51 protein-coding genes (1 of these 51 only partly in view) are annotated in these 57,026 nt (G+C 62.0%); 22 read left to right on the forward strand and 29 right to left on the reverse strand.

The window, feature by feature from the left end; all coding sequences use genetic code 11:
• The first annotated feature begins 93 nt into the window (after positions 1-93).
• The 3 genes from queD to B597_RS36430 all read left to right on the forward strand — a co-directional run bounded on the left by queD (position 94) and on the right by B597_RS36430 (position 3,069).
• Positions 94-450, forward strand: a complete 357-nt coding sequence (gene queD, locus B597_RS0223395; RefSeq protein WP_003295168.1) for a 6-carboxytetrahydropterin synthase QueD — start codon at positions 94-96, stop codon at positions 448-450.
• A gap of 119 nt (positions 451-569) precedes the next feature.
• Positions 570-1,886, forward strand: coding sequence for a Na+/H+ antiporter family protein (locus tag B597_RS36425; protein WP_024162108.1), 1,317 nt, complete (start codon positions 570-572; stop codon positions 1,884-1,886).
• Between the two features lie 121 nt (positions 1,887-2,007).
• Positions 2,008-3,069 (forward strand): AI-2E family transporter, encoded by a 1,062-nt coding sequence (locus B597_RS36430; RefSeq protein WP_003295166.1) that lies wholly within the window; start codon positions 2,008-2,010, stop codon positions 3,067-3,069.
• A 38-nt stretch (positions 3,070-3,107) separates the two neighbouring features.
• Here B597_RS36430 and B597_RS36435 read toward each other — a convergent pair whose 3' ends face one another.
• From B597_RS36435 to B597_RS36485, 11 genes are all read right to left on the reverse strand, one after another.
• The gene (locus B597_RS36435) at positions 3,108-5,099 is read right to left on the reverse strand and encodes a PhoX family protein (RefSeq protein ID WP_003295165.1); all 1,992 of its coding nucleotides are present in this window, start codon (positions 5,097-5,099) and stop codon (positions 3,108-3,110) included.
• 185 nt (positions 5,100-5,284) lie between these two features.
• On the reverse strand, positions 5,285-6,880 hold the full coding sequence (locus B597_RS36440; protein ID WP_003295164.1) for an isocitrate lyase: 1,596 nt from the start codon (positions 6,878-6,880) through the stop codon (positions 5,285-5,287).
• Between the two features lie 483 nt (positions 6,881-7,363).
• The gene (locus B597_RS36445; protein ID WP_003295163.1) at positions 7,364-8,173 is read right to left on the reverse strand and encodes a secretin N-terminal domain-containing protein; all 810 of its coding nucleotides are present in this window, start codon (positions 8,171-8,173) and stop codon (positions 7,364-7,366) included.
• On the reverse strand, positions 8,170-8,778 hold the full coding sequence (locus B597_RS36450; RefSeq protein ID WP_003295162.1) for a DUF7931 domain-containing protein: 609 nt from the start codon (positions 8,776-8,778) through the stop codon (positions 8,170-8,172). Before B597_RS36450 ends, B597_RS36445 begins: the two co-directional genes overlap by 4 nt.
• Before the next feature lie 6 nt (positions 8,779-8,784).
• Entirely contained in the window at positions 8,785-9,210 is a 426-nt protein-coding gene (locus tag B597_RS36455; protein ID WP_003295161.1) for a GNAT family N-acetyltransferase, read from the reverse strand.
• On the reverse strand, positions 9,203-10,369 hold the full coding sequence (locus tag B597_RS36460; protein WP_003295159.1) for a ribosomal protein uL16 3-hydroxylase: 1,167 nt from the start codon (positions 10,367-10,369) through the stop codon (positions 9,203-9,205). The genes B597_RS36455 and B597_RS36460 overlap by 8 nt, the downstream gene beginning before the upstream one ends.
• Positions 10,370-10,445: 76 nt before the next feature.
• A complete protein-coding gene (gene purB / locus B597_RS36465; protein ID WP_024162110.1) occupies positions 10,446-11,816 on the reverse strand; it encodes an adenylosuccinate lyase in 1,371 nt (456 codons plus the stop codon).
• 86 nt (positions 11,817-11,902) lie between these two features.
• Positions 11,903-12,541 carry a high frequency lysogenization protein HflD gene (gene hflD / locus B597_RS36470; RefSeq protein WP_003295156.1) on the reverse strand — a complete coding sequence of 213 codons (639 nt, stop codon included), beginning with the start codon at positions 12,539-12,541 and terminating at the stop codon, positions 11,903-11,905.
• The gene (mnmA, locus tag B597_RS36475; protein WP_152028168.1) at positions 12,538-13,665 is read right to left on the reverse strand and encodes a tRNA 2-thiouridine(34) synthase MnmA; all 1,128 of its coding nucleotides are present in this window, start codon (positions 13,663-13,665) and stop codon (positions 12,538-12,540) included. The genes hflD and mnmA overlap by 4 nt, the downstream gene beginning before the upstream one ends.
• Positions 13,666-13,733: 68 nt before the next feature.
• Positions 13,734-14,174 (reverse strand): NUDIX hydrolase, encoded by a 441-nt coding sequence (locus tag B597_RS36480; protein ID WP_003295154.1) that lies wholly within the window; start codon positions 14,172-14,174, stop codon positions 13,734-13,736.
• Positions 14,175-14,276: 102 nt separating this feature from the next.
• A complete protein-coding gene (locus tag B597_RS36485; RefSeq protein ID WP_003295152.1) occupies positions 14,277-16,505 on the reverse strand; it encodes an NADP-dependent isocitrate dehydrogenase in 2,229 nt (742 codons plus the stop codon).
• A 357-nt stretch (positions 16,506-16,862) separates the two neighbouring features.
• Here B597_RS36485 and icd point away from each other — a divergent pair, with 357 nt between their 5' ends.
• Positions 16,863-18,119 (forward strand): NADP-dependent isocitrate dehydrogenase, encoded by a 1,257-nt coding sequence (gene icd, locus B597_RS36490; RefSeq protein ID WP_003295150.1) that lies wholly within the window; start codon positions 16,863-16,865, stop codon positions 18,117-18,119.
• Positions 18,120-18,164: 45 nt separating this feature from the next.
• Here icd and cspD read toward each other — a convergent pair whose 3' ends face one another.
• Complete coding sequence (gene cspD, locus B597_RS36495) at positions 18,165-18,425, reverse strand: cold shock domain-containing protein CspD (RefSeq protein ID WP_003295148.1); 261 nt, start codon at positions 18,423-18,425, stop codon at positions 18,165-18,167.
• A gap of 218 nt (positions 18,426-18,643) precedes the next feature.
• On the opposite strand from cspD, the gene clpS reads away from it, so the two are divergent.
• Together clpS and clpA are read left to right on the forward strand one after the other, a co-directional pair.
• Positions 18,644-19,006, forward strand: a complete 363-nt coding sequence (gene clpS / locus B597_RS36500) for an ATP-dependent Clp protease adapter ClpS (protein WP_031323478.1) — start codon at positions 18,644-18,646, stop codon at positions 19,004-19,006.
• A gap of 29 nt (positions 19,007-19,035) precedes the next feature.
• Entirely contained in the window at positions 19,036-21,306 is a 2,271-nt protein-coding gene (clpA, locus tag B597_RS36505; RefSeq protein ID WP_003295144.1) for an ATP-dependent Clp protease ATP-binding subunit ClpA, read from the forward strand.
• Between the two features lie 131 nt (positions 21,307-21,437).
• Here clpA and infA read toward each other — a convergent pair whose 3' ends face one another.
• From infA to trxB, 4 genes are all read right to left on the reverse strand, one after another.
• The gene (gene infA / locus B597_RS36510; RefSeq protein ID WP_002553999.1) at positions 21,438-21,656 is read right to left on the reverse strand and encodes a translation initiation factor IF-1; all 219 of its coding nucleotides are present in this window, start codon (positions 21,654-21,656) and stop codon (positions 21,438-21,440) included.
• Positions 21,657-21,756: 100 nt separating this feature from the next.
• A complete protein-coding gene (locus B597_RS36515; protein WP_024162112.1) occupies positions 21,757-22,464 on the reverse strand; it encodes an arginyltransferase in 708 nt (235 codons plus the stop codon).
• A 52-nt stretch (positions 22,465-22,516) separates the two neighbouring features.
• Positions 22,517-23,197 (reverse strand): leucyl/phenylalanyl-tRNA--protein transferase, encoded by a 681-nt coding sequence (gene aat, locus B597_RS36520; RefSeq protein ID WP_003295138.1) that lies wholly within the window; start codon positions 23,195-23,197, stop codon positions 22,517-22,519.
• A 45-nt stretch (positions 23,198-23,242) separates the two neighbouring features.
• Entirely contained in the window at positions 23,243-24,190 is a 948-nt protein-coding gene (gene trxB / locus B597_RS36525) for a thioredoxin-disulfide reductase (RefSeq protein WP_003295136.1), read from the reverse strand.
• A gap of 161 nt (positions 24,191-24,351) precedes the next feature.
• On the opposite strand from trxB, the gene ftsK reads away from it, so the two are divergent.
• The 6 genes from ftsK (at position 24,352) to cysG (ending at position 32,088) form a co-directional block, all read left to right on the forward strand.
• The gene (ftsK, locus tag B597_RS36530) at positions 24,352-26,805 is read left to right on the forward strand and encodes a DNA translocase FtsK (RefSeq protein WP_192939423.1); all 2,454 of its coding nucleotides are present in this window, start codon (positions 24,352-24,354) and stop codon (positions 26,803-26,805) included.
• A gap of 17 nt (positions 26,806-26,822) precedes the next feature.
• A complete protein-coding gene (gene lolA, locus B597_RS36535) occupies positions 26,823-27,449 on the forward strand; it encodes an outer membrane lipoprotein periplasmic chaperone LolA (RefSeq protein WP_024162114.1) in 627 nt (208 codons plus the stop codon).
• Between the two features lie 71 nt (positions 27,450-27,520).
• Positions 27,521-28,846, forward strand: coding sequence for a replication-associated recombination protein A (locus B597_RS36540; protein WP_003295132.1), 1,326 nt, complete (start codon positions 27,521-27,523; stop codon positions 28,844-28,846).
• On the forward strand, positions 28,843-29,217 hold the full coding sequence (gene crcB, locus B597_RS36545) for a fluoride efflux transporter CrcB (RefSeq protein WP_003295131.1): 375 nt from the start codon (positions 28,843-28,845) through the stop codon (positions 29,215-29,217). Before B597_RS36540 ends, crcB begins: the two co-directional genes overlap by 4 nt.
• Positions 29,218-29,289: 72 nt before the next feature.
• On the forward strand, positions 29,290-30,570 hold the full coding sequence (gene serS, locus B597_RS36550; RefSeq protein WP_003295129.1) for a serine--tRNA ligase: 1,281 nt from the start codon (positions 29,290-29,292) through the stop codon (positions 30,568-30,570).
• A 123-nt stretch (positions 30,571-30,693) separates the two neighbouring features.
• A complete protein-coding gene (gene cysG / locus B597_RS36555) occupies positions 30,694-32,088 on the forward strand; it encodes a siroheme synthase CysG (protein WP_003295128.1) in 1,395 nt (464 codons plus the stop codon).
• Positions 32,089-32,121: 33 nt separating this feature from the next.
• Here cysG and B597_RS36560 read toward each other — a convergent pair whose 3' ends face one another.
• The 7 genes from B597_RS36560 to B597_RS36590 all read right to left on the reverse strand — a co-directional run bounded on the left by B597_RS36560 (position 32,122) and on the right by B597_RS36590 (position 37,987).
• Complete coding sequence (locus B597_RS36560) at positions 32,122-32,787, reverse strand: response regulator transcription factor (protein WP_003295127.1); 666 nt, start codon at positions 32,785-32,787, stop codon at positions 32,122-32,124.
• Positions 32,788-32,837: 50 nt separating this feature from the next.
• On the reverse strand, positions 32,838-33,401 hold the full coding sequence (locus tag B597_RS36565; RefSeq protein ID WP_003295126.1) for a PQQ-dependent catabolism-associated CXXCW motif protein: 564 nt from the start codon (positions 33,399-33,401) through the stop codon (positions 32,838-32,840).
• Between the two features lie 276 nt (positions 33,402-33,677).
• Positions 33,678-34,469, reverse strand: coding sequence for an ABC transporter permease (locus B597_RS36570; RefSeq protein ID WP_003295125.1), 792 nt, complete (start codon positions 34,467-34,469; stop codon positions 33,678-33,680).
• Positions 34,470-34,591: 122 nt separating this feature from the next.
• Positions 34,592-35,323 carry an ABC transporter ATP-binding protein gene (locus B597_RS36575; protein WP_031323482.1) on the reverse strand — a complete coding sequence of 244 codons (732 nt, stop codon included), beginning with the start codon at positions 35,321-35,323 and terminating at the stop codon, positions 34,592-34,594.
• Positions 35,320-36,291, reverse strand: coding sequence for a YVTN family beta-propeller repeat protein (locus B597_RS36580; protein WP_031323483.1), 972 nt, complete (start codon positions 36,289-36,291; stop codon positions 35,320-35,322). Before B597_RS36580 ends, B597_RS36575 begins: the two co-directional genes overlap by 4 nt.
• A 20-nt stretch (positions 36,292-36,311) precedes the next feature.
• Entirely contained in the window at positions 36,312-36,800 is a 489-nt protein-coding gene (locus B597_RS36585; protein WP_003295120.1) for a tetratricopeptide repeat protein, read from the reverse strand.
• Positions 36,797-37,987, reverse strand: a complete 1,191-nt coding sequence (locus tag B597_RS36590) for an ABC transporter substrate-binding protein (protein ID WP_003295118.1) — start codon at positions 37,985-37,987, stop codon at positions 36,797-36,799. Before B597_RS36590 ends, B597_RS36585 begins: the two co-directional genes overlap by 4 nt.
• 155 nt (positions 37,988-38,142) lie before the next feature.
• Between B597_RS36590 and B597_RS36595 the strand changes: the two genes are divergently transcribed.
• The 5 genes from B597_RS36595 (at position 38,143) to B597_RS36615 (ending at position 44,662) form a co-directional block, all read left to right on the forward strand.
• Entirely contained in the window at positions 38,143-38,580 is a 438-nt protein-coding gene (locus B597_RS36595; protein WP_003295117.1) for a cupredoxin domain-containing protein, read from the forward strand.
• A gap of 53 nt (positions 38,581-38,633) precedes the next feature.
• A complete protein-coding gene (locus B597_RS36600; protein ID WP_003295115.1) occupies positions 38,634-39,896 on the forward strand; it encodes a HAMP domain-containing sensor histidine kinase in 1,263 nt (420 codons plus the stop codon).
• Positions 39,893-40,552 (forward strand): response regulator transcription factor, encoded by a 660-nt coding sequence (locus tag B597_RS36605; protein WP_003295114.1) that lies wholly within the window; start codon positions 39,893-39,895, stop codon positions 40,550-40,552. Before B597_RS36600 ends, B597_RS36605 begins: the two co-directional genes overlap by 4 nt.
• 394 nt (positions 40,553-40,946) lie before the next feature.
• Positions 40,947-43,247, forward strand: a complete 2,301-nt coding sequence (locus B597_RS36610; protein WP_024162115.1) for a TonB-dependent receptor — start codon at positions 40,947-40,949, stop codon at positions 43,245-43,247.
• A gap of 251 nt (positions 43,248-43,498) precedes the next feature.
• The gene (locus B597_RS36615) at positions 43,499-44,662 is read left to right on the forward strand and encodes an MFS transporter (RefSeq protein ID WP_003295112.1); all 1,164 of its coding nucleotides are present in this window, start codon (positions 43,499-43,501) and stop codon (positions 44,660-44,662) included.
• A 9-nt stretch (positions 44,663-44,671) separates the two neighbouring features.
• Here B597_RS36615 and B597_RS36620 read toward each other — a convergent pair whose 3' ends face one another.
• The 4 genes from B597_RS36620 to exaA form a co-directional block, all read right to left on the reverse strand.
• Positions 44,672-45,310 carry a 3'-5' exonuclease gene (locus B597_RS36620; RefSeq protein ID WP_003295111.1) on the reverse strand — a complete coding sequence of 213 codons (639 nt, stop codon included), beginning with the start codon at positions 45,308-45,310 and terminating at the stop codon, positions 44,672-44,674.
• Between the two features lie 118 nt (positions 45,311-45,428).
• Entirely contained in the window at positions 45,429-46,745 is a 1,317-nt protein-coding gene (locus B597_RS36625) for a methyl-accepting chemotaxis protein (RefSeq protein WP_003295110.1), read from the reverse strand.
• 149 nt (positions 46,746-46,894) lie between these two features.
• The gene (locus B597_RS36630; RefSeq protein ID WP_031323484.1) at positions 46,895-47,545 is read right to left on the reverse strand and encodes a pentapeptide repeat-containing protein; all 651 of its coding nucleotides are present in this window, start codon (positions 47,543-47,545) and stop codon (positions 46,895-46,897) included.
• Between the two features lie 162 nt (positions 47,546-47,707).
• Positions 47,708-49,579, reverse strand: a complete 1,872-nt coding sequence (gene exaA, locus B597_RS36635; protein ID WP_031323485.1) for a quinoprotein ethanol dehydrogenase — start codon at positions 49,577-49,579, stop codon at positions 47,708-47,710.
• Between the two features lie 309 nt (positions 49,580-49,888).
• Between exaA and pedF the strand changes: the two genes are divergently transcribed.
• From pedF to B597_RS36655, 4 genes are read left to right on the forward strand one after another with little or no spacing between them, the layout of a single operon-like run.
• Positions 49,889-50,326: a cytochrome c-550 PedF gene (gene pedF, locus B597_RS36640; protein ID WP_003295105.1), complete on the forward strand. Its 438-nt coding sequence runs from the start codon at positions 49,889-49,891 to the stop codon at positions 50,324-50,326.
• Positions 50,326-51,240 (forward strand): substrate-binding periplasmic protein, encoded by a 915-nt coding sequence (locus B597_RS36645; RefSeq protein WP_003295104.1) that lies wholly within the window; start codon positions 50,326-50,328, stop codon positions 51,238-51,240. The genes pedF and B597_RS36645 overlap by 1 nt, the downstream gene beginning before the upstream one ends.
• A 50-nt stretch (positions 51,241-51,290) precedes the next feature.
• The gene (locus B597_RS36650; protein WP_003295102.1) at positions 51,291-52,037 is read left to right on the forward strand and encodes a quinoprotein dehydrogenase-associated SoxYZ-like carrier; all 747 of its coding nucleotides are present in this window, start codon (positions 51,291-51,293) and stop codon (positions 52,035-52,037) included.
• A 55-nt stretch (positions 52,038-52,092) separates the two neighbouring features.
• Entirely contained in the window at positions 52,093-53,022 is a 930-nt protein-coding gene (locus tag B597_RS36655; protein WP_003295101.1) for a quinoprotein relay system zinc metallohydrolase 1, read from the forward strand.
• Between the two features lie 41 nt (positions 53,023-53,063).
• Here the strand turns inward: B597_RS36655 and B597_RS36660 are convergent, their stop codons facing one another.
• The gene (locus B597_RS36660) at positions 53,064-54,302 is read right to left on the reverse strand and encodes an ABC transporter substrate-binding protein (protein ID WP_003295099.1); all 1,239 of its coding nucleotides are present in this window, start codon (positions 54,300-54,302) and stop codon (positions 53,064-53,066) included.
• Positions 54,303-54,581: 279 nt separating this feature from the next.
• Here B597_RS36660 and B597_RS36665 point away from each other — a divergent pair, with 279 nt between their 5' ends.
• Complete coding sequence (locus tag B597_RS36665) at positions 54,582-56,357, forward strand: PQQ-dependent methanol/ethanol family dehydrogenase (RefSeq protein ID WP_003295098.1); 1,776 nt, start codon at positions 54,582-54,584, stop codon at positions 56,355-56,357.
• A gap of 244 nt (positions 56,358-56,601) precedes the next feature.
• Here the strand turns inward: B597_RS36665 and fabI are convergent, their stop codons facing one another.
• Positions 56,602-57,026, reverse strand: the 3' portion of a protein-coding gene (fabI, locus tag B597_RS36670; protein WP_024162118.1) for an enoyl-ACP reductase FabI. The gene runs 370 nt beyond the window's last position; 425 of the gene's 795 nt are visible here — the last part of the coding sequence; its start codon lies beyond the right edge, outside the window; its stop codon occupies positions 56,602-56,604.

Consider the following 57,026-nt stretch of genomic DNA (forward strand, 5'->3'; position numbering starts at 1 on the left):
GGGCTACCGCGATGCGCCACTGCACGATGTATCTGGCTGAGAATGTGCGTAAAATTCTTGAAGTTTTTCGGTCTTATTACGAGCGCATACACAGTGGAAATTTTCAAAGAGTTTACTTTCGAGTCGGCACATCGGCTACCCAATGTCCCCCAAGGGCACAAGTGCGGGCGTCTACATGGACATTCCTTTCGTGTCGCCTTATATATCAGTGGTCCAGTCGATCCTCATACTGGATGGATTCGTGATTTTGGCGAGCTCAAGGCCATATTCAGGCCATTGTACGAGCGGCTCGACCATAACTACTTGAACGACATTCCAGGACTGGAGAACCCGACCAGCGAGAATCTCGCTAAGTGGATCTGGGATGAGCTGAAGCCCCTGCTTCCTGAACTCTCTCGCATTCGGATCCACGAAACCTGCACAAGTGGCTGCGAGTATGCAGGCGACTGATTGATCCGCTAATTAGCTGTGGTGCTGACGGCGCCTCTCGGCTTTGACAGCTGCAGTTTCATGCTGCAGAGTACCGCGCTTTTTAAATGCGACTTCGGTCGGTTATATGGAGAGTACGAATGAACGCAGTGGTTGCGGCTGTCGGCATTATGCTGATCTTGAGTCTTTGCCGCGTGCATGTGGTGGTGGCGTTGATTACTGGTGCCATGGCTGGAGGGTTGATAGGTGGTTTGGGTGTCGAGGGTAGTCTGGCTGCTTTCAACAAGGGGTTGGGGGGCGGCGCAACGGTCGCCTTGTCGTACGCATTACTAGGCGCTTTTGCCGTTGCCATAGCCAAGAGTGGTTTGGCTCATGCGCTTGCTGACAAAGCACTGACACTGGTTGGTCGGCAAGGGACTCAGGGGGCCGGAGCCGTCAAGTGGATGATGATCGCTTTGCTGCTAGCGGTAGCCGTTTCATCACAGAACATTTTGCCGATTCATATTGCTTTTATTCCCTTGTTGGTCCCTCCGCTGCTCTATGTACTATCGAGACTGAAAATTGATAGACGCTTGATTGCGTGCGTTCTAGCGTTCGGACTTATCACTCCCTACATGTTCTTGCCGGTTGGATTCGGCAATATTTTCTTGAATGAAATTTTGCTGGCGAACGTGGCCAAGAGTGGAGTCGACGTCACCGGCGTCAAGGTCACTCATGCTATGTTCATTCCTGCAATGGGTATGCTCGCAGGACTGTTGATTGCCCTGTATAGCTACCGCAAGCCGCGAGAATATGATCTTGGGCGTATCGAGCAGGTTGAAAAGACCAGCGTTAAGTGCAGCCCGATCACCGTAATGGTGGCTGCGATCGCTGTTGCCGCCGCCTTTGTGATCCAGCTTTGGCTGGATTCGATGATCCTGGGAGCGCTTGCCGGGTTCGTCATTTTTTCCGTTTCCGGCGTGGTCCGCTGGCGTGAGGCTGATGATCTCTTCACCGAAGGGATGAAGATGATGGCCATGATCGGCTTCATCATGATCGCTGCCGCGGGATTTGCCGAGGTAATGCGTGAGACGGGCGAGGTGAAGCAGCTCGTTGACGCGTCTGCTCAGTGGATTGGTAATAGTAAGGCCGTAGGTGCCTTGCTGATGCTGTTGGTCGGCTTGCTGGTCACCATCGGCATTGGCTCCTCTTTTTCTACGGTTCCGATTATTGCGGCGATTTTCGTCCCGCTTGGTTTGGAGCTGGGTTTCAGTCCATTGGCAATCGTGAGTCTGGTCGGCACTGCGGGTGCTCTGGGGGATGGAGGGTCGCCCGCTTCGGATTCTACGCTGGGTCCAACGGCAGGCCTGAACGCCGATGGGCAGCATAATCATATCTGGGACACTGTCGTGCCCACCTTTTTGCATTACAACCTGCCGCTTTTGGCATTCGGCTGGCTGGCTGCAATGACTTTGTAGCCCCTCGATCGGTATGTCGGGCGCTCGCTTTAAGCCAGACACATTTGCCGATTTCTCTACGTACCGCACTCGCTCTGCCGCTCGTTGACTAATAAAGGAATACGCAGCGGCAGAGTCGGTCATGGTCAATTCAAGACTTGAGCAAAAGGTCTTTCTTTCGCTCTTGGTGGTGGTGTCTTTCGCCTTTGGTTGGATACTGCTGCCATTCTACGGAGCGGTCTTCTGGGCGGTGATACTTGCCATCATTTTTGCGCCGCTGCAGCGATACCTGTACCGGCGTTTCAGCCAGCGCCGTAACCTGACTGCGCTACTCACCTTGCTGGTTTGCCTGCTCGTCGCCGTGTTGCCGGTGATCCTGATTACGGGGATGCTGGTGCAGGAGGTTGCAACCCTTTACAAGCGAATAGAGAGTGGCGAGCTCGATGTGGGCCGCTGGGTAGCTGGTCTGCGTGAGCTGCTCCCTCAGTCTGTTCAATTGCAGTTGCAACGCTTCGGATTTGGCGACCTTGACGACATGCGTGATCGTCTGGCCTCAGGCGCCTTGGAGGGAAGCCAGTTTCTGGCGACCCAGGCGTTCAGCTTTGGCCAAGGGACGTTTCAGTTTCTGGTCAGCTTCTTCGTGATGCTTTATCTATTGTTCTTCCTCATCCGAGATGGGCGCGACCTGGTTGCGAAAATTCGGAAAGCCATCCCGCTCAGCGACACTCAGAAACGACGCCTTTTCAACAAGTTCACTCGAGTGGTTCGTGCGACGGTGAAGGGCAATATCGTCGTTGCCGTGACGCAAGGTGTGTTGGGCGGAATCATATTCGCCGTACTGGGGATCTCAGGTGCGTTGTTGTGGGGAGTATTGATGGCCTTTTTGTCCTTGTTGCCAGCGGTAGGGGCGGGACTGATCTGGACGCCTGTGGCCATCTACTTCCTGATGACCGGCGCTATCTGGCAGGGCGTGATACTTACGCTTTACGGCGTGCTGGTGATTGGCCTGGTGGACAATATTCTCAGGCCGATTCTAGTGGGCAAGGATACGAAAATGCCGGATTACGTCGTGCTGATTTCGACCTTGGGTGGGTTGGCATTGTTCGGCCTGAATGGGTTCGTTATCGGGCCCCTGGTTGCCGCACTTTTCATTTCAACCTGGGGGCTTTTTACTACGCCGGACGAGCCCTTCGCAGACCAGTGAATACGATGAAGGGGCCTGGCTCACCAGGCCCCGAATGACTACATCAGCCGTTTTCCATCGTCGCGGGTGATGATGACCGTGGCGGACCTGGGCCTGCGCCCGGCACCATCCGGCCAGCTGCTGGTATAGCTTGTCGACGTCGAGCCTTCACCGGGATGCTGGATGTTCACGAACAGTGTTCTGAAGTCTGGTGTTGCCGTTATCCCGGTCACTTCCGCTCCCAACGGGCCGACGAGGAATCGCTTGGTCTCGCCAGTGGCGGGATCGGACACCAGCATCTGGTTGTTTCCAAATGGCCCGGTTTGCAGTTGACTGCCACTCATATCCGTCTGAATCCACAGGCGGCCTTCATCATCGAACCAAAGCCCATCCGGACTGGCCATGATGTTGCTGTTATCCAGCGCGCGTCCTGTCGGGGAGCGGCTGTCGCTTTCGGGACCTGCTAGGAGGTAAATGTCCCAGTTGAATCGGGTGCCCGCGAAATCACGGCTGGCTTCGTGCCAGCGGATGATATGGCCAAACGTGTTGGGTGTTCTTGGATTGGAAGGGGTTGCCTCCTGTCGGCTGCTGTTGTTGGTAAGCGTGAAGTAGACTTCGCCGGTATCCGGGTGGACGGCGCCCCATTCCGGGCGATCCATCTTGGTGGCGCCGACGATATCGGCAGCCAGTCGGGTGTTTACGAGCACCTCCCCCTGATCAGCGAACTGCACACCGGCAGCCTGGCAGGCTCGCTGAAACTCCGGGCTGGCATGATCCAGTGCAAGCCAGTCACCGCTACCGTCGGGATTGAAGCGTGCGACATAGAGCGTGCCATCATCCAGCAGACGACCATCGCTGTGCTGTGGCCGGTATCGATCCCTGCTGGCGTACTTGTAGATGTATTCATTCTGCGAGTCGTCGCCGGAATAGCAGACAATGGGGCGTCCTGGCTTTACTGGCGCGAACACCAGGCCTTCATGGGCGAAACGGCCTAGGGCGGTATGCTTGATCGGGGTAGAGGTGGGGTCGAAGGGGTCTATTTCGACTATCCAGCCGAACGTGTTCGGCTCGTTCCGGTAATCGGCTTGTGCGTCTGTCGCGCTACGCGTTGCGTTGAAACGCTCGAACTCGTCGCCCGCCACGGTTTCCCAGCCGTAGCGACTGCTGTCGCGTACTCCGTAGCGATCGAGTTCACGCGGCAGCTCGGCATCAGCGCTGGCGAAGTATCCGGCCCAGTTCTCTTCGCAGGTGAGGTAGGTGCCCCAGGGCGTATGTCCGTTGGCGCAGTTGTTGAGGGTACCCCGGGTAGAGGTACCGCTCGGGCTGTAGCGGGTGCGCATCAACGCATGGCCGCGTGCGGGACCTTCGATTCGCATCGGCGTCGCGCCTGTGATGCGGCGATTCCGCGCTGTTGGCAACACGGACCATTCGCCACGAGGGCCTCGCCTTATTTCCACGACCGAGACGCCATGAGCATTGATCTCCTTGCGAACCTCGTCGACATCTACACGCTTGCTATCCAACACGGTCGGGCCGTTGCGGTGAAGCAGAGGTGCATCGATGTACTCGTGATTGAGTACCAGCAGGCCGTGATCGCTCTGCCGTCCGCCGTGCTTTGCATTCATCGGAAAGAAATGCATTCCGTCGTGATGCATGCCTACCTGCTGGGCCTGGTCTTCTGCGCTGTTGCTGGCATCTTCCAGCCAGGCTGGGTAGCTCCCGGTGATGGGGGTACCCCACGGTATGAAGGCTGTCGCGGAGTATTGAGCGGGCACGGTGATGATATCGGCACGGGTTACGGCAACCGGAGCGAAGGGCAGGCGGCGGCGCCTGAAGGGCATTTCCTTGAGGCCGCGGGACGCTGGCTCAGCTGCCTGGGCAAGACCTGGGAAGGACGCGCCGAGAAAGGCCAAGGCGCTTATGGTTGCGCTCCCAGCCAGCACTTTTCGGCGGCCGACGGATATCACGTCCTGAATATGTGGATTCGTGGAATGGTTGCTGGGTAACTCGTCCCCGTTACCGAACAGAATGTCGTTGTTGTCAGTAATCACGGCGCAGCTCCATACGATTGTTGTCGGAGTCATGACGCTAGATTCCCTATGCGACAACAGAATGACACTTTTCCGTTGCCCGACGAAGTGTCAATGCAGTGGCTTTGTACCCACAAAAAAGAAGGCCTCGGCATATGCCGAGGCCTTCTCAAACACCGCAGCCAGGGAAGACTGCGAACCGGCTCTTAGTGGAACTGGTTCATGGTGTTGTCTTTACCGCTTGCCTTCAGGGCAGCTTCGCCAGCGAAGTATTCCTTGTGGTTGTCACCGATGTCGGAGCCAGCCATGTTCTGGTGCTTGACGCAGGCGATACCCTGACGCAGTTCCTGACGCTGGACGCCCTTGACGTAGGCCAGCATGCCCTGGTCGGCGAAGTACCCCTTGGCCAGATTGTCGGTGGACAGTGCGGCAGTGTGGTAGGTCGGCAGGGTGATCAGGTGGTGGAAGATGCCGGCGTGAGCGGAACCATCGCGCTGGAAGGTACGGATCTTCTCGTCTGCAACCTGAGCCAGTTCGGTTTCGTCATACTCGACGCTCATCAGCTTGGCACGGTCGTAGGCGGAGACGTCCTTGCCTTCGGCAACGAACGCGTCGAACACCTGCTGACGGAAGTTCAGGGTCCAGTTGAACGACGGGCTGTTGTTGTAGACCAGCTTGGCATTCGGGATGACTTCGCGGATGCGATCGACCATGGCCTTGATCTGGCCAACGTGCGGCTTCTCGGTCTCGATCCACAGCAGGTCGGCGCCGTTCTGCAGGCTGGTGATGCAGTCCAGTACGCAGCGGTCTTCACCAGTGCCCTTGCGGAACTGGAACAGGTTGGACGGCAGACGCTTCGGACGCAGCAGCTTGCCTTCACGCTTGATGACGACGTCGCCATTGCCCAACTCGGCTTCGGAGATTTCTTCGCAGTCGAGGAACGAGTTGTACAGGTCGCCCAGGTCGCCCGGCTCTTTGGTCACGGCGATCTGCTTGGTCAGGCCGGCGCCCAGGGAGTCGGTACGCGCAACAATGACGCCGTTGTCGATGCCCAGCTCAAGGAAGGCGTAACGAACGGCTGCGATCTTGGCGAGGAAGTCGGCGTGCGGAACGGTCACTTTGCCGTCCTGATGGCCGCACTGCTTCTCGTCGGAAACCTGGTTCTCGATCTGGATGCAGCAAGCGCCTGCTTCAATCATGCGCTTGGCCAGCAGGTAGGTGGCTTCCGGGTTACCGAAGCCGGCATCGATGTCGGCGATGATCGGTACGATGTGGGTTTCGTAGTTGTCGATCTGGTTCTGGATCTCGGCAGCCTTGGCGTTGTCGCCTGCTTCACGAGCCGCGTCCAGTGCGGTGAACAGCAGGTCCAGCTCGCGGCTATCGGCCTGGCGCAGGAAGGTGTAGAGCTCTTCGATCAGATCGGAAACGGCTGTCTTCTCGTGCATGGACTGGTCCGGCAGCGGGCCGAACTCGGAACGCAGAGCAGCGACCATCCAGCCGGACAGGTAGAGGTAGCGCTTGTTGGTGGTCTTCAGGTGCTTCTTGATGGAGATCAGCTTCTGCTGACCGATGAAGCCGTGCCAGCAGCCGAGGGACTGCGTGTAGACGGACGAGTCGGCGTCGTACTCGGCCATGTCCTTGCGCATGATGTCGGCGGTGTACTGAGCGATTTCCAGACCGGTCTTGAAGCGGTTCTGGGCGCGCATGCGAGCGACGGACTCAGGGTTGATGGCGGCCCAGCTGCTGCCGTATTGCTCTTTCAGGGCGGCAACTGCCTTGATGTCGTCTTGATATGCGGACATGTTCAATCCTTCAAAAATGAGTGTGGTTGAGCACCGACTTTTTCCCACCGAAACCTACGTGCTATCGCTGATCAGTGCGGGCAACACGCGGCAGAGCGTCGAAATATCGACCGGGACGAGGATGAACCGAGAGAAGGGGGGATACGATCGCCGGGCTGGTTCCGGTTGCTGCGCCCACAGCCGGCGTGGCTGCCGTGTGCGCTACAACAACGAGAAGCTGTCAGTCTGGCCGATACGTCAATCGCTACCCCGTCCCTCAGGACGACTCGTTCCAGTCGCAACCTCGTCAGTCCGCCTTGTGGGCAGTACAGTCACGGAGCGGCTCGGCTGGTTGGCTGGAGCACGCCCCGGAGACCCTTGCCAGGGCCCCTGGTTAGCGGGAGCGGGGCAATAATGCGCCGCTGGAAAAGCGTCGTCAATTGCTTTGTAGTGTTTTTTTTAAGTCACTACATTTTTCGATTGAGGCGTCGGGGTGGCTGGTATTCAGTCCAGAACATCCACCTTCAGGCGCATGGACAGGTTCTGGCTGCCCTGTGTCGAGTAGCGCTGCAGAGTCCCGTCCTGCTCGGAGCTGGCGCTTTCATCGATACCGCCAACGGTGATCCATTCGCCGACGCGGCCGCTGACGCGAGTATCGGCGTTCTGCACCTCGACAACGCCGCTATTACCCTGCGAGAGCCGGTCACGTGTGCTGCTGATGGTGATCTGCACGCGGTCACCCTGCAGCGTGGCGGTGGCATAGAAACCCCGGAGAACGTCGCGATATTGCGTCTCTTGGTAGACCTGGCCGTAGCTGTCTGCGCTTCGGGACGTCAGCGGCACGCTCTGGCCGACCTGAATTAGCGCGGGATAACCCTCGCTGGCCTGGATCTGCTGAATACCTCCGTCGCGGCTGTTGGTACTGCGGCGAATGATGCGAAGCTGGTCCCGTCCGGCGACTTCGCCTCTACCGGTCTCCAGTTCCACGTTGCCGGAGCGCACCGAACCATCTATTCGATAACCCTGGGCGGCGCTGCTAGCCGAGTCCTGGGTTTCGACACTGATCAGCAGCCGTTTTGGCTCGACATCCAGTTGATCGATGACCTGGCGCAGCTCGCTGATCAGCGAATCCGGTGCGTTGATGATCAGCTGGCTGCCATAGGCCGTGACTCTGCCCTGGTCGCCAAGCACGGATTCGGCCACGACGAGCACGTCTTCGGCCATGCGATTGTTGAGCTGGATGACCTCAGTCGCCGCCTGCAACGGAAGGCAGGTGCTGAGCGCAAGGGCCGCCAGCAGGATACGAGGGCTCATAGCAGGAAACTCCGCAGGTTGGCATCCGATAGTCCATGCGCCCACGCCTTGTCGAACTCGGCCTGGCGTCCGCGCACCCGTGCGAGGTCTCGATACCAGGCATGGCCGTCGTATTGCTCGGCGCTGGGGCGCTCCAGCAGAGCGCAGTCGTCAGCGATGAGATAGGTATCGCTCTGTCCGGGGAAGTCTGGGTTCAGCTTACGGATATGTACACTGCTGGTCAGGCGGCGGGCAAGCTGCAAAAGGTAATGGCCTTCCTTGACTGCGCGCGTGGGGTCGCCGACGAGGATGCGCAGTTGATTGCGAGGATGAGCCAGTAGAAGGCGAGTGCAGGCCTGCTGGACGCTGCTGTGGTGATAGAGCCAGGGTTCCAGGTCCGGGCTGTAGATGCACAGCGTTCGTGTGGCCTGCTGCAGCATGGCCAACGCGTGCCGGCGAACCTCGCTCGGTTCGCTGAAGCGTTGCATCGTGGTGTCTTGCCCGAGCTGGAAGGGCGCTGCCTCCCATGCCTGGGGGTTGTGGACAGCAAAACGCCCCGGGGAGTGAAAGTCGATAGCCGGCAATTCGGTCTGATCAATTCTTTCGTCCGGGGCGTTATCGCTCATATGGATTCAATGGCTCCGACGTAACATGTCCACATGCGGAATGCCGGCTTCGAGAAATTCGTCGCTGACGACTTCAAAGCCAAGGCGTTCGTAGAAGGCCGTGGCGTGAACCTGGGCAGTCAACGTCTGTTCGCTCAGGCCGCGGCGTTCGGCTTCGGTAATGGCTGCACGCATCAGCGCATCACCGACGTTCATGCCGCGCCAGTCGCGCAGTACGGCTACCCGTCCGATCTGTCCGTCGGCGAGCAGCCGCGCGGTGCCGATCGGGTAGTCGCCTTCCAGCGCGAGAAAGTGAATGGCGTCGGCGTCATCGGCATCCCATTCCTGCTCTGGCGGCACCGCTTGCTCGGCGATGAACACCGCTTCGCGGATGCGCCGCAGTTCGGTGTTGTCCTGCTGCCAGTCGGCGATCCGTACCTGAATGCTATTCATCAGCAAACTCCAGACTTCCTTGTTTGACCAGTTCGTACAAGAGGCCGCGGCTATCGTCGTCGCTCAGCCATTGGCCGACATTTTCGATGTGCAGCGCATCGGCCGAGCAAATCAGCTTCAGCAGGTCGCGCAGCTTAGAGGGAAGCAGGCGGCTCTGGCCACTGGCGAACAGAAGCAGGCCGATGTCCACCTCGCTCCAGGCCAGGCGTGCCGCGGGGTTACGGACCAGTACGGCACCATCCTCCAGCGCCGAAAGCAGGTCGTCCTCACTCAGTTCGGGGCCTTCGACCCGCTCCGGGTAGCGCGGTTCGGTCATGAATTGGCCGAACCATGTGAGCAGCAGGCGCTCGTCGTTCATGTGTTCGGCAAGCAGGGCCTTGAGCCGGTCCAGCGCGTCGCTCTGAATCTGGTAGGGGTCGTCGGTTGGCTGCAGGTCGGCGTCACTGTAACGATCCTCGTCGGGCAGGAACTGTGCGAGGAAGTCGGTGAAGTGGGTCAGGACCTCGGCCGCGCTCGGTGCGCGGAATCCAATCGAATAGGTCATGCATGCATCTTCAGCGGTGCCGAAGTGGGCAAGGCGAGGGGGCAGGTAAAGCATGTCACCTGGCTCCAGTACCCACTCATCGGTGCCCTGGAAATCGGCAAGAATCCGGAGGTCGCCATGGGCGAGCAGCGGGCTCTCGCTGTCGCACATCTGGCCAATGCGCCAGCGGCGTTGGCCGTGGGCCTGCAACAGGAACACGTCGTAGTTATCGAAATGCGGGCCGACACCGCCGCCGGGTGCGGCATAGCTGATCATCACGTCGTCGATGCGCCAGTTGGGCAGGAAGCGGAAATGCTCGATCAACTCGGCTACATCCGGAACCAGCTGATCCACCGCCTGGACCAGCAAGGTCCAGTCACGCTCCGGGAGTTTCTGGTAGGTATCTTCGGCAAAGGGACCGCGGCGCAGTTCCCAGGGGCTTTGGCCGTGCTCGATGACGAGGCGGGACTCGACGTCTTCCTCCAAGGAGAGGCCGGCAAGTTCGTCCGGCGAAACCGGGCTTTGGAAATCCGCAATGGCCTGGCGGATGAGCAACGGTTTCTTTTGCCAGTAGTCGCGCAGAAATTCTCGCGCGCTGATACCGCCCAGAATTTGAAGTGGAATATCAGAAGTCATGCGTAACACCTTGCTCTATAAGGCAGAGCTGAAATAAAAACGCCCGGCACAGCCGGGCGTGCGTACATTGGGTCGCTCAGATGCGCTTGGCCTGGGTGGCTGCGTTGCCGATATAGCTGGCCGGGGTCAGCTTGCGCAGCTCCGCCTTGGCCTCGGCCGGAATGTCGAGCGCATCGATAAATGCCTGCAAGGCATCAGGTGTAATGCCTTTGCCGCGGGTCAGGTCCTTGAGCTTTTCGTAAGCGTTTTCCACGGCATAGCGGCGCATCACGGTCTGCACCGGCTCGGCCAGCACTTCCCAGCAGGCATCGAGATCTTCTGCGATGCGAGCGGCGTTGAGCTCCAGCTTGCCGATACCCTTCAGGCTCGCCTCGTAGGCGATGACGCTATGGGCGAAGCCGACGCCGAGGTTGCGGAGTACGGTGGAGTCGGTCAGGTCGCGCTGCCAGCGGGAAATCGGCAGCTTGCTCGCCAGGTGCTGGAACAATGCATTGGCGATGCCGAGGTTGCCTTCGGAGTTCTCGAAGTCGATCGGGTTGACCTTGTGCGGCATGGTCGAGGAGCCGATCTCGCCGGCCACGGTCTTCTGCTTGAAGTAGCCGAGGGAGATGTAGCCCCAGACGTCGCGGTCGAAGTCGATGAGGATGGTGTTGAAGCGGGCGATGGCGTCGAACAGCTCGGCGATATAGTCGTGCGGCTCGATCTGCGTGGTGTAGGGGTTCCAGGACAGGCCAAGCTCGCCTTCGATGAATTCGCGGGCATTGGCTTCCCAATCGATCTCCGGATAGGCGGACAGGTGGGCGTTGTAGTTGCCCACCGCGCCGTTGATCTTGCCCAGCAGAGGTACTGCTGCGACCTGGGCGATCTGGCGCTCCAGTCGATAGACGACGTTGGCCAGTTCCTTGCCGAGAGTAGTCGGCGAAGCAGGCTGGCCGTGGGTACGCGAAAGCATCGGCACGTCGGCAAACTGTACGGCCAGGCTGCGGATCGCTTCGGCGAGCTGACGCATCAGCGGCAGCAGCACCGCGTCACGTCCTTCGCGCAGCATCAGCGCGTGCGACAGGTTGTTGATGTCTTCGCTGGTGCAGGCGAAGTGGATGAATTCGTTGACCTTGGCCAGTTCCGGAAGCTGCTTGGCCTGTTCTTTGAGCAGGTACTCAACCGCTTTGACGTCATGGTTGGTAGTGCGCTCGAATTCCTTGACGCGCTCAGCGTGCTCCAGCTGGAAGTTTTCGGCCAACTGATTCAGCACGGCGTTGGCTTCCTCGGAGAAGGGAGGGACTTCCGGGATGCCTGGGTGAGCTGCGAGGCGCTGAAGCCAGCGGACTTCGACCTGAACACGGCAACGAATCAGACCGAATTCGCTGAAGATCGGGCGCAGGGCGCTGGTTTTTCCGGCGTAGCGGCCGTCGACGGGGGAAACCGCCGTGAGCGAGGAAAGCTGCATAGGGGGCATTCTCGGACAGTCAGGCAACGAAAAGAGGGCGCAGATTATACACGAATGTACCGGGCGGGCCCGGTACATTCGCCAGGTTAGAGATCGTCGACCTGCGAGGAGCGCAGCTTGGGATAGAGCACGTCGAGCAGCTTGCGGCGGCTGAAGATCAGCTGCCAGCGATGACCGCCGAGCTGGCGCCACAGGCGCGCCGAGCGGATACCAGACAGCAGCAGGGCGCGGATCTTGGAGGCGTTGTCCGTCTGTTGCAGGTGGCGCATATCGCCTTGAACCTGAATGCGCTGGCGGAAAGTGCTCAGCGTATCCTGATAGAGCGCGCCAAACGAGGCGACGACATTTTCGTGAGTGATGCCAAAGTGCTCGACCTGTTGCTGGATCTGGTCCAGCCGGCTGCCGATGACCTGAAGCATGTCGTCACGCTTGTCCAGCTGCCGCTCCAGACCAATCATGGCAAGTGCATAGCGCAGCGGCTCGCGCTGCAGAGCGCTGCTGTCGCGCTCCAGCGCGCCGACCAATGCGCGGTAGCCGTCGCGCAGGTTGAGGTCGTCGCCGCCGTAGATTTCCTGTGTGGTCCCTGGATTGCGCGCCAGCAGGCTGCCAAGCATGCAGCCGAGCGATGCGCTCGGGACCTGGCCGGTGCGTGCGATGCGATCCACCAGCGTCGCGGCTTCGAATACTGCGCCGAGCGCGATCAGCTGTTCATCGAGTTTGCTCATGACCGTCCCTCGAACCAGGGCTCGGCTCGTTCGATCACACCGCCGCCCAGGCAGACTTCCCCGTCATAGAAAACGACCGACTGGCCGGGCGTCACCGCTCGCTGCGGAGCCTCGAATATGGCGCGATAACCATCTGGCGTCTGCTCCAGCGTACAGGCCTGGTCGCTCTGGCGGTAACGAACCTTGGCGGTCAGCTTGAGCGGGACGCTGCTGTCGATCGGGTTTACCCAGTAGATTTCCGAGGCCAGCAGGGCGCGGGAGAACAGCCAGGGATGGTCGTTGCCCTGGCCGACCACCAGCACGTTGCGCTGCAGGTCCTTGCTCAGGACGTACCAGGGTTCATCCGAGGCATCCTTGAGGCCACCGATGCCCAGACCCTGACGCTGTCCGATTGTGTGATACATCAGGCCGTGGTGGCGGCCGATCACTTCGCCGTCGACGGTTTCGATATCCCCTGGCTGGGCTGGCAGGTACTGCTTGAGGAAGTCACTGAAGCGTCGCTCGCCGATGAAACAGATACCGGTGGAGTCCTTCTTCTTCGCCGTGGCGAGGCCATATTTTTCGGCAATCGCACGCACCTCGGGCTTTTCCAGTTCGCCGACGGGGAAAAGCGTCCTGCTCAGCTGCTCGCCGCCGACAGCGTGCAGGAAGTAACTCTGATCCTTGTTCGGGTCCAGGCCCTTTAGCAGTTCGCTGTGGCCATTTCTGTCAAGGCGACGGACATAATGGCCGGTGGCAATGAGGTCTGCTCCGAGCATCAGGGCATAATCAAGGAACGCCTTGAACTTGATTTCGCGGTTGCAGAGGATGTCGGGATTGGGGGTGCGTCCGGCCTTGTACTCGGCAAGGAAGTGCTCGAACACGTTGTCCCAGTATTCGGCAGCGAAATTGGCAGTGTGCAGTTTGATGCCAATCCGGTCGCAGACGGCCTGGGCATCGGCCAGATCTTCCTTGGCTGTGCAGTATTCCGTGCCGTCGTCTTCCTCCCAGTTCTTCATGAACAGGCCTTCGACCTGATAACCCTGCTCAAGAAGCAGGAGAGCGGAAACGGAAGAGTCCACTCCGCCGGACATGCCGACGATGACACGTGTTTTTTCCGGTGCGGTGAGGGTCGTTACAGACATAGGGACACGCTGAGGCTATGCAAAGGGGCGGATTCTAACAGGCTGCAGTCGGCATGACGAAGCCGTGATCAATTGCGGATCACGTCCAGTGAATACAGTGGCCCGGCCAGGTAATCATCGATGCAGCGGGGCACCAGTTCGCTGCGCCAGCGATCAGGTTGCTCCTCCAGTTCTTCGCGGGTCAGCCATCGGGCGGCGACGATGCCCTCGTCGAGCGGGCGCCCTGGATCATGCTGCAGGGCTCTCGCAGCGAAGCATACGCGCTGGTAGGTCACGCCGTTGCTAGGGGCGGTGTACAGATAAATGCCGACGACACCAACAAGCTCGACGTCCCAGCCGGTCTCTTCGAGCGTTTCCCGTACAGCAGCCTGGCGCAGATTCTCATTGGCCTCCAAATGCCCGGCAGGCTGATTGAGCACGAGGCGGCCTGCCTTGAGCTCTTCTACCAATAAAAAACGTCCCTGGTCTTCGATAACGGTCGCGACGGTGATATGCGGTTGCCAGTCCATAACAGCTGCCTCGTGTAAATGACGGGATGATAGCAGCCACCTTTGCCCCAGAAAGCACGAACCCCGGCGCGGGGCCGGGGTTCGTGGTGACGCTCAGGTGACTCAGGCGTTCAGCGCGGCCAGGGCTGCGTTGAAGGTGGCGCTGGGGCGCATTACCTTGCTGGTCAGCTCCGGGTTGGAGCGATAGTAGCCACCGATATCGACTGGCTTGCCCTGTACGGCGGCGAGCTCGGCGACGATGGCTGCTTCCTGTTCGGTCAGCGTCCTGGCCAGCGGAGTGAAGTGAGCCTTCAGTTCGGCGTCTTCGTCCTGCGCGGCCAGAGCTTGTGCCCAGTACAGCGCGAGATAGAAGTGGCTGCCGCGGTTGTCTATCTGGCCAACCTTGCGTGCCGGGGACTTGTTGTTGTCCAGCAGCTGGCCTGTGGCCTGGTCGAGCGTCTTGCCGAGAATCTTGGCCTTGGCATTACCGGTCTTGATGCCGGTCTCTTCCAGAGACACCGCCAGGGCGAGGAACTCGCCGAGCGAATCCCAGCGCAGGTAGTTTTCTTCGACCAGTTGCTGGACATGCTTTGGCGCGGAACCGCCGGCACCGGTTTCATACATGCCGCCGCCAGCCATCAGTGGAACGATGGACAGCATCTTGGCCGAGGTGCCCAGCTCCATGATCGGGAACAGGTCGGTCAGGTAGTCGCGCAGCACGTTGCCGGTCACGGAGATGGTGTCCATGCCACGAATCATGCGCTCCATGCTAACGCGGATGGCCTCGTTATAACCCATGATGCGGATGTCCAGGCCGCTCAGGTCGTGCTCCGGCAGATAGGCCTCGACCTTCTTCTGCAACTGCCGGTCATGGGCGCGCTCGGGGTCCAGCCAGAAAATTGCCGGCGTGTTGGACTGGCGGGCCCGGGTGACGGCCAGCTTGACCCAGTCGCGGATCGGCGCGTCCTTGGTCTGGCAGGCGCGCCAGATGTCGCCTTTCTCGACTGCGTGCTGCATCAGCACGGTGCCGTCCGTCAGTACGACGCGCATGATGCCGTCAGCCTGCATTTCAAAGGTCTTGTCGTGCGAGCCGTATTCCTCGGCCTTCTGCGCCATCAGGCCGACGTTCGGTACGCTGCCCATGGTGACCGGGTCGAAGGCGCCATTGGTCTTGCAGAAGTTGATCATCTCCTGGTAGATGCGGGCATAGGTGCTTTCCGGCATCACTGCCTTGGTGTCTTTCTGCTTGCCGTCCTTGCCCCACATCTGACCAGAGTTGCGGATCATGGCCGGCATGGAGGCGTCGACGATTACGTCGCTCGGGATGTGCAGGTTGGTGATGCCTTTGACCGAGTCGACCATCGCCATTTCCGGGCGATGACTGTAGACCTCGTGGATGTCGTGCAGGATCTCTTCCTGCTGCGAGGCGGGCAGGACCTTGATCTTGTCATAGACACTGCTGATGCCGTTGTTCGGGTTGACCCCCAGTTCCTTGAACAGCTCGCCGTATTTGTCGAAGACGTCCTTGTAGTAGACGCTGACGGCATGCCCGAAAACAATCGGGTGCGAGATCTTCATCATGGTGGCCTTGACGTGCAGGGACCACATCACGCCGGTTTCCTTGCAGTCCTGCAGCGTTTCCTCGAAGAAGGCGCGCAGTTTGTTGCAGCTCATGAACATGCCGTCGAGCACTTCGCCTTCTTGCAGGGCGAGTTGCTTCTTGACTTCCACCTTGCCGTCCTTGTCAACGAACTCGATGCGCACCTCACCAGCCTTGTCCATGGTGACGGACTGCTCGCTGGAGAAGAAATCGCCGCCGCGCATGTAGTCGGCGTGAGACTGCGATGCTTTGCTCCACTTGCCCATCGAGTGCGGGTGTTTGCGGGCATAGGCCTTTACCGCTGCCGGAGCCCGGCGGTCGGAGTTGCCTTCGCGCAGGACCGGATTCACCGCGCTACCAAGGACCTTGCTGTAGCGTGCACGCGCATCCTTCTCGGCGTCGGTTTGCGCATCTTCCGGGAAATTCGGAATGTTGTAGCCCTGCGCCTGCAGTTCGGCGATGGCGGCCTTGAGTTGGGGTACGGAAGCGCTGATGTTCGGGAGCTTGACGATGTTGGCGTCAGGCTGGTTGGTTAGCTCGGCGAGCTTGGCCAGATCGTCTTCGACTTTCCTGTCTGCGTCCAGTTGGTCGGCAAAGCTCGCAAGGATGCGCCCTGCAAGAGAGATATCGCGCGTTTCGACGGCTATGTCAGCGGAGGCCGCAAAGGCTTCTACAATGGGAAGAAGCGAATAGGTAGCCAGGGCTGGAGCTTCGTCGGTGAAGGTATAGATGATCTTCGAAGGGGTGGACATTTAGCGTTAACTCTCTTCTTGCTGGGCGTGCACAGAATCCCTGATGCGCCGGGTAGGCGCCCTGGCTCTCCGTCTAGATGAACCAGAATTGGGACTCGCCGCGGTGATGATGGATGCACCAAATAGAGTGTCGAGCATTTGAACCGGTGAGCCGCGGTAGCAGCTCGGGGTTTCAAGAGACGGGTCTGATACAGGCCCGTCCCTTATGACTTGTGAGTCATCGGGGCAGTATACCATCGAGCCCGTCTCTGGCAGAACGGCATTGCGCATACGACGAACGAACATGTAGTTTCAGGCAAATCGAGTGGGTTACCCTCAAACGACGAACGATGTCTAACCACGAAGACGGAGTCCAGCATGGGATACCAAAAGATCCAGGTGCCAGCCAGCGGTGACAAAATCACCGTCAACGCCGATAACACCCTGAACGTTCCCGACAACCCGATCATTCCTTATATCGAAGGCGACGGCATCGGCGTCGACATCAGTCCGGTGATGATCAAGGTTGTGGACGCGGCTGTGCAGAAGGCCTACGGCGGTAAGCGCAAGATCGCCTGGATGGAAATCTATGCCGGGGAGAAGGCTACGCAGGTCTACGATCAGGACACCTGGCTACCCAAGGAAACCCTGGAAGTCGTCCGTGATTATGTCGTTTCCATCAAGGGGCCGCTGACTACGCCCGTAGGTGGCGGAATTCGCTCGTTGAATGTCGCTCTGCGCCAGGAGCTGGACCTCTATGTCTGTCAGCGCCCTGTGCGTTGGTTCACCGGCGTGCCTAGCCCGGTCAAGAAGCCGGCCGATGTGGACATGGTGATTTTTCGCGAGAACTCCGAAGACATTTATGCCGGCGTCGAGTGGAAGGCGGGGTCTCCGGAAGCGGAGAAGGTCATCAAGTTCCTCACCGAGGAAATGGGTGTCAAGAAGATCCGCTTCACCGAGAATTGCGGCATCGGCATCAAGCCCGTCTCGCTGGAAGGTACCAAGCGCCTCGTCCGTAAGGCCCTGCAGTACGCCGTCGACAATGACCGCAGCTCGGTCACCCTGGTGCACAAGGGCAATATCATGAAGTTCACCGAGGGTGCCTTCAAGGAGTGGGGCTACGAAGTGGCGCGCGATGAGTTCGGTGCCGAGCTTCTGGATGGCGGCCCGTGGATGCAGTTCAAGAACCCGGATACTGGCAAGAATATCGTCGTCAAGGACGCCATTGCCGATGCCATGCTGCAGCAGATTCTGCTGCGTCCGGCAGAGTACGATGTGATCGCCACGCTCAACCTGAATGGTGACTACCTGTCCGACGCCCTGGCTGCCGAGGTGGGTGGCATAGGTATCGCCCCGGGAGCCAACCTGTCCGATACGGTGGCCATGTTCGAGGCGACTCATGGGACGGCGCCAAAGTATGCCGGTCAGGACAAGGTCAATCCCGGCTCTCTGATTCTTTCGGCTGAGATGATGCTGCGTCACATGGGCTGGGTGGAGGCGGCCGACCTGATCATCAAGTCGACTGAAAGCGCCATCGCCGCGAAGACGGTCACTTATGACTTCGAGCGCCTGATGGACGGTGCGAAACTGATGTCCTGCTCACAGTTTGGCGATGCGATGATCAGCCATATGTAGCGGATCATGAGGGGCCGATCACTCGATCGGCCCCTCTGATGGGGTTCAGGCATCTACCACTGACGCGTCCTGAAATGCAGCCGGAGTGGTCGCCTCGGGCATGACCTGCGGCTTGATATCGGTTGCGTGAAGGCCTTTGGGGCCCTGCAGGATGTTGAACATGACCGCTTGCCCAGCCTTGAGAGTACGGTAGCCTTCCATCTGGATGGCCGAGTAATGGGCGAACAGGTCCTCATCGCCGCCGTCTGCTACGATGAAGCCGTAACCCTTGGCGTTGTTGAACCACTTGACCTTTCCACTTAGCATGCTGTTATCCCTCTGCAAAGGAGTCCATTACTGGAGTAACATCCATTTCATTCCGCGCTTATGTAGCCCGAGGCCTCATGTTGCGCAACCCATTTGCCCTTGTAGGCACATACTGTTTGTATCACCGTTTTGCCGATAGTCAAGGCGACTCGTCGGGCGGCTGCGAACCTGCCCATATTTATCTGGCCCCGGCGCCACGACCTAGAACCGTTATGCGTATGCATGCTCTTGCTCAGATTCGACTAATATTCAATCAGGATCGGCCTTTGGGGGATGAAGACGATTCCTCTGGCCTGGCGATACAGGAGGCCAAGCCGGAGCTGAAGGCACCACCGATGTATAAAGTTGTCATGTTCAATGACGACTACACGCCGATGGATTTCGTTGTGGAGGTGCTGGAAGGCATTTTCAATCACGGCAGGGAGCAGGCCACCAAGATCATGCTGGCCGTCCATACCGAGGGGCGGGCCGTCTGCGGGATTTACACGCGCGATGTTGCCGAAACCAAAGCGACACAAGTGAATCAATATGCAAGGGAATGCCAGCACCCGTTGCTTTGTGAGATCGAGAAGGACGGTTAACTCCGACTGCTGGGGAAGAGGTGAAAGCTATGTTGAACCGTGAGCTCGAAGTCACACTGAATCTGGCTTTCAAAGAGGCACGTACCAAGCGCCATGAATTCATGACGGTTGAACACCTCCTGTTGGCCCTACTGGACAATGAAGCGGCTGCGACCGTATTGCGAGCCTGTGGCGCGAGCCTGGACAAGCTGCGCCACGATCTGCAGGAGTTCATTGATTCCACCACTCCACTCATTCCACAGCACGATGAGGAGCGCGAGACACAGCCCACGCTGGGTTTTCAGCGCGTCCTGCAGCGCGCTGTCTTCCATGTGCAGAGCTCGGGCAAGCGTGAAGTAACCGGCGCCAATGTCTTGGTGGCTATTTTCAGCGAGCAAGAGAGTCAGGCGGTGTTTCTGCTCAAGCAGCAGAACGTGGCACGTATCGATGTCGTCAACTACATCGCCCACGGTATTTCCAAGGTGCCCGGCAATTCTGGCAATCCGGATAGCGACGCGGAGATGCAGGACGAGGACGGCAGTGAGCCTGGAGCGTCAGGCAATCCGTTGGATGCCTATGCGAGCAATCTCAATGAACTGGCGCGCCAGGGGCGCATCGATCCCTTGGTGGGGCGTGAACATGAGGTCGAGCGTGTGGCGCAGATTCTGGCGCGTCGGCGTAAGAACAATCCGCTTCTTGTAGGTGAGGCGGGTGTCGGCAAGACTGCGATCGCCGAGGGGCTGGCTAAGCGCATCGTCGACAATCAGGTGCCGGACCTGCTCGCTGACAGCGTCGTCTATTCGCTGGATCTCGGTGCGCTATTGGCGGGCACGAAGTACCGCGGTGATTTCGAAAAAAGGTTCAAGGCCTTGCTGGGGGAGCTGCGCAAACGGCCCCATGCCATTCTGTTCATTGATGAAATTCATACGATCATTGGTGCCGGCGCGGCGTCCGGTGGCGTGATGGACGCCTCCAACCTGCTCAAGCCGCTGCTTTCTTCGGGCGAGATTCGTTGCATCGGCTCCACCACCTTCCAGGAGTTTCGTGGGATTTTCGAGAAGGATCGCGCGCTGGCGCGGCGCTTCCAGAAGGTCGACGTTAGCGAGCCCTCGGTCGAGGACACTATCGGCATCCTGCGCGGCCTGAAGGGGCGGTTCGAACAGCATCACCATATCGAGTACAGCGACGAGGCGCTCCGTGCAGCGGCAGAGCTTGCTTCGCGCTACATCAACGATCGTCATATGCCTGACAAGGCCATTGATGTGATTGACGAGGCGGGTGCCTACCAGCGTCTGCAGCCCGAGGATCGGCGGGTCAAGTGCATTGATGTCGAGCAGGTCGAGGACATCGTGGCGAAGATCGCGCGGATTCCTCCAAAGCACGTCAGCAGCTCGGACAAAGAGTTGCTGCGCAATCTCGAGCGTGACTTGAAGCTCACGGTGTTTGGGCAGGACGATGCAATCGATTCGCTGGCTACGGCCATCAAGCTTTCGCGCGCAGGGCTCAAGGCGCCAGACAAGCCGGTGGGTTCGTTCCTGTTCGCCGGGCCGACCGGTGTCGGCAAGACCGAGGCTGCGCGACAGCTGGCCAGGGCCTTGGGCGTCGAACTGATTCGCTTCGACATGTCCGAGTACATGGAGCGGCATACCGTGTCCCGCTTGATCGGCGCGCCCCCTGGGTACGTCGGTTTCGACCAGGGCGGCTTGCTGACCGAGGCGATCACCAAGCAGCCTCATTGCGTGCTGCTGCTCGATGAGATCGAGAAGGCGCATCCCGAGGTATTCAACTTGCTGCTGCAGGTGATGGACCACGGCACGCTAACCGACAATAACGGGCGCAAGGCCGACTTCCGCAACGTGATCATCATCATGACCACGAATGCGGGTGCGGAAACTGCGGCGAGGGCCTCGATTGGCTTTACCTTGCAGGATCATGCATCGGATGCGATGGAGGTCATCAAGAAGAGCTTCACTCCAGAGTTTCGCAATCGTCTGGATACCATCATTCAATTTGGCCGCTTGAGCCATGAAGTCATCAAGAGCATCGTCGACAAGTTCCTGATCGAACTGCAGGCGCAACTCGAGGACAAGCACGTGACGCTGGAGGTATCCGATGCCGCGCGGGGGTGGCTTGCCGAGCATGGCTATGATGCCCAGATGGGAGCGCGACCGATGGCGAGGCTGATTCAGGACAAGATCAAGCGGCCATTGGCCGAAGAGATCCTGTTCGGCGAATTGGCGGAGCATGGCGGGGTGGTGCATATCGATGTTCGCGGCGACGAGCCGTTCTTCGAATTCGAAACCGCTGCCGAGCTGGCCTGATATTCGCCCTGTCGAGCGCCCGGCTTTTGCCGGGCGTTTTCGTTTCGGCAGTAGCCAGGCTTCGATGCCCTGGGCGTTGTTGCTGCAACAAAAAAGCCCGGTAAAGACCGGGCATTTTTCTCGCGGCTCGTTTAGCGAGCGCGGTAGGTGATGCGACCCTTGCTCAGATCGTAGGGAGTCAGCTCCACGCGAACCTTGTCACCGGTAAGAATCCGGATGTAGTTCTTGCGCATCTTTCCGGAGATGTGCGCAGTAACGACGTGCCCGTTTTCCAACTCCACGCGAAACATGGTGTTAGGCAGGGTGTCGACGACAGTACCTTCCATTTCGAAGCTGTCTTCTTTCGACATTCAGTAAAGTCCTCGGTGTCCAAATGATTGACCCGGCGCATGCGTGCGCGGGCAAAAGCGGCAAGCATTGTGCCCGAAATGGCTCGACGAGCCAAGGACTTCAGCTGAGTGAAACCCAGCGCTGGTTAACCAATAGCTCGATGGGGCGATATTCGGTCTTGTAATTCATCTTTCGGCAATTTTTGATCCAGTAGCCGAGGTAGACGGCCTTCAGCCCGAGGCGGGCCGCTTCGCCGATTTGCCAGAGAATCGCATAGCGCCCCAGGCTGCGGCGTTGCTCCTCGGGGTCGTAGAAGGTGTAGACGGCGGAAAGTCCATTGGGCAGCACGTCAGTGACAGCAACCGCGAGCAGTCGCCCGCCCAGGCGGAACTCGTAGAATCTGGAGAAGGGTAGGTCGCGCACCAGGAAGGTGTTGAACTGCTCGCGGCTGGGGGGGTACATGTCGCCGTCCGTGTGCCGTTTCTCGATGTAGGTGGCGTAGAGAGCGTACAGCTCTTCGCTAAAAGCCGGGCGAATGGCGCGGACCTGCAGGTCGGCATTGCGCTTGAGAATCCGCTTCTGCTGGCGGCTGAGCTCGGGTGCGCTTACGGGAATTCGCGCCGGGATGCACGCCGAACAGCGCTGGCAATGGGGGCGGTAGAGATGATCGCCGCTGCGCCGGAAGCCCATTTCCGATAGTTCCGCATATACCTGGACATCCATTGGCTGGCTGGGGTCGAGGAACAGCGTGGTCGCCTGTTCATCGGGCAGGTAGCTGCACGCATGCGGCTGGGTGGCGTAGAACTTGAGGCGAGCCAGTGAGGTCATGGTCAACTCTCAGAAATCTTGGGCTCAGTGTAGGACAGCATGGGTTGGCAGACTAGCCGCGCCAGTCGGCTGCACTGGTCCGATCCAGGTGTTTCGCCAGGGCGTCGGCAAATGCCGTGCGCGGGATGCTGCGAGCTCCGAAGCTTGCCAGGTGTTGCGTCGGCATCTGACAGTCGATCATGGCAAACCCCCAGTCACGCAGCCGCTCCACCAGTGTGACGAAGCCGACCTTGGAAGCATCGGTGGCGCGGCTGAACATCGACTCGCCGAAAAATAGCTCACCCATTGCCAGTCCGTAGAGCCCGCCGACGAGATGACCCTGCTGCCAGACTTCCACCGAGTGTGCCGTGCCCATTTCGTGCAGCCTGATATAGGCCTGCTGCATCGGCGTAGTGATCCAGGTTCCGTCAGCGTAGGCACGCGGACCGGCGCAGCCCTGGATCACATCGGCGAAGGCTTGGTCGAAGGTGACCTGGTAATCGCCCTGCCGAAGGCGTTTGCGCAGGCTGCGTGAGACATGCAGTTCGTTTGGGAAGAGCACTGTGCGTGGATCGGGGGACCACCACAGCAATGGCTGACCATCCTGGTACCAGGGGAAGCAGCCGTGACGATAGGCGGCCAGCAATCGCGCGGGGCTCAGGTCGCCACCGGCAGCGAGCAGGCCGTTGGGTTCGCGTAGAGCCGTTTCGAGCGGAGGGAAGCTGAGGTCGTCGCGCTTTAGCCAGGTCAGCATGTCGGCACGCAGATAGGGAGGGGCGGGCCGAAGCCCGCCGAGGGATCAGTTGTCGAGATACTTTTCGGCATCCAGTGCCGCCATGCAGCCGGCGCCGGCCGAGGTGATCGCCTGGCGATAGACGTGGTCGGCCACGTCACCAGCGGCAAACACGCCGGGAATGCTGGTGCAGGTGGCATCGCCTTCGCCGCCGCCCCTGATTTTCAGGTAGCCGTCCTTCATCTCCAACTGACCCTGGAACAGATCGGTGTTCGGCTTGTGGCCGATGGCGATGAATACACCAGCGAGATCGAGCTTGGTTTCGTCACCGCTAAGCGTGCTCTTCAATCGAACGCCGGTGACGCCGCTGGCATCGCCGAGCACTTCTTCGAGCGTGTGGTTCCAGTGCAGGCGGATGTTGCCGTTGGTCGCCTTGTCCATGATCTTGTCCTGAAGAATCTTCTCCGAACGCAACTTGTCGCGGCGGTGGATCAGGTGGACTTCTTTGGCGATATTGGACAGGTACAGCGCTTCCTCGACAGCGGTATTGCCGCCACCGATCACGGCCACAACCTGATTACGGTAGAAGAAGCCGTCGCAGGTTGCGCAGGCGGATACGCCACGACCGGCGAACGCCTCCTCCGAAGGCAGGCCGAGGTACTGCGCCGAAGCACCGGTGGCAATGATCAGGGCATCACAGGTATAGACGCCGCTGTCTCCGCGGAGGGTAAACGGCCGCTGCTGCAACTCTGCGGTGTGAATGTGATCGAAGACGATCTCGGTGTCGAAGCGTTCGGCGTGCTTCTGCATGCGGACCATCAGGTCCGGGCCGGTCAGGCCTTCGACGTCGCCGGGCCAGTTGTCGACTTCCGTAGTGGTCGTCAGCTGGCCGCCGGGCTGCATCCCAGTGATCATCAGGGGTTTCAGATTGGCGCGGGCGGCGTATACCGCGGCGGTATAACCGGCCGGGCCGGAGCCGAGGATGATCAGACGCGAATGCTTGACTTCACTCATAAAAAGCCCTCATAAGCCTTTGTTGCAAATAGAGAAGCGTGCTCCAGTCGAGCCGCGCCGGGAAATTGGGCGTTTATGCTACACCGAAGCATCGGCAAAAGCCCAAGCCGCCGTGGAACCCGCATGCCATCGAATCGACAAACCCGTACAATGCCGGGGTTCTGGCTGACTACGGTTCATCGCGCCGCAGGCGCAGGAAAGAAAGCGTTTTGAAGAATTCCTCATCTACCGCGCCGGCATCCGCCTGGCGGCAACAGTTGCACTATCGCCTCAAGGAAGGCGCGTTGATAGCGCTCGGTGCGCTCTGCGTCTACCTGTGGATGGCGCTGCTGACCTACGATCCGGGCGATCCGGGCTGGACGCACACGAGCAATGTCGACCAGGTTCAAAATGCCGCGGGACGTGCTGGAGCCTGGTTTGCCGATGTTCTGTTCATGGTGCTGGGTTACTTTGCCTATCTGTTTCCCCTGCTACTGGGTGTCAAGACCTGGCAGGTGTTTCGCGCACGCCATCGGCCCTGGAGCTGGAACGGTTGGCTGTTCTCCTGGCGCCTGATCGGTCTGGTGTTTCTGGTGCTGTCCGGCTCGGCCTTGGCCTATATCCACTTCCAGTCAGCAATTGGCTTGCCTGCATCCGCTGGCGGCGCGCTTGGCGAAAGCCTCGGCCAGCTGGCGGTGCTGTCGCTGAATGTACAGGGCAGCACGCTGGCACTGTTGGCGTTCTTTCTGTTCGGCCTGACAGTTTTCACCGACCTTTCCTGGTTCAAGGCGATGGATATCACCGGCAAGATCACCCTGGATCTGCTCGAGCTGATCCAGAGTTTCTTCAGCCGTTGGTGGAGTGCCCGGGCCGAGCGCAAGCAGATGGTCGCTCAGCTACGCGAGGTCGATGATGTGGTGAGCGAGGTGGCCGCGCCCATGGTGCGCGACCGGCGCGAGCAGGCGAAGGTCAAGGAGCGCATCATCGAGCGTGACGAAGCTCTGGCCAGGCACATGAGCGAGCGCGACAAGCGCGTGGCGCCGGTGATCGCACCGCCTGCACCGCCCAAAGCTGCCGAGCCGAGCAAACGGGTGCTTAAAGAGAAACAGGCCACGCTGTTCGTCGACCCTCTGATCGAGGGTAGCCTGCCGCCGATCTCCCTGCTCGATGCCGCCGAGAAGCAGCAGAAGCAGTATTCGCCCGAGTCCCTGGAGGCCATGTCGCGTCTGCTTGAGATCAAGCTCAAGGAGTTCGGCGTCGAGGTCATCGTCGAGTCGGTTCATCCAGGTCCTGTCATCACCCGTTTCGAAATCCAGCCGGCGGCCGGCGTCAAGGTCAGCCGGATCTCCAACCTGGCCAAGGACCTGGCGCGCTCGTTGGCGGTGATCAGCGTGCGTGTGGTCGAGGTCATACCTGGCAAGACCACCGTGGGTATCGAGATTCCCAACGAGGATCGGCAGATCGTGCGCTTCTCCGAGGTGCTTTCGTCGGCCCCTTATGACGATGCCCGGTCGCCGGTCACCATTGCCCTGGGGCACGACATCGGCGGCAAGCCGGTCATCGCCGACCTGGCGAAGATGCCGCATCTGCTGGTGGCCGGTACCACCGGCTCCGGTAAGTCGGTGGGCGTCAACGCGATGATCCTGTCGATCCTGTTCAAGTCCACGCCCGAAGAAGCGCGGCTGATCATGATCGACCCGAAGATGCTGGAACTGTCGATCTACGAGGGGATTCCACACCTGCTCTGCCCGGTGGTCACCGACATGAAAGAGGCGGCCAACGCGCTGCGTTGGAGCGTTGCCGAGATGGAGCGACGCTACAAGCTGATGGCGGCCATGGGGGTGCGTAACCTGGCGGGCTTCAACCGCAAGGTCAAGGAAGCCGAGGAAGCGGGCACGCCGCTGACCGATCCGCTGTTCCGCCGCGAGAGCATGGACGACCAGCCGCCGCCGCTTAAAGCCCTGCCGACCATCGTGGTGGTGGTGGACGAGTTCGCCGACATGATGATGATCGTCGGCAAGAAGGTCGAAGAGCTGATTGCCCGCATCGCGCAGAAAGCGCGGGCGGCGGGCATCCACCTGATCCTTGCTACCCAGCGCCCGTCGGTGGACGTGATCACCGGCCTGATCAAGGCGAACATCCCCACGCGCATGGCGTTTCAGGTTTCCAGCAAGATCGATTCGCGCACCATCCTCGATCAGGGCGGTGCCGAGCAGTTGCTCGGCCACGGTGACATGCTCTACCTGCCGCCGGGCACCGGACTGCCGATCCGTGTGCATGGCGCCTTCGTCTCCGACGATGAGGTGCATCGCGTGGTCGAGGCCTGGAAGGCTCGTGGTGCTCCCGATTACATCGAAGACATTCTTGCTGGTGTCGAAGAAGCCGGCAGCGGCTTCGATGGCGGTGGCGGTGAGGGCAGCGGGGAAGGCAGCGAAGAAGACCCGTTGTACGACGAAGCGGTTCGTTTCGTCACTGAAAGCCGCCGCGCGTCGATTTCCGCTGTGCAGCGCAAACTGAAGATAGGCTACAACCGTGCCGCGCGAATGATCGAGGCCATGGAGATGGCCGGCGTGGTGACATCCATGAACACCAATGGCTCGCGCGAAGTCATCGCGCCGCCGCCTATGCGCGATTGAATCGCTTAGAGGGCTACATGCAATTGATCCGTTTGCTGTGTGCATCTGTCCTGATGGTCGCCCTGGCTCCGGCACATGCCGACCAGGCTGCTTCCACCAAACGACTGACCGACCTGCTCAACCAGGCCGAAACCTTGACCGGCCGCTTCTCGCAGCTTTCGCTCGACGGCAGCGGCACCCAGTTACAGGAAACCTCCGGCGAGTTAGCGCTCAAGCGCCCCGGCCAGTTCCGTTGGCACACCGATGCGCCGATGGAGCAACTGCTGGTGTCCAACGGCAAGAAGGTCTGGCTGTATGATCCGGATCTCGAGCAGGTCACCATCCAGGAGCTCGATCAGCGCCTGACGCATACCCCCGCGCTGCTGCTTTCCGGCGATGTATCCAGCATCAGCGAGAACTTCGAGGTTTCCCACAAAGAGGCGGGCGAAGTCGTGGACTTCACCCTCAAGCCCAAGGCCAAGGACACGCTGTTCGACAACCTGCGCCTGTCCTTCCGGGGTGGTGTGATCAACGACATGCAACTGATCGACAGCGTCGGCCAACGCACCAACATCCTCTTCATGGGGGTGAAGATGAATCAGCCGCTCAAGGCCGATCTGTTCACCTTCGAGATTCCAGAGGGTGCCGACGTCATCGCCGAGTGACCGTCGTCTGCCATACGTTCCGGGCGGCCTGCGTAGCGGCAGGTCGCTGCAATTGAGGTAAACCAGCCGCGATGGACCTGTTCAGCCGCGAACCTGTCGCCCAGCCGCTTGCCGCACGCTTGCGTGCAGCCAGCCTCGACGAGTATGTCGGGCAGGAGCATCTGCTTGCCCGCGGCAAGCCTTTGCGAGAGGCGCTGGAGCAGGGCGCGCTGCATTCGATGGTGTTCTGGGGGCCGCCCGGGGTCGGCAAGACCACCCTGGCGCGCCTGCTGGCCAAGGTCTCCGATGCCCACTTCGAGACGGTTTCGGCGGTGCTCGCCGGGGTCAAGGAGATCCGCCAGGCGGTCGAGATCGCCAAGCAGCAGGCGGCGCAATATGGCCGACGTACCATTCTGTTCGTCGATGAGGTGCATCGCTTCAACAAGTCCCAGCAGGACGCCTTCCTGCCTTACGTCGAAGACGGCACGCTGATCTTCATTGGCGCGACCACCGAAAACCCCTCTTTCGAACTGAACAATGCCTTGCTCTCGCGCGCCCGCGTCTATGTGCTGAAAAGCCTCGACGAAGCCGCACTGCGCAAGCTGGTGGCGCGGGCGCTTAACGAGCCCAAGGGGCTCGGTGATCTGCGCCTCGAGCTGCCGGAGGAAAGCTTTCAGATGCTTTTGGCTGCGGCCGATGGCGATGGCCGTCGGCTGCTCAACCTGCTGGAGAACGCATCGGACCTGGCCGAGGAGGGCGGCAGCATCAGCACCGACCTGCTGCAGGATCTGCTGGGTGACAGCCGTCGCCGTTTCGACAAGGGCGGCGAGGCCTTCTACGACCAGATATCGGCGCTGCACAAGTCGGTGCGCGGCTCCAATCCCGATGCGGCACTGTACTGGTTCGCGCGCATGCTCGATGGCGGTTGCGATCCGCTGTACATCGCCCGGCGCGTCGTGCGCATGGCCAGCGAAGAGATCGGCAATGCCGACCCACGGGCGCTGCCGCTGTGCCTGAATGCCTGGGACGTGCAGGAGCGCCTGGGCAGCCCGGAAGGGGAGCTGGCCGTGGCACAGGCCATCGTCTATCTCGCCTGCGCGCCGAAGAGCAACGCCGTCTATACCGCGTTCAAGGCGGCCATGCGCGATGCCGCCGAGAACGGCTCGCAGGAAGTGCCGCTGCACCTGCGCAACGCGCCGACCAAACTGATGAAAGAGCTCGGCTACGGCAACGAATATCGCTACGCCCATGACGAGCCGGATGCCTATGCCGCAGGCGAGGATTACTTTCCCGAGGCCATGCAGCCGCGCCGTTATTACCATCCGGCTCCGCGCGGGCTGGAAAGCAAGATCCGCGACAAGCTTGAGCACCTGGCTCGGCTCGATCTTGAAAGCCCGATACAACGGAGAAAGGAATGATCCGCATAGCCCTTGCCGTCGCCTGTGGCGGCATGATCGGAACACTGCTGCGTTTTGCCGTCGCTACCTGGGCCAGTACCCAGTGGCCCAGGCATTTCTATCTGGCCACACTGGCGGTCAACCTGCTCGGCTGCCTGCTGATCGGCTATCTCTACGCAACCTTCCTGGCCAGGCCGGATATCCCGCCGGAATTGCGTGCCGCGCTGATCATCGGCTTTCTCGGTGCGCTGACCACCTTCTCCAGCTTCTCGCTGGACGCACTGCGGCTGCTCGAAAGCGGTCAGCTGGCGACCGCTTTCGCCTACGTCGGCGGCAGCGTGCTGGGCGGTCTGCTGGCGGCCTGGGCTGGCCTCGCGCTCGCCAGGTTATGAACCGGCGCCCGTTCACAGTAAACTTCGCTCCCTCTTCGCCCTTCATCCAAGCTTTCACAGACGAGACCCACCATGCTTGATTCGAAACTGGTACGCACTCAGCTACAGGACGTGGCGGCCCGCCTGGCCACCCGTGGCTACCAGCTGGACGTGGCGCGCATCGAAGCGCTGGAAGCTCAGCGCAAGACCGTGCAGACCCGCACCGAACAACTCCAGGCCGAGCGCAATGCGCGCTCCAAGTCCATCGGCCAGGCCAAGCAGCGCGGTGAGGACATCGCGCCGCTGCTCGCCGATGTGGATCGCATGGGCTCGGAACTCGAATCCGGCAAGCAGGAGCTGGAGCGCATCCAGACCGAGCTGGACCAGCTGATGCTGAGCATCCCCAACCTGCCGGACGAGTCGGTACCGGTCGGCGCGGATGAGGACGAGAACGTCGAGGTCCGCCGCTGGGGCACGCCGAAGGCCTTCGACTTCGCGGTGCAGGATCACGTCGCACTGGGCGAACAACATGGCTGGCTCGACTTCGAGACCGCGGCCAAGCTGTCCGGTGCGCGCTTCGCCCTGATGCGCGGACCGATCGCGCGTCTGCATCGGGCGTTGGCGCAGTTCATGATCGACCTGCACACCCGCGAGCACGGTTACGAAGAGGCCTACACGCCGTATCTGGTGCAGGCGCCGGCCCTGCAGGGCACCGGCCAGCTGCCGAAGTTCGAGGAAGACCTGTTCAAGATCAGCCGCGAAGGCGAAGCCGACTTCTATCTGATTCCGACTGCCGAGGTGTCGCTGACCAACATCGTCGCCGGCGAGATTCTCGATGCCAAGCAGCTGCCGCTGAAGTTCGTCGCCCATACGCCGTGCTTCCGCAGCGAGGCCGGTGCTTCCGGTCGCGATACCCGCGGCATGATCCGCCAGCATCAGTTCGACAAGGTCGAAATGGTCCAGATCGTCGAGCCGTCCAAGTCCTTCGAGGCGCTGGAAGCGCTGACCGGCAATGCCGAGAAGGTGCTGCAGCTGCTCGAATTGCCGTACCGCGTGCTGTCGCTGTGTACCGGGGACATGGGCTTCGGTGCGGCCAAGACTTATGACCTGGAAGTCTGGGTGCCGAGCCAGGACAAGTACCGCGAGATTTCCTCCTGCTCCAACTGCGGCGACTTCCAGGCGCGGCGCATGCAGGCACGTTATCGCAATCCGGAGACCGGCAAGCCGGAGCTGGTGCACACCCTCAATGGTTCGGGCCTGGCGGTCGGTCGCACGCTGGTCGCGGTACTGGAGAATTATCAGCAGGCCGATGGAAGCGTTGTCGTACCCGAGGTGCTGAAGCCATATATGGGTGGTATCGAAGTCATCGGCTGAAGTTTTGGCGCGCTGCGCCACCTGCGGTCCGGCATCAGGCCGGATCCTTGATATTCGACAAGGGGCATCGCGGCCGTAATGGCTGTGATGCCTGTACCTCCAACGACCCTCCAGGATTCGCCCATGGAATACCTCCCGCTGTTCCACAACCTCAAAGGCCGCACGGTGCTGATCGTCGGTGGTGGAGAAATTGCGCTGCGCAAGGCCCGGCTGCTGAGCGAAGCCGGAGCGCGGTTGCGGGTGGTAGCACCAAGCATCGAGGCGCAACTGGTCGAACTGGTCGAGGCAGGAAACGGTGAGTGCCTGAATCGGGGCTACGACCTGCAGGACATGCACGGATGCGTGCTGGCCATCGCCGCGACCGATGACGAGCCGCTGAATGCCTCGGTTTCGCAGCACGCCAACGCGCTGGGTATACCGGTCAACGTGGTCGACTCGCCGCAGCTGTGCAGCGTGATCTTTCCGGCGATCGTCGACCGTTCGCCGCTGGTCATCGCGGTGTCCAGCGGCGGCGACGCGCCGGTGTTGGCGCGCTTGATCCGGGCACGTATCGAGACCTGGATTCCGGCGGCCTACGGGCAGCTGGCGGGGCTTGCCAAGCAGTTTCGCGCCCAGGTCAAGGCGAAGTTTTCCAACGTCCAGCAGCGACGAGTGTTCTGGGAGGAAACCTTTCAGGGCCCGATCGCCGAGCAGGCGCTGGCCGGGCGTTCAGCCGAGGCCGAACGGCTGCTCGCCGAAAAGCTCGCGGGTGCGGCGCCGCGTGCGCTGGGCGAGGTCTACCTGGTCGGGGCTGGCCCCGGTGATCCTGATCTGCTGACCTTCCGCGCCTTGCGCCTGATGCAGCAGGCCGATGTGGTGCTCTACGACCGCCTGGTCGCTCCGGCGATCATCGACTTGTGCCGGCGCGATGCCGACCGCATCTATGTCGGCAAGCGGCGCGCGGAACACGCCGTACCGCAGGAGCAGATCAACCAGAAGCTGGTGGAGCTGGCCAGGCAGGGCAAACGCGTGCTGCGGCTGAAGGGCGGCGATCCGTTCATCTTCGGTCGCGGTGGCGAGGAGATCGAGGAACTGGCGGCCAACGGCGTACCGTTCCAGGTCGTCCCCGGCATCACCGCTGCCAGCGGTTGCGCCGCCTATGCGGGTATTCCGCTGACCCATCGTGACCATGCCCAGTCGGTGCGCTTCGTCACTGGCCACCTCAAGGACGGCAGCTGCGATCTGCCTTGGGCCGAACTCTCCGCAGCCGGACAGACGCTGGTGTTCTACATGGGCCTGGTTGGCCTGCCAGTGATCTGCCAGCAGCTGATTGCCCATGGTCGTTCGGCTGAAACCCCGGCGGCGCTGGTACAGCAGGGTACCACCAGCAATCAGCGGGTCTTCACGGGCACGCTGAAAACGCTCGCACAACTGATAGCCCAGGAAAACGTACAGGCGCCGACGCTGCTAATCGTCGGCGAGGTTGTGCAACTGCGGGAGAAACTCGCCTGGTTCGAAGGTGCCCAGACGAGCGCTTGACGCCGAAAACCAGCCTGTCCCCGGCGCCGCGCTTCAGCGGCGCAGGTAGGCGGTGAAGTCGATATCGCCAGCCGAGAGAATTGCCTGAACGCGGTTGTGCACGTTTAGCTTGCGCAGGATCGCCGAGACATGCGCCTTCACCGTGGTCTCGGCGATATCGAGGTTATAGGCGATCTGCTTGTTGGACTCGCCCTTGGTCATGCGTTCCAGCACCAGCAGCTGCTTGCGGGTCAGAGCCTGCAGCAGTTCCGGCGGTATCGATGGCTCGCTGTGATGGGAGTGACGGCTGCTGGTCTTCTGGCTGCGGATGATGTCCGAAGGCAGGTATACGTTGCCGTTGAGTATCTGCTCGATGGCATCGGTCATCTGCGCCCGTGGCGAAGACTTGGTGATGAAACCGACCGCTCCGTAGGTGATCGCCTGCAGCACGATCTGCTTGTCCTGCTCGGCCGAGACGATCACCACGGGGATGGTCGGCGCCTCGTTGCGCAGGTTGATCAGGCCATTAAGCCCGTGCATGCCGGGCATGTTCAGGTCCAGCAGCACCAGATCAAGGTCATCATGTTCCAGCGTCAGCGCCAGCGCGCTGTCCAGATCGGCAGTTTCGAGGATTTCACTGTCGGGGAAGCCATCACGGATGACGTTGTGGATGGCTTCGCGAAATAGCGGATGGTCATCCGCAATCAGAATCTTGTACAAGGCCGGTCACCTCTTTGTTGTGATTATGGTGGGGCATGCTCATTCGGGGATCAATCGCCGCCAGGCAAGGGTTCCGGAGTAGCGGGGTGCAAGGGCAGGCCCGCCTGCTCCCAGCCATCCACCCCATCGCGATACCAATACAGTCGCTTGTAGCCGAGCGCGTGGGCGCGCCGGGTGGCGTTCCAGCCGAGCCAGCAATCCGAGCGGCAGTAGAAAACCAACGGTCGCTCCAGATCGCCCTCGCTGAGACGAGCCAGGTTATCGCTGAAGTAGCTTGCCCATTCCGCCTGCAGAATGCCATTGCCGGTATTGGCCAGCCAGGTGCTGCCGGGCAGGTTGGCGTGGGGTTCGCTGTCGATGAAGCGGCCTGCCAGCCATTGGCTGCGATAGACATCCACCAGCACGACAGCGGGATCCTTGGCCAGGAGCGCCTGCAATGCCGGTGTGTCCAGTGTCGTGGCACCCTCGGCCGTCGCTGGCGTCGGGCTGCGGTATTGTGTCTGTCGATAGCCATCGGCTGAGAACAAGGCGAGCTGTTCCTCGGCCGAGGCGAGCGGTGAAATGCCGAGCCCGGGCAGCATGGCGATCAGCAATGGCAGCAGCGACCTGAACATAGTCCGTATTCCTCAAGGTCTGTTGACGTTTCGGCGTTGCAACGCAACCCGTCGGGCCAGGCGGATGTGTGCGTGGTGCCGCGGCGTTCGCCATCCCGTGGGAGTGGCCAAACCTTTCTCCTCATGCCTTGCCCGTGCAAAAAAACAGCGCTGCGATCACGCTCGCGAGTGCAACGACAGCGGCCCCTGCGTTTCGCCGGGTCGATTACAGAACAACGGGCACGTCTTTGAAATCCTACGATGGAGGGGAAAACCGACACCAAAGTAGTAATCGGCTCATGCCGAGCGGCGCAAGGCCGCGTGCTGGGGGTTGAAACTGAGCACCGCGAGCAGGCTGAACAGCATGGTCAGGCCAAGGCAGACCGCCAGTGCGGTGGGTGCGAGGCGCATGTACAGAGCATGACGCACCAGTTCCACTGCATGGCTGAACGGATTGATGGCGCATATCCAATACAGCCATTCGCTGGCCTCGCGCATCTTCCATAACGGGTACAGCGCCGAGGACAGGAAGAACATCGGGAAGATCACGAAGTTCATGACCCCGGCGAAGTTCTCCAACTGGCGGATGCCATTGGACAGCAGCAGACCCAGGGCGCTGAGCAGCAGCGCCACCAGCAGCAGGGCGGGCAGGGCGACCAGCAGGCCCGGCAGTGGAGGCTGGACACCGTAGAACCAGGCGATGGCGAGAAACGCATAGACCTGCAGCAGGGAGATCAACGCCGTGGCGACGAGCTTGCTGGCCAGCAGAAAGCCGCGCGGCAGCGGGCTGGTCAGCAGCACGCGCATGCTGCCCATCTCGCGGTCGTAGACCATCGAGAGCGATCCCTGCATGCCGTTGAACAGCAGAATCATGCAGGCCAGGCCAGGCACGATGTAGGTTTCGTAGGTGATGTAGGTGTCGTATGGCTCGATGATGGCGATGCCAAGTGCGGCGCGAAAGCCGGCGGCGAATACCACCAGCCAGAGCAACGGGCGCACCAAGGCGCTGAAGAAGCGCGAGCGCTGCTGAACGAAACGCAGCCATTCACGCAGCACGATACCGCGCAGGCATTCCCAGTACGGCATCATGCCGATAGCTCCTGATTGTCCGACAGGCAAGGGCGAGGTCGAACGGGACCGCTGGTGGTTTCGATGCACACCGGCCAGGTCATGGCGCAGGCTCGAATCGAACGAACTCCGGGCACCGTAATTCAGGCCTCCGCCTCGTCGTTGCGGGTGAGTCGGTTGAAAGTCTGTTCCAGGGTGTCGCCGTTGCTGCTCAGCTCAGGGGCGCGCCCCTGGGCCACCAGCCGGCCGCGGTTGAGTACCAGCAGGTCGTCCTCGGGGCGTATTTCATCGAGCAGATGGGTGGTCCACAGCACGCTCATACCCTGTTCCCGGCACAGCGAACGGACATGCTGGTTGAGCGCCTGGCGGCTGGCCGGATCGAGGCCGGCGCTGGCTTCATCCAGCAGCAACAGTTCAGGACGATGCAGCAGCGCGCGAGCGATCTCCACGCGCCGGCGATGGCCACCGTTCAGCTCCCGAACCTTGCTGGTGCGCCGCTCTTCGAGCTGCTGCCGCTGCAGTTCGAGCTCGATACGCTCGGACGCCATGGCCCGGGGCATGCCGTGCAATGCCGCGTGATAACGCAGGTTCTGCTCCACCGTGAGGTCCAGGTCCAGCGTGCTCTGCTGGAAGACCACGCCCAGTCGGGCCAGAGCCTTGCGTGGGTCATCCCGAAGGCTGAATCCGGCTATGCGGATCTGCCCCTGCTGAAGGTCGTAGAGCCTGGTCAGCAGGGCGATCAGCGTCGATTTGCCGGCGCCGTTCGGCCCAAGCAACGCGGTGAAGCGTCCCTGGGCCGCGGTAAAAGTCACCCCGTCGAGTGCCCGGCGCGCGCCATAGGCGAATGCGATGTCGCCGACCTCGAGTGCGCTCACGGCGTGACCACCACGCCCCATGGGTAGCGACCTACCTTGATCGACTTGGTGACCTTCAACTGGGCCACGTCGATCACCGAGACGTCACCGCTGACGCCGTTGGTGGTCAGGAGCAGGCTTTCGTCGGGGTTGAACGACATGTGCCAGACGCGCCGACCCACCAGCAGGTAATCCAGCACCTCGTAGGTCTTCGCATCGACCACGGCGATGTGGTTGGCCGGGCCGAGCGCGACGAAGGCGTACTTGCCGTCGGAGGTGAGCTTGATGCCCACCGGCTGGACCTTGTCCGGGTGCACGCCCTTGATCTTGAAGGTCAGGGTTTTCAGTATCTCGCGCTTGTCCACGTCCACCACGCTGACCGTGCCACCGATCTCCGCCGAGGCCCAGAGCAGCTTGCTGTCCTTGGTGAATTCGACATGACGCGGACGCTGGTCGACCAGGGTGTTGTCCACCAACTGGTTGGTGCTGGTGTCGATCCAATGCAGCATGTTGGTGGTTTCGCTGGTGTTGACCGCCCACTTGCCATCCGGGCTGACTGCCATGCCTTCGGGCTCGACACCGACATCGATCTGCGCCAGTACGTCTTCCTTGTCGACGTCGACCACGGTCACCAGCGCGTCGTCTTCATTGGAGATGTACAACCACTTGTTGTTGGGATGCAGGGCGAACTGCTCGGGGTCGGCGCCCGAAGGCAGCTGCTTGATGATCTGCCGCGTGGCCAGATCCATGACCTGCACCGTGTCCGAATCGCTGGCGCAGATATAGAGCAGCTTGTTGTCGTGGGAGAGCGCGAGGCCGCGTGGGCGCATGCCGACTTCAAGTGTTTCGACGGTTTCCATCGTGCCCAGGTCGATGACACTGATGCTGTCGTCCTTCTCGTTGGAGACATAGGCCGTGGCTGCGGAGGCGGCGCCAGCGCTCAGGCTTAGCGCGAAGGCAATGGCAGTGGCTAGCAAGGTTCTTGGCATCTTGGGGCTCTCTCTTATGGTTATCGTGTGGCAGGGGCTGCGATGTCGGAACTGTCCATGCGCAGTAAATAATCGTCGGCTTCCTGCTGTCCGCCGGCGGCGGCGCGTTGCAGCCAGCTACGGGCCTCGCTGCGATCGGCTTCGAGGCCGCGCCCTTCGGCCAGTGCAACGCCCAGGTGGTAGCGCGCCAGGCTCACATAGCTGACGTCGTCGGGTTGTTCGGCACCCTGCCTGAGCAGGGCAGCGGATTTGCCCAGATCCTTTTCCACGCCGCTGCCACTCTCGTACATCTGCGCCAGCGAGATCAGCGAGTAGACATCGTTCCAGCGCTTCACGCAGTCCTCGAAGATGGCCTTGGCGGCTTCGAAGTTGCCGGTCTTGGCGGTGACATAGCCGTAGAGACACTTGATGCGCTTGGGACTGTCGACATAGGCCTCGTAGCCCAGCTCGTCGGCGCCGGCGGGAAGCGTGGCCAGTCCCAGCAGGGCTGTCGCCAGAACACGCTTCATGGGCGGGCCTCGCTCAGCCGGCAGCTGCTTTCCGGTGCGTCGAAGCCAAGGGTGTCCAGCTCGCTTGTGGGGTGCAGAAATCCATCCTGGGGTGAGTTGGACACCAGCGCACGCGGGTGAACCAACGGTATCGGCTGGCGCAGCTGGCCGTTCCAGGGACGGAAGCTCAGCTTGCGGCCCTTGAAACCATCGAGTGGCAGCTCGCCGCTCAGGGACAGCTGGCGGATCGCCGCGGCCTCGCTGCTGCGCAGGCGGGTGACCGCCGCAGCGAGGCTGCGCACGCCCATCCAGGCGGCGAAGTCGCGGTCGTTCATCCAGCGCTTGGCATGGGCCTCGAAACGCTTCTGCAACTGGGCCGCACCGTAGGTTTCCACTGTCTTGTGCCAGCCGCTCGCGGTCATGCCCTGGGTACCGGCCACCGGGCGTGGCAGCCAGGTCTGGTAGGGCACGTACTCGCCGAAGTCGCCACGCTCGTCGGCCACCAGTACCACATCGTACTCGGCGGCCTGGGTGAACAGTGGCATCTCCGCCTGGGCGCTCCGGCGCTGGTCGTTGTCGAAGCTCCAGGGCTTCTCTTCGACGATCTGGTGGCCGAAGCGCTTGGCCGCCCGGCGCAAAGCATCGGCGTAGGCCTGATCCTCAGCGGTAGGGCCGACGATCAGCAGCCAGCGATTCCAGCGGCGTACCGCGAGAAACTGGCCAAGAGCATCGGCAAGCATGCTGCGGCTGGGCAGGGTGTGCAGAACATTGGCAAGGCAGGTCTGGTTGCGCAGGCTGTCATCGGCACTGCCGGCATTGATCAGCAGCGCATCTGGCATGGCATCCGACAATTGACGCAGTGTGGCGGCCGGAGCGTTGATCACGAACAGGCGAATGCCATCGGCGTACTGCCGGGCGGCCTGTTGCAGCAGATCTTCCGCTGTTTCGCCGGTTGCCGTTTGCAGTGCATAGCTGTGCTTGAGAAAGCGCCCCGTGCTGTTGCTGTCGGTGATTGCCAGCTCGGCACCGCGCAGCCCGGCATCTTCCGGTTCAGGGATGACATTGGAGAGCACAGGGCCGGGGTCCGGGCGATAGGCCAGGTAACCGATGCGTATCGCCAGCTCGGCGGCGGCGGGTGCCGCAACGGCGAAGGGCGCACAACAGGCGAATGCGATCAGGATACCGGCTCGTCGAAATACTTGGCGCATGGGCTGCTCCTGTGGCGTTGTCAGCAGCATAGGAAGCATGGCGGGGCGGGGGAATATGCAGAAAGTACCGCTCTGGCGGTACCAAGGTAGTAGGTAAGCAAGCGGCGCCTGCCCCTAGCATGGTCACGTCCGATAACAATAACGAGGCCACCCCCATGCCCACCTACAAAGCATTGCTGCTCAACGCCCTTTTCATTGGCAGCCTGGTCGGCTTCGATCAGAGCCAGGCAGCGGGCGACCTGACCCGTCGCACCCAGTCATTGCCGGATCTGCGCTTCGGCTCGCAAGAGAGCGACTATGCGGTCTCGCAGAAGGAGTATCAGCTCGAGACCGGCGTGGCCTACCAGCTCAAGGTGAGCTCCGACGGCCAGAAGGAGTGTGCCTTCCAGGCGCCCGAGTTCGCTCAGTCGATCTACCTGCGCAAGGTCGAAGCCGGCGGCGTGGAGATCAAGGCAATCACGCTGGTCGAGCTGGAGTTCGAGGACGTGGGCGAGGCGGAGATTTTCTTCCTGCCGATCAAGCCGGGTAGCTATCCGTTCTACTGCAAGGGCTTGCAGAGCAAGGGGATGGAAGGGCGGTTCGTGGTCAAGTGAGACGCCAGACAGGCTGAGCACTCATCAGGTGTTGGCTGACGGAGATGACTGAGATGTCCGCATTATGGCGAATCAATCTGCTGGTTACCCTGTTCTTCTCGCTGGTAACGGTAGTCTGCCTGGCGGTCCTGTTGCGTCAGGCCAGTCATGATGTGCAGCGCGAACTGAATGCGGCCGCCGCCGTGGTCGGCTATCTCGGCGAGATGGCCGAGCGCAATCCCGACTCGCTGCGCCCTGGCCTGACCGATAGCCTGCGCCATGTCCGCGTGCGCTGGCTGGCGGCAGAGGAACCGGCTGGCGACCCCGATCCAGCCTTCGGCGACTGGCTGAGCGCCTGGCTGTATCCCGCCGAGCAAGCGGCCCCCAGCGTATTGCGGCTGGCCAATGGTCAGCGACTGCAGATCAGCGTCGACCCTAGCGACGAGGTCGAGGAGGTCCGCGATTCGCTGTTGCAGTTGCTGGTGTTGTTCGGCCTGGCGCTGCTGCTCTGTCTGCTGGCGATCCGCTGGGCGGTCCGCCCCGGCATGCGTGTGCTGAGCGAGTTGCTCGGCGCGCTGGTGCACATAGCCGATGGCAGGCTGCATACCCGGCTACCGTCCCATCGTTTCGTCGAAGCACGGCAACTGGCACAACGCTTCAACCATATGGCGGCCGCGCTCGAGGAAGCGCGAATCGACAACGACCGGCTGACCCAGGCGCTGCTCGCCCTGCAGGAACGCGAGCGCACCCGGCTTGCCCAGGCCTTGCACGACGACCTGGGGCAATACCTCGCCGGTATCCGCGCACGGGCCTGTCTGCTGCGGGTTCAGGCGGACAAGCCCGACGCCGTGCGGGAAACCGCGGCGCACCTTGAGCAGCACAGCCTCGACCTGCAGAACGGCTTTCGCCTGCTGGTGCGCGATCTGTATCCGGTGATGCTCGATCACCTGAGCCTGGAGGAGGCCCTCGGGCAGCTTGCCGATCAATGGCAGAACTCCCAGGGCATCGAATGCCGGGTTCAGCTGCATGGGGCGCTTCCCATTCTGCCGATGGACGCCAAGCTGCACCTGTACCGCATGGTTCAGGAGGCGCTGACCAACGTTGCCCGCCATGCGCGTGCCACGCGGGTGAGGGTGCTGCTGCGTGGCGGGCGCAATGGGCTGCGCCTGCTGTTATGCGATGACGGCCATGGCCAGCCCCCCGAACGCGCGGGAGTGGGCCTGCGCTCGATGAGCGAACATGCCCGTTGTCTTGGCGCCCGGCTGCGCGTGCGTCATCGCCCCGGCGCAGGCTGGACGCTTTTCCTCAAGCTGCCTCTGCAAGGAGCGACATCATGAAGATCCTGCTGGTGGATGACCATGCGGTGGTGCGCCAGGGCTACGCCAGCCTGCTTACGGCCCTGCTCCCGGAAGTGCTCGTCAGCGAAGCGGCGAGTGGCGAGCAAGCGCTGCAACTGGTGCAGGAAAGCATCCCGAGCCTGGTGGTGCTGGATCTGGGGCTGCCCGGTATCAGCGGTCTGGAAACCTGCCGGAGGTTGCGGCAACGGTTGCCGCTGCTGCCGGTGCTGATCTTCAGCATGCACGACGAGCTGGCGCTGGTCCGCCAGGCGCTGGATGCCGGTGCCTCCGGCTATCTGACCAAGCGCTGCGCACCGGACGTGCTGGTCGAGGCGGTACGCAAGGTACTCGCCGGGCAGACCTTCATCGAACAGCCGCTGGCCACCGAGCTGGCCTGCCAGCGTCCTTCGCAGTCACCCATGAAAGGCCGGCTGGCCGAGATGACGCCGCGGGAGATGGAGATATTCATCATGCTCGCACGCGGTATCGGCAACCGTGAGATTGCCGAGCGGCTATGCATCAGCAGCAAGACCGTGTCGAACCATATGGCGTTGCTGAAGAGCAAGCTGGAGGTCAGCTCGCAGGCGGAGCTGGTGCACCTGGCCATCGACCAGGGATTGCTGCGCGTCGGCGAGCACATGCTTGCCCGAGCCTGAAAGAGGCTTCGCCCTAGCGATTCAGTTCCTGCCCGCGCGCGATCAATAGCTCGAGTCGCTCGGCTGCAGCCCGTGCAGCCCCTGTCTGTCTATCCATCTCGTTGTGGCAACTGCCGGTGCATCTCCTTCGGACGTGCGTTGGTGGGCGGCTGGTCGTGTGCCTGCCAAAGTCTTGCTGCGACCTAGTCCCTCGGTAGTACAACCAATCGCTGGCCAACCGGGAATTTTTCCCGACGAAGCCGGGATTTTTTCCCTGTCCGCGTTGCGCGGCGGGTTCCGATAATCGCCACCCGGCAGGTTGCCAGTGCGACCTCGGCCAGCGGAACCGGGAGCGCCCGCGCAGGTTGCTGGTGTCTCGCCCGGCCCGATTCGCCAACAAGAACAAGGAACACCCATGCCGTACCAGCTTTGCTGTAGCGCGCTGACCCGGCGCACGCTGCTTTCCCTTGCCATCACCGGCCTCGTGCCTGGCCTGGTCCATGCGCAGGAGCCTCTCGTCCTCGGCGCCGATGAGGTGATCGCCACCACGCCGCTACCCGGCATCGAGCTGCCGAAGGATCAGGTCCCGGCCAATATCCAGACACTGGATGCCGAACACCTGCGCCAACTGGGCGGCCAGTCTCTCGCCGAAAAGCTGCAGCGTGGCATGCCCAGCATCAACGTCAACGAGATTCAGGGCAATCCTTACCAGGCCGACCTCAATTATCGCGGCTTTACCGCTTCGCCGCTGCTGGGTACGCCCCAGGGACTTTCGGTTTTTCTCGACGGCGTGCGGGTCAACGAAGCGTTCGGCGACGTGGTGCACTGGGACCTGATCCCCAATACCGCCATCGCCAGCATGGCACTGGTGCCGGGCTCCAATCCGCTGTACGGCCTGAATACCCTGGGTGGCGCGCTGGCGCTGCAAACCAAGCGCGGCGATACGCATCCGGGTGGCGCGGCAGAAGTCTATGGCGGATCGTTCGGGCGCCAGGGCGGCTCGGTGGAGCATGGTGGCAAACACGAGGAGTTTTCCTGGTACCTGGCGGCCGAGGGCATGGACGAGGATGGCTGGCGCGACCATTCGCCATCCGAGGTTCGGCAGTTGTTCGGCAAGTTCGCCTGGACCACGGACAGCACCGATGTGGCGCTGACCCTGGCCCACGCCGACAACGACCTGATCGGCAACGGCCTGATCCCCGAGAGCATGCACGACCAGAAACGTGAGGCCATCTTTACCCATCCCGACCAGACCGAGAACCGCAGCCATCTGATGGCCCTGACCGCCAGCCACTGGCTGAACGATGCCGATCGCCTGTCCGGCACCGTTTACCTGCGGCGCACCCGCACCGCGACCCTCAACGGCGACGGCAACGACGAGTATGAAGAGGAATATGAGCAATGGGAAAATGGCGGCTTCGTCGGCGCAGGTCCCGAAAGTGGTGTGCTCAATCGCACGCGAACCGCGCAGCGGGCCTACGGTCTGGCACTGCAGTGGGCGCGCGCCGCCGGTGCGCACCAGTTCGCCTTCGGCCTCAGCCATGACAACACCCGCGCCAGCTTCCAGCAGAGCGAGCAGGGCGGCGAGCTGACTGACGACCGCGGTATCCTCGCCACCGACGACGAGGAGCAGGCGAACCGTCTGCTGGGTCGCACCCGCACGTCCAGTCTTTATGCCACCGACACCTGGTCACTGAGCGATGATCTGCAGCTCACCGGCTCGCTGCGCTACAACCGAACCCGTGTGGTCAATACCGACCGCATGGGGGATGCACTCAACGGCGACTTCACTTATCGCAAGCTCAACCCCGCATTGGGTTTTGCCTGGCAGTTGCAACCCGCGGTGGCAGTCTACGGTGGCTTTTCACAGGGCAACCGGGCGCCGACGCCGATCGAGCTGGGCTGCGCTGACCCGCAAAACCCCTGCAGCCTGCCCAACGCCATGGCTGCCGATCCCTTCCTCGAGCAGGTCGTGACCCGCACCCTGGAATTCGGCTTGCGCGGCGAGCTGGCAGGCGGCACGCGCTGGAACGCCACGGCCTTCCGCAGCATGAACCATGACGACCTGCTGTTCGTTGGCACGGGCGGCAGCATGGGCTACTTCACCAACTTCGGGCGCACCCGGCGCCAGGGGATCGAGCTGGGGCTCTCCGGGGCACAAGGTCCGTTCGATTGGCGGGTGGACTACACCTATCTGCATGCGACCTTCCGCTCTTCGGCCTGCATCCTGGCGGAGAACAACAGTACCGAAGGCGAGGGTGGCTGCCCCGATGACGAGATTCGCGTCAACAGCGGCGACTACCTGCCAGGGCTGCCGAAGCACAACCTGAAGCTGGGTCTGGACTGGCACATCAATGATCGGCTGCGCGTCGGCACCAGCGTGCTGGCCTATTCGTCGCAGTATGTGCGCGGCAACGAGAACAATCGTCACCAGGCCAATGACGAGCTCGAGGGCAGTGGCAAGCTTGCCGGTTATGCGGTGGTGAACCTGAGCGCCGATTACCGTTTTGCCCGCGACTGGACGCTGTTCGGGCGGGTCGACAATCTGTTCGACAGGCGTTATGCCACCGGGGGAGCGCTGGCCGAGAACCCCTTCGTCGGGGCAGGCAGTGCCTTCGAATCGGATCCGGACGAGTGGCGCCACGAGCAATTCATCGCCCCCGGTGCCCCACGGGCGGGTTGGGTGGGCGTGCGTTATCGCTGGGATGCGCTATAACCCGGCGTCGTCATGCCCATGCCGAGCCCCGCTGCCCGGCATGGGTTTTTTCCTCTGGCGGGCGGTAGGGGCGAGGCGAACGTCCTGTCCTGTATGGGGCTGCTGACGTGAAATAGTCACGGCAAATTGGCTATGCTGGCGAGCTTGGTCGTCTTCACCGACGGCACCACAGGAGCCCGCATGACTCGTTCCGCTGCAATCGCTTGTGCCTTCCGATCGCCGCATGCCGCGTCCGGCGCCGGGCGCTGAGCATGCCGTCACGTCTGCGCATCGTTCTCGCGCTCGGCAGCGCGCAAACCCTGGCCTGGGGCTCGACCTATTACCTGCCGGCGATTCTTGCCGAGCCGATGGCGCGCGAGCTGGGTCTTTCCACCGGCAACGTATTCGCCGCGTTTTCCCTGGCCCTGATCGTCACGGCCGTCCTCGGCCCGCTCTCCGGCAAGCGCATCGACCATCACGGTGGTCGTGATGTACTGGCGCTTTCCAGCATCGTCTTCGCGGCCGGGCTGGCGACGCTCGGGCTTGCCAGCGGCCCGCTGATGCTCTGGCTCGGCTGGCTGGTGATCGGCATCGGCATGGCGCTGGGGCTCTACGAGTCGGCATTCTCGACCCTGACCGGCATCTACGGCCGTGATGCGCGCGGTGCGATCACCGGCATCACCTTGCTTGCCGGCTTCGCCAGTACCGTATGCTGGCCGATTACCGGCTGGCTGGATGCCGAGTACGGCTGGCGTGCGACCTGCCTGGTCTGGGCGGGTGCGCATATCGTCCTCGGCCTGCCGCTGAACCGGCTGCTGATTCCCGTCGGTGTGCAGGCCGCACCGCCGGCAGCGGTGCAACCGCCGGAGCAGGCGCCTGCCGGTTCCGGCCTGACCATGGGCCTTCTGGCGTTCGTCTTCGCTGCCACCTGGTTCACCAGTACGGCGATGGCCGCGCACCTGCCGCGGTTGCTGCAGGAGTCCGGGCTGTCGGCCGCGGCGGCCATCGGCGTTGCGGCTTTGGTTGGGCCGGCCCAGGTTGGCGCACGCTGCCTGGAGTTCATCCTGCTGCAGCGATTTCACCCATTGCTTTCGGCGCGGCTGGCGGCCATCGCGCACCCGATCGGCGCCGCCGGCATCATGCTGTTCGGCGCGCCGGCGACCACCACGTTCGCGCTGTTGCATGGTGGTGGCAATGGCATCCTGACTATCGCCAAAGGCACCTTGCCGCTGGCAATCTTCGGCCCGCATGGCTACGGCCTGCGCCAGGGTTTGCTGATGGTGCCGGCACGCTTTGCCCAGGCCTTTTCGCCCTTCGTATTCGCACTGTTGATCGATGACTTCGGCACGCGTGCGCTGTGGCTATCGGCGGCTCTGGGCGTGCTGGCCTACCTTGCGCTGTCGCTATTGCAGCGCACGGCGCGCGGGCTCGGTTGAGACGTCTCGTCAGGCGCCTGTCGCGGCGACCAGCAGCATCTGCCGTTGCACGCGGTCCAGTCCGAGGAAGACCCGAAGCGCGGCATAGGCATCGTTTGCCGCATAGGCTCGCTGGGCCTCGCTCAGTACCGCGTTCGCCCAGTTCGAAGTGGCCACGCGGCGCGACTTGTGCAGCCGGCTGGCGAGTATGCCGGCGACCGCCCCGCGCAGGCCGACCTGGCCCTTCCGGCCCTGATAGCGCAGGGCCGTGCCAAGGTCGATATAGGAATGCAATTCGATGCCCAGCCTGTTGCGCAGTCGACTGCGGTCCGATTTCAAGCCAAAACCGATCTTCACCACATCCGGCGCTTGCAGCACTTCGCGTGTTGCCTCCAGGCAGCCCGGCACGCCGACCTGGAACAGATAGGCCTGGTCGGTCGTGGCGAACTGGACCAGGTGTGGGCCGCTGGATGCTTCGCCGACCCTGAAGGTCGGTTTGGATTCGGTGTCGAAGCCGACGCAAGGGCATTCGCGGATACTGGCGATGGCCGCGGCGAACTCGGTTGCGCTGGCAGGCATGACGATGCGATCGCTTGCCAGTCCTTGGAATGGCGGCAGCGCATCGATGTCCTGGCGCTGGGCAATATGGATGGCCGGCGCCTGGCTCAATCGGTACACCTCGCAAAACCAGAGCTTGCGGCGCGAATGCCGGCACGGTGTGTCATGCCACCGCTAGCCGGCTCGCTCGGCGCGCTGTCGCGGGCGAGCGCCGGATCGGCGCAGGCCCTCATGTCTTCAGCTGGCTGGAGAACTGCCCGACGGCCCGGACCACACGCTTGGCACCGTCCTGAATCTCGACGATCACCGCACCGGCCTGGTTGGCGAATTCCTGCCCCTGTTCGGCTTGCTCGCGGCTGGCCGACATGCTGTGCACGGCGGCCTGCGCCAGATCCTGGTTCTCCTGCACGACGCCAACGATTTCTTCGGCGGCCTTGCTGGTGCGGGCGGCCAGCTGGCGTACTTCATCGGCAACCACGGCGAAACCACGGCCCTGGTCGCCGGCCCTGGCCGCTTCGATGGCAGCGTTGAGCGCCAGCAGGTTGGTCTGGTCGGCGATGCTGCTGATGGTCTTGAGGATTGCGCTGATCAGCTGCGATTGCTGGTCCAGTGCCTCGATGCCCTGCGCAGCCTCCTGCACCTGTTCAGCGATGCGATGCATCACGTCGACCGTCTGCTGGACCACCTGCGCGCCGCGCTGGGCGCTGAGATCGGTACGCTGCGAAGTCTCGTAGGCAATGGTCGCGGCTTCGGCGACGGCCAGTTCACGGTTGACCTGGTCAGTGATGACGGTCGCGAACTTGATGATCTTGTACAGCTTGCCGTAGGCATCGTAGACCGGGTTGTAGGACGCTTCCAGCCAGACCGTTCTGCCCTGGGCGTCGATGCGCTTGAAGCGATCGGCAATATATTCGCCGCGGTTCAGGCGGGCCCAGAACTCCTGGTAGGCCGGCGATTCGGCCTCCTCGCGCTCACAGAACATGCGGTGGTGCTTGCCCTGGATCTGCTCGAGGCGATAACCCATGCCATCGAGAAAGGCGTCGTTCGCCTTGAGCATATGCCCCTGGAGATCGAACTCGATCACCGCCGTTGAGCGCAACAGCGCTTTGACCAGGCTTTCGTACTCGCGGGAGCTCTCGATAGTGCGGGTCAGGTTGGTGGCACATAACACGAACTGCTGCAGCGTACCGTTCGGGGCCTTGATCGGTTGCCAGATCGAGCGTAGCCAGGCTTCCTGGCCATCGACCCGCAGCATGCGGAACGCGCCATTGGTGTGTTCGCCGCGCTGCATGGCGGTCTTCAGGCGAGCGTAGTTCGGCTCGTTCCTGAACTGCTGACCGAAAAAGTCGTCCACCGAGCGACCGACGATGTCTTCCCGACGATAGCCCATTTCGCTGAGAAACGGCTCGTTGGCGTACTGGATGCGTCCTTGCTGGTCCAGCTCCAGAACCATCATCTCCCTGTAAAACGAGTCCCGGATCTGCCGGTTGATCGCGACTTCCTCGCGCAGCTCTGCCAGTTCCCGTTTGAGGTGCTTGTTGAACATCGTGTCGGCATCCATTGTGAGGCAAGATCGCCCATTATCTGGATCGGCGCCAGAAGGCAATTCGTGAGTCCGCAGTGGAGAAGATTATCCAATTGCCTCGATAGTTTGGATCAATGAATGCGCTCAGGCTACCCCGGGCGTGGCAGGACTCACTTTTCCCAGTCATGCGGGCAGTCCGTGCAGCCCTCCATGTTCGTGCCCTGGAACGTTGCATAGTGGCGTCGAGCGCCGCTTAGCACGGCATCGGCCAGGTTGGCGTCATTGAGCTTGGCTTCCTGGAGGTTGGCATCGGTCAGGTTGGCGCCCTTGAGGTCGGCCTTGCTCAGCCAGGTCATTTCCAGGTCGGCGGCGCGCAGGCTGGTCCGGTGCATTTTTGCACCGCTCATGCGGGCGAACTCGAGGTAGGCACCGGTGAGGTCGGCGCGCTGGAACTGCGCGGCCTGGGCAAACAGCCCCCAGCCCTGGATGGCGACCAGACGAGCATCGGTGAAGTTGGCCAGCCGCAGGTTGGCCTGTTGCAGGCTCGCCCGGTTGAGGGTCGCCCCGGTTAAGTCGGCCTTTTCCAGATTGGCCAGGTCGAGGTTGGCATGGCGCAGGTTGGCGCCGGACAGGTTGGCGCCGGCAAGATTGATCCGGCGCAGATCCTGGTTGCTGAGATCAGCCCCGCGCAGGTCGGCGTTGGGGCACTGGCTGTCGGGCTGGAGCACGCAGCCGTCGATGGTCATAGGACCGTCATCCGCGGCGAAGACGGACGCGCTGGCGAATAGGAGTGGCAAAAGCAAGCGGTTAGGGTTGTTCATGGGAAGTCACCAGGGCAGGGCAGGAGAGAAAAGCGGTCGCGCGGCGCTTCTGGCCTGTCGGCGAGAGCGCCAACCCGGAGCCGGCTGGGCCAGGCATGCCGCGCGAACCGCTGTACCTTGAGAACATGAGGCGTGCCCGCGCGATAGCGGGCACGGCTCGACTCATCGCTTGGCGGTCTTCTTCTCCCAATCCGGCAGCTTGAATACCCAGAAAGAGCCGCCCTGGGCGACCGGCTTGGTCAGCACGGCCATGTCACCGCCCCACAGCGGCACGGCACCGCCATAACCGACCGTCACGCCGATGTACTGCTCGCCGTCCTGTTCCCAGGTGATCGGCGGAGAAATGACGCCGCTACCGGTCTGGAATTTCCACAGCTCGTCACCGGTTTTCGCGTTGAACGCCTTGAAGTAGCCGTCGCTGGTGCCGGTGAACACCAGGTTACCCTTGGTCGCGAGGACGCCGGCCCAGAGTGGCAGCTTTTCCTTGTGCTCCCAGGCGACCTTTCCGGTGGTGGGGTCCATGGCGCGCAGGATGCCGACGTGGTCGTCATACATGCGCTTGATGCGGAAGCCCTGGCCGAGATAGGCCGAGCCCTTCTTGTAGCTGACTTCCTCGGTCCAGTAGTCCTCCTTCCAGTGGTTGGCCGGCACGTAGAACAGACCGGTGTCCTGGCTGTAGGCCATGGGGTTCCAGTTCTTGCCGCCGAGGAAGGGTGGGGAGACTTCCACCGACTTGCCATGTTTCTCGCCCGGCTCCGGCTTGGGCGGGCGTTGGCCCTCGTTCTCGACCGGCCGACCCGTTTTCAGATCGATATGGCTGGCCCAGGTGATGCCATCGACGAAGGGGAAGGCGTTCTTCAGCTTGCCGTCCTTGCGGTCGACGACGTAGAAGAAGCCGTTGCGGTCGGCGTGGGCCGTGGCCTTGACCGTCTTGCCGGACTTGTCCTTGTAGTCGAACAGCACCAGTTCGTTGTTGCCCGAGAAATCCCAGGCATCGTTGGGCGTGTGCTGGTAGAACCACTTCACCTCGCCGGTGCTCGGGTCGACGCCGACCTGGCCGGAGGTGTAGAGGCTGTCGTAGTCCTTCGGATCGCCACCGTCGCTGGTGCGTGCCCAGCCGTTCCAGGGAGCCGGGTTGCCGGCGCCGACGATGATGGTATTGCTTTCCGGGTCGAAGCTGGCGCTCTGCCACGGGGCGCCGCCGCCCTGGCTCCAGGCTTCCTTCTTGCCGGTCGGGTGGTTGGGATCGTCCGGCCAGGAGGGTGCCTTGATGTCGCCGGTGGGGGTGCTCTCCTTGCCGTTCAGGCGGCCCATGTGGCCTTCGACGAAGGGCCGCATCCAGATTTCTTCACCGCTGTCCGGGTCGCGCGCGAACAGCTTGCCGACCACGCCGAACTCGTCGCCGGAGCTGCCATGGATCAGCAGGGTCTTGCCGCTCTTGGCGTCCTTCACCAGGGTCGGCGCGCCGGTCATGGTGTAGCCGGCGGAGTGGTCGCCGAACTTCTTGTTCCAGACGACCTTGCCGGTGTCCTTGTTCAGCGCTACTACACGAGCATCGAGCGTGCCGAAGTAGATCTTGTCACCGTAGATGGCAGCACCGCGGTTGACCACATCGCAGCACGGGCGGATGTCGTCGGGCAGACGGTGGGCATAGCTCCACAGGCGCTTGCCGGTCTTGGCATCGAGGGCGAAGACCCGTGAGTAGGAGCCGGTCACGTAGATCACGCCATCATGGACGATGGCCTGGGATTCCTGGCCGCGCTGTTTCTCGTCGCCAAACGAGAAAGACCAGGCCGGCGTCAGCTTGAACACGTTGTCTTCATTTACCTGCGCCAGTGGGCTCCAGCGTTGCGCGTTGGTACCCAGGCCGTATTGCAGAACGTTCTCGGTGGACAGGTGGTCATTGGCGATGTCTTCCCAACTGACCGGTTTGGCCTGTGCGGCAGCCGCTAATGCGAGGCCTCCGGCCAGCACCAGACATTGCACGGCAATGGCGAGTGGGCGTTTGCTGCCGGGGTGCGATCTTGTTGTCATGTTTGCGATTCCCTTGGTCGGTTCGAACGAGGCCGCCGTGTACGGCTGGCCTGGCGATTCGATTATTGGGAGCGTGCCGTGCGCGCCGACACGGAAAAGCTCCCGCGAAGGCCGGGAATCCTTCCCAACCCCCGCCGATTTGGCCTTGCTACCAGTGGGGTGCCAAAGGTGGTGGTAAAACCTAGTACCAAGGGAGGAGATGCAGGCATCCAAAGCAGGATTCTGCCAATTGGCCTGCGCCGCCAACATGACCGCCATGCGCTCCGATGGGGCTGCCTTGCACAGATTCTCGAATAGAGGGTGGTAGTCATGAATAACAAGATCTTTTTGCGCTCACTGCTGGCAGCGGGTGTACTCGGTATGTCCGGCCTGGTTCTGGCGCACGGTGACGTGACGCCGCAGGCGGTCGACACCAAGGGGTTGCCGGCGCTCGGTGAAGAGTGGTTGGACGAGAACCCTTACCGCACCCCGAGCGAGCACCACGATCTGGCCGTCGAGATCGGCTCGTCCGCCTACAATCAGAACTGCGCCCGTTGCCATGGTCTGGAAGCCATTTCCGGCGGCATCGCGCCGGACCTGCGCGAGTTGGAGGCCAGCTTCGACGGCGACGAGTGGTTCAAGGAACGGGTGATCAACGGGGCGGTGCGTGACGGTGCCGTGTACATGCCGCGCATGGCCGATACTCTCAGTCAGGAAGCGCTGTGGGCGATCCGGACCTATATCGAAAGCGAAGCGGCCAAGCGCTGATGAGTGCCGTGCGGCTGGTTCTGGCACTGTGGCTGACGCTTTGCTGCGCCCTGGCGCAGGCAGACGTGGTCAAGGTGCGCGCCTTCGATGACATCATTGAGTCCGGCGTGCTGAAAGTGGCTGTGTACGAGAATTTCCCACCGTACAGCTACCAGGAAGACGGCCAGCCGCGCGGGGTCGATATCGAGCTGGCCGGCAAGCTCGCCGAAGGGCTCGGCCTCGAGCTGGAAGTGCTCTGGGTGACCCCGGACGAAACACTGGATGACGACCTGCGAAACTTCATCTGGAAAGGGCACTACCTGCGGCCGAACGTGCTGGCCGACGTGATGCTGCGCGTGCCCTATGATCGGGAGTTCTCCTACAAGCGCAACGAGCTGGGTGAGCTGGTCAACGAGCTGGTGGTGATGTTCGGCCCCTACCAGCGCGAGCGCTGGCAGACCGCCTACGACGACCGCCGGATCGACGAGGTGCCCAGCGTGGCGGTCTTCCAGTACCACCCGATTGGCGTGGAAGTCGACAGTGTTCCTTCGTTCTACCTGTCTTCGGTGTTCGGCGGGCGGATGGCGAACAACACGCACCATTATCCGACCGTGCAGCAGGCGTTCGCCGCGCTGCAGCAGGGGGAGGTCGATGCGACCATGGCCATGCGCAGCGAGATCGAGTGGTTGCTCCAGCGCGCCGGCGAGCCCCATCTGAAGTTGGCCGACAATGCCTATCCGAACATGGGCAAGCAGGTCTGGGACCTGGGGATGGCGGTGCATGAGTCCAATCGTCAACTGGCCTATGCGCTGGAAGCGGTACTCGAGCCGTTGATTCTCGAGGGGGAGCTGGAAAAGACCTACGCCAGCTACGGCCTGCACTATGAGTTGCCAGGGCTGTATCAGGACGTGGAAAGCGACGTGGCCGGACGCTGACCGGCTACGCCATGCCGATCCCGCTGCGGATCGCCGTTCGAGGAGTCGACATGAGCATTCGAATCTGGCTGCTGCTGATTTCCTTCCATGCACTGGGCGCGCTGGCGGCCGATGCCGATCCGCTTCAGTCGGTGATGTGGGAATACCATCACAAGGGCTTGCTGCACGGCGAGCCCTACGTGTTCGACGAGCGCGTGCAGGTCCAGGTGCCGCCGTTCGCCGAGGATTCGCGACAGGTGCCGGTGCACATCGATGCCCGCGCCCTGGGCGATGAGGTGGTGCGCATCGAGGCCTGGGCCGATCTCAATCCCATCCCGAGGATCTTTACCTTCACTCCTGGCGAGCAGGTGCTGCCCCTGGTGGCCATCCGCATCCGCGTCGAACAGGCGACCCCGATTCGTGCCGCGGTATTGACCCGCGATGGCATCTGGCACATCGGCTCGGCCAGGGTCGATGCCGCCGGTGGCGGCTGTACGGCGCCGAGCGTGGTGCGTGCCCTGCCGGGCTGGGAAGACCGCCTGGGTGAAGTCATTGGTGGGCGTTTCGCTCGCGGCGATATCAGTCGGCTGCGGCTGCAGATATCGCATCCGATGGACAACGGCCTGGTCGGCGGCATCCCCGAATTCTTCCTCAACCAGGCCGAGCTGCGCGACAGAGACGGACAGGTCCTTGCCGAGCTGGAGTTGTATCCGGCCGTGGCGGAAAACCCGAGCCTGAGCCTGGAAGTGAAGGGCAGCCAGGACACTCGTCTATGGCTGCGCGACAACAACGGCAACGAGTTCGAAGCCGCGCTCTGAGCCAACCGCTCCGCGTTCTTCTCCGAGAGCCAGCAATCCAAGCCAAGGAGGCCTCATGCGCCTGTTCATTCTGATCTTTGCGTTCTGGCTGACCGTGCCCGTGCAGGCCGAGCTGCGTTATACGCTGCAGCCGCGGCAGATAGCCGATGGCGTCTGGCTGCTGGAGGGGTCCACTGACAACTTCGACAAGGCCAATGGCGGCAACATCGTCAACACCGGTTTCATCGTGACGGATGCCGGCGTGGTGGTGATCGACAGCGGGCCATCCCGGCGTTACGGCGAGGCGCTGCGCGCGGCTATCGCCGAGGTCACCGACCGGCCCGTGATCAAGGTGCTGCTGACTCATCATCACCCCGACCACGTCCTGGGCAATCAGGCCTTCGCCGATGTGCCCATCGCCGCGCTGGACGGGACCACCGAGCTGCTGCGCGAGCAGGGCAATGCCATGGCGGAGAACATGTACCGTCTGGTCGGTGACTGGATGCGCGGTACCGAGGTCGTGCTGCCGTCGGAGACGCTTGCGCCCGGCACACTGCAGATCGGCGGACGTTCCCTGCGCCTGCTGGCGCTGCGGGGCCATACCGGTGCCGACCTGGCCATTCTCGACGAGCACAGCGGCGTGCTGTTCGCCGGCGACATTCTGTTTTACCAGCGTGCGCTGACGACGCCGAACAGTCCGGGGCTGGATGTCTGGCTGGAGGATCTCGCTACCCTCGAGGCGCTACCCTGGAAGCGTCTGGTGGCAGGCCACGGCCCGGTGGCCGACGATGCCGGACCGTTCAGGCAGATGCGAGACTATCTCGGCTGGCTCGACGGGCTGCTGCGTGACGCCGCCCGTAGCGGGGCAGACATGAACGAGGTGATCCAGAGCCCGATTCCCGATCGCTTCGCCAGCATCAGCCTGACCCGCTATGAGCTGATCCGCAGTGTCACTCATCTGTATCCGCGCTACGAAGCGAATGCCCTGCAGCGCGTCGATGAGTAAGCTGGGGTAGGCCTGAGCGCTGCGCGCGCCGAGTGGCCGGCTCATTGCAGTTGCAATAGCTCGCCGCGCTCCTGCTGCCAGTCATCCAGGCTTGGTGCCGCCTCTTCGCCGTCCATGCGGTGGATGATGTCGAAATAGTCCTGCTTGAAGCGATCCCGCATGATCTCGCTACGGTCTTTGACCCGTACCGCATAGATGCTCTGTACGTTCTGATGGTCGAAGTCGCGCCAGTACTGCTCGTCCTTCAACAGGCGGTAGCGATGGTTCTCCAGCGCCGTGATGACGGCTTCGCTGTCCAGGTTGCCGGCGCGCTGCACGGCGGCGGCCCACTGCCGGACGATGCCATAGGCCGAGGCGGCGGTGCTGCCGGGGTATGCCTGATGCTGGGCAATGTAGCGATCGACGAAGGCCTGGCCCTCTTCGCTCTGTTCCCGCTGCGGCACGCGCCAGGTCCAGGCCTCGGTGCCGATGACGTTTTCCATCACCAGCGGTCCGGCCTGCTCGACGATGCTCTGGGTGAGGTTGGGCACGATGATCTGCATGCGCTTGCCGAGTTCCAGCGTGTGCGCCAGGCGCATGGTCTGCACCAGATCCTGGCCGAGCAGGACGATCACCAGCACGTCGGCGTCGCTGGCCGCAGCTTTCTGCAGAGCGGCCAGGTAGTCGTCGCGACGGGCACCGCGCTCGGCTATTTTCGAGTAGCCATGGCGTGCGCGGTCGCGGCTCTTGGTCGCCTCGCGCAGGGCCTGCTCCATGCTGCGGCCCCAGGCATCGTCGAGGCTGATGTAGTGATAGCGGCGGTTGGGCATGTGCCAGCTTAGGTACTCGCCGAGTACCCGGGCGCTCATCCAGGCACTGTTGGACTCGCGGAACAGGTGGCGATGGCCGTCGCGGCCGGTGATCTCGTTGGCGTAGCCGAGGGTGGGGAAGTACAGCAGTCCGAGTTCACGGGCGCGCTGGCCGGCGCTCAGCGCCTCTTCGCTGTTGGCGCCGCCGAAGATCATGGCCGCGCCCATGCTGGCGAAGTGCTCGACGTTGCCGAGCGCCTTCTCCTCGCGCGCCGCCGAGTTACGGCCGACCAGCTCCAGACGCCGGCCGAGCAGGCCGCCGTGCTGGTTGATCTGGTCGACGGCGAGCAGGGCGCCACGGCGCAGCTCCAGTCCTTCGGACTTGTAGTTGCCGGTGCCGGGGTAGTTGAGGCCGAGGCGGATCGGTTCGCCCGCATGGGCGCCTTGTAGTGCGAAGGCGAGGAGGGCAACGACCAGGGAAGGGCGAAACATGGCTCGTATCCTTGTGAGCGAAGGGAGGTCCGTTGTAGGGCCTGTGATAGCGCTGCGGAATAGTCTTTTTCGGCTGGGTCGATGCGACTTTGGTTGCCGCCCGTGCTTGGCGTGAGCGGGACAGCCCACGTCTTTGCTGGCCTGCGGCGGCGTATTGCTACCAAGGGAGGAGGAAAATCGGTACTGCGGGCAATTGTTGGCGAGGCGGTGCAAACCAAGAATCTACAACAGACCGGGAAAATTTCCCGGCATAACAATGAACCCGCAGAGGTAGCCGCAATGAAGCACACCGGTCTTCGCAAGCCCTTCGCCATGACGGCGCTATGCGCCGCGGTGGCGATGTCCAGCCTGCACGCCTGGGCCGTAACCGACCAGGAAATCCTGAACGACGCCAAATCCACCAACCAGATCGTCACCAATGGTCTGGGTTTGCAGGGCCAGCGCTACAGCCCGCTGGATACGTTGAACACCAATAACATCGATCAGTTGCGACCGGTTTGGGGCTTCTCTCTGGGCGGTGAAAAGCAGCGCGGTCAGGAAGCGCAGCCGCTGATCAAGGACGGCGTGATGTATATCACCGGTTCCTATTCGCGCGTCTATGCACTGGATGCCCGTACCGGCAAGGAGCTGTGGCAGTACGATGCGCGCCTGCCCGACGGCATCATGCCGTGCTGTGACGTGATCAACCGCGGCGTTGCGCTGTACGGCGACCTGGTGATCTTCGGCACCCTGGACGCCAAGCTGGTTGCCCTGAACAAGGACACCGGCAAGGTGGTCTGGAAAAAGACCGTCGCTGACTACAAGGCCGGTTACTCGCTGACTGCCGCACCGTTGGTGGTCAATGGCAAGCTGATCACCGGCGTGTCCGGTGGCGAATTCGGCGTGGTCGGCAAGATCGAGGCCTACAACGCCAAGAATGGCGAGCTGCTGTGGACCCGTCCGACCGTGGAAGGCCACATGGGTTACGTCTGGAAGGACGGCAAGAAGGTCGAGAGCGGCATTTCCGGCGGGGAAGCCGGCAAGACCTGGCCGGGCGACCTGTGGAAGACCGGCGGCGCGGCTCCATGGCTGGGCGGCTACTACGATCCGGACACCGACTCGCTGCTGTTCGGTACCGGTAACCCGGCACCGTGGAACTCGCACCTGCGCCCTGGCGACAACCTGTACTCGTCCTCGCGTCTGGCGCTGGACCCGAACGACGGCTCGATCAAGTGGCACTTCCAGTCCACGCCGCACGACGGCTGGGACTTCGACGGCGTGAACGAGCTGATCTCCTTCGACTACCAGGACGGCGGCAAGACCATCAAGGCTGCCGGCACCGCCGACCGCAACGGCTTCTTCTACGTGCTCGATCGCACCAACGGCAAGTTCATCCGTGGCTTCCCGTTCGTCGACAAGATCACCTGGGCCAAGGGCCTGGACAAGAATGGCCGTCCGGTCTATGACGAAACCCACCGCCCGGGCAATCCTGCCGATGCGGACAAGGGCAAGTCGGTGTTCGTCGCACCGTCCTTCCTTGGCGGCAAGAACTGGATGCCCATGGCCTACAGCCAGGACACCGGCCTGTTCTACGTGCCGTCCAACGAGTGGGGCATGGACATCTGGAACGAAGGTGTAGCCTACAAGAAGGGCGCCGCCTACCTGGGTGCCGGCTTCACCATCAAGCCGCTCAACGAAGACTTCATCGGTGTGCTGCGCGCCATCGATCCGAAGACCGGCAAGGAAGTGTGGCGCTACAACAACTACGCTCCGCTGTGGGGCGGCGTGCTGGCGACCAAGGGCAACCTGGTGTTCACCGGCAACCCCGAGGGCTATCTGATGGCCTTCGACGCCAAGACCGGCAAGAAGGTCTACGAGTTCAACACCGGCTCGGGCGTCATCGGTTCTCCGGTCACCTGGGAAATGGACGGCGAGCAGTACGTCTCCGTCCTGTCCGGCTGGGGCGGTGCGGTACCGCTGTGGGGTGGCGAAGTGGCCAAGCGTGTGAAGGAGTTCAACCAGGGCGGCATGCTCTGGACCTTCAAGCTGCCGAAGGAGCTGGTCGCCAAGCGCTGATCCCAAGCAGTGTGCACAAGCCCGACGGTTGTCGGGCTTGTGCAAGCAGAGCCCCGGTCGCGATGGCCGGGGTTTTTGCGTTCTGGGTAATCAGTCAGGGCCGGGCGTGCGCATGCACGGCGGGCTCGTTGACCTGCTCAGCGCAACAGATGCTCGGGCAGCAGATGCTCGGGCAACAGAAACACGAACCCCGCCATCAGGCGGGGTCCGTTGCGTTCCGAAAGCGAATCCGGGAAAGCCGCGATCAGTCTTCCAGCGAGCCCATCGCGGTGGTGTTGAAGCCACCGTCGACGTAGAGGATTTCACCGCTGATGCCGGAAGCCAGGTCCGAGCAGAGGAATGCGCCGGCATTGCCCACTTCGTCGATGGTGACGTTGCGGCGCAGGGGGGTCTGCTTCTCGTTGGCGGCGAGCATCTTGCGGAAGCTGGCGATGCCGGAAGCGGCCAGGGTGCGGATCGGGCCGGCGGAGATGCAGTTCACGCGGGTGCCTTCCGGGCCGAGGCTGCCGGCCAGGTAGCGAACGCCTGCTTCCAGGCTGGCCTTGGCCATGCCCATCACGTTGTAGTTCGGCATGGTGCGCTCGGCACCCAGGTAGGAGAGGGTCAGCAGGCTGCCGTTGCGGCCCTTCATCATCTCGCGGCCGGCCTTGGCCAGGGCCACGAAGCTGT

Origin of the sequence: Stutzerimonas stutzeri KOS6, assembly GCF_000307775.2 — a bacterium.
Classification (GTDB): Bacteria; Pseudomonadota; Gammaproteobacteria; order Pseudomonadales; family Pseudomonadaceae; genus Stutzerimonas; species Stutzerimonas stutzeri_B.

What these genes read in the sequence shown, in the direction of transcription:
- B597_RS36425 (WP_024162108.1), top strand. Translation starts at nt 570, where the DNA reads ATGAACGCAGTGGTTGCGGCTGTCGGCATTATGCTGATCTTGAGTCTT.
- B597_RS36430 (WP_003295166.1), top strand. Translation starts at nt 2,008, where the DNA reads ATGGTCAATTCAAGACTTGAGCAAAAGGTCTTTCTTTCGCTCTTGGTG.
- B597_RS36440 (WP_003295164.1), bottom strand. Translation starts at nt 6,880, where the DNA reads ATGTCCGCATATCAAGACGACATCAAGGCAGTTGCCGCCCTGAAAGAG.
- B597_RS36445 (WP_003295163.1), bottom strand. Translation starts at nt 8,173, where the DNA reads ATGAGCCCTCGTATCCTGCTGGCGGCCCTTGCGCTCAGCACCTGCCTT.
- B597_RS36450 (WP_003295162.1), bottom strand. Translation starts at nt 8,778, where the DNA reads ATGAGCGATAACGCCCCGGACGAAAGAATTGATCAGACCGAATTGCCG.
- B597_RS36455 (WP_003295161.1), bottom strand. Translation starts at nt 9,210, where the DNA reads ATGAATAGCATTCAGGTACGGATCGCCGACTGGCAGCAGGACAACACC.
- B597_RS36460 (WP_003295159.1), bottom strand. Translation starts at nt 10,369, where the DNA reads ATGACTTCTGATATTCCACTTCAAATTCTGGGCGGTATCAGCGCGCGA.
- purB (WP_024162110.1), bottom strand. Translation starts at nt 11,816, where the DNA reads ATGCAGCTTTCCTCGCTCACGGCGGTTTCCCCCGTCGACGGCCGCTAC.
- hflD (WP_003295156.1), bottom strand. Translation starts at nt 12,541, where the DNA reads ATGAGCAAACTCGATGAACAGCTGATCGCGCTCGGCGCAGTATTCGAA.
- mnmA (WP_152028168.1), bottom strand. Translation starts at nt 13,665, where the DNA reads ATGTCTGTAACGACCCTCACCGCACCGGAAAAAACACGTGTCATCGTC.
- B597_RS36480 (WP_003295154.1), bottom strand. Translation starts at nt 14,174, where the DNA reads ATGGACTGGCAACCGCATATCACCGTCGCGACCGTTATCGAAGACCAG.
- B597_RS36485 (WP_003295152.1), bottom strand. Translation starts at nt 16,505, where the DNA reads ATGTCCACCCCTTCGAAGATCATCTATACCTTCACCGACGAAGCTCCA.
- icd (WP_003295150.1), top strand. Translation starts at nt 16,863, where the DNA reads ATGGGATACCAAAAGATCCAGGTGCCAGCCAGCGGTGACAAAATCACC.
- cspD (WP_003295148.1), bottom strand. Translation starts at nt 18,425, where the DNA reads ATGCTAAGTGGAAAGGTCAAGTGGTTCAACAACGCCAAGGGTTACGGC.
- clpS (WP_031323478.1), top strand. Translation starts at nt 18,644, where the DNA reads ATGCATGCTCTTGCTCAGATTCGACTAATATTCAATCAGGATCGGCCT.
- clpA (WP_003295144.1), top strand. Translation starts at nt 19,036, where the DNA reads ATGTTGAACCGTGAGCTCGAAGTCACACTGAATCTGGCTTTCAAAGAG.
- infA (WP_002553999.1), bottom strand. Translation starts at nt 21,656, where the DNA reads ATGTCGAAAGAAGACAGCTTCGAAATGGAAGGTACTGTCGTCGACACC.
- B597_RS36515 (WP_024162112.1), bottom strand. Translation starts at nt 22,464, where the DNA reads ATGACCTCACTGGCTCGCCTCAAGTTCTACGCCACCCAGCCGCATGCG.
- aat (WP_003295138.1), bottom strand. Translation starts at nt 23,197, where the DNA reads ATGCTGACCTGGCTAAAGCGCGACGACCTCAGCTTCCCTCCGCTCGAA.
- trxB (WP_003295136.1), bottom strand. Translation starts at nt 24,190, where the DNA reads ATGAGTGAAGTCAAGCATTCGCGTCTGATCATCCTCGGCTCCGGCCCG.
- lolA (WP_024162114.1), top strand. Translation starts at nt 26,823, where the DNA reads ATGCAATTGATCCGTTTGCTGTGTGCATCTGTCCTGATGGTCGCCCTG.
- B597_RS36540 (WP_003295132.1), top strand. Translation starts at nt 27,521, where the DNA reads ATGGACCTGTTCAGCCGCGAACCTGTCGCCCAGCCGCTTGCCGCACGC.
- crcB (WP_003295131.1), top strand. Translation starts at nt 28,843, where the DNA reads ATGATCCGCATAGCCCTTGCCGTCGCCTGTGGCGGCATGATCGGAACA.
- serS (WP_003295129.1), top strand. Translation starts at nt 29,290, where the DNA reads ATGCTTGATTCGAAACTGGTACGCACTCAGCTACAGGACGTGGCGGCC.
- cysG (WP_003295128.1), top strand. Translation starts at nt 30,694, where the DNA reads ATGGAATACCTCCCGCTGTTCCACAACCTCAAAGGCCGCACGGTGCTG.
- B597_RS36565 (WP_003295126.1), bottom strand. Translation starts at nt 33,401, where the DNA reads ATGTTCAGGTCGCTGCTGCCATTGCTGATCGCCATGCTGCCCGGGCTC.
- B597_RS36570 (WP_003295125.1), bottom strand. Translation starts at nt 34,469, where the DNA reads ATGATGCCGTACTGGGAATGCCTGCGCGGTATCGTGCTGCGTGAATGG.
- B597_RS36580 (WP_031323483.1), bottom strand. Translation starts at nt 36,291, where the DNA reads ATGCCAAGAACCTTGCTAGCCACTGCCATTGCCTTCGCGCTAAGCCTG.
- B597_RS36585 (WP_003295120.1), bottom strand. Translation starts at nt 36,800, where the DNA reads ATGAAGCGTGTTCTGGCGACAGCCCTGCTGGGACTGGCCACGCTTCCC.
- B597_RS36590 (WP_003295118.1), bottom strand. Translation starts at nt 37,987, where the DNA reads ATGCGCCAAGTATTTCGACGAGCCGGTATCCTGATCGCATTCGCCTGT.
- B597_RS36595 (WP_003295117.1), top strand. Translation starts at nt 38,143, where the DNA reads ATGCCCACCTACAAAGCATTGCTGCTCAACGCCCTTTTCATTGGCAGC.
- B597_RS36600 (WP_003295115.1), top strand. Translation starts at nt 38,634, where the DNA reads ATGTCCGCATTATGGCGAATCAATCTGCTGGTTACCCTGTTCTTCTCG.
- B597_RS36605 (WP_003295114.1), top strand. Translation starts at nt 39,893, where the DNA reads ATGAAGATCCTGCTGGTGGATGACCATGCGGTGGTGCGCCAGGGCTAC.
- B597_RS36610 (WP_024162115.1), top strand. Translation starts at nt 40,947, where the DNA reads ATGCCGTACCAGCTTTGCTGTAGCGCGCTGACCCGGCGCACGCTGCTT.
- B597_RS36615 (WP_003295112.1), top strand. Translation starts at nt 43,499, where the DNA reads ATGCCGTCACGTCTGCGCATCGTTCTCGCGCTCGGCAGCGCGCAAACC.
- B597_RS36625 (WP_003295110.1), bottom strand. Translation starts at nt 46,745, where the DNA reads ATGTTCAACAAGCACCTCAAACGGGAACTGGCAGAGCTGCGCGAGGAA.
- B597_RS36630 (WP_031323484.1), bottom strand. Translation starts at nt 47,545, where the DNA reads ATGAACAACCCTAACCGCTTGCTTTTGCCACTCCTATTCGCCAGCGCG.
- exaA (WP_031323485.1), bottom strand. Translation starts at nt 49,579, where the DNA reads ATGACAACAAGATCGCACCCCGGCAGCAAACGCCCACTCGCCATTGCC.
- pedF (WP_003295105.1), top strand. Translation starts at nt 49,889, where the DNA reads ATGAATAACAAGATCTTTTTGCGCTCACTGCTGGCAGCGGGTGTACTC.
- B597_RS36645 (WP_003295104.1), top strand. Translation starts at nt 50,326, where the DNA reads ATGAGTGCCGTGCGGCTGGTTCTGGCACTGTGGCTGACGCTTTGCTGC.
- B597_RS36650 (WP_003295102.1), top strand. Translation starts at nt 51,291, where the DNA reads ATGAGCATTCGAATCTGGCTGCTGCTGATTTCCTTCCATGCACTGGGC.
- B597_RS36655 (WP_003295101.1), top strand. Translation starts at nt 52,093, where the DNA reads ATGCGCCTGTTCATTCTGATCTTTGCGTTCTGGCTGACCGTGCCCGTG.
- B597_RS36660 (WP_003295099.1), bottom strand. Translation starts at nt 54,302, where the DNA reads ATGTTTCGCCCTTCCCTGGTCGTTGCCCTCCTCGCCTTCGCACTACAA.
- B597_RS36665 (WP_003295098.1), top strand. Translation starts at nt 54,582, where the DNA reads ATGAAGCACACCGGTCTTCGCAAGCCCTTCGCCATGACGGCGCTATGC.